The sequence below is a fragment of the Helicobacter baculiformis genome (assembly GCF_900197685.1).
GTDB lineage: Bacteria > Campylobacterota > Campylobacteria > Campylobacterales > Helicobacteraceae > Helicobacter > Helicobacter baculiformis.
The window spans coordinates 1-55,086 of the sequence record NZ_FZMF01000015.1 but is presented as its reverse complement, the minus strand read 5'-3'; the positions used below and the strand labels follow the sequence as shown (position 1 = coordinate 55,086).

The 55,086-nt window shown below is 43.9% G+C and carries 65 protein-coding genes, 2 tRNA genes and 2 pseudogenes (1 of these 69 only partly in view); 44 read left to right on the top strand and 25 right to left on the bottom strand.

What is annotated here, in order from left to right; translation table 11 throughout:
• The 7 genes from infA to rplQ form a co-directional block, all read left to right on the top strand.
• Nucleotides 1-18, top strand: the end of a protein-coding gene (gene infA / locus C6G87_RS03690; RefSeq protein WP_104752187.1) for a translation initiation factor IF-1. The gene continues 201 nt to the left of window position 1, outside the view; the window shows 18 of its 219 coding nt (coding positions 202-219); its start codon lies beyond the left edge, outside the window; the stop codon is at nt 16-18.
• 62 nt (nt 19-80) lie between these two features.
• A complete protein-coding gene (gene rpmJ / locus C6G87_RS03685) occupies nt 81-194 on the top strand; it encodes a 50S ribosomal protein L36 (protein ID WP_013469758.1) in 114 nt (37 codons plus the stop codon).
• A 2-nt stretch (nt 195-196) separates the two neighbouring features.
• Complete coding sequence (gene rpsM / locus C6G87_RS03680; protein ID WP_104752186.1) at nt 197-559, top strand: 30S ribosomal protein S13; 363 nt, start codon at nt 197-199, stop codon at nt 557-559.
• A gap of 9 nt (nt 560-568) precedes the next feature.
• Entirely contained in the window at nt 569-961 is a 393-nt protein-coding gene (rpsK, locus tag C6G87_RS03675; RefSeq protein ID WP_104752185.1) for a 30S ribosomal protein S11, read from the top strand.
• 9 nt (nt 962-970) lie between these two features.
• A complete protein-coding gene (gene rpsD, locus C6G87_RS03670) occupies nt 971-1,597 on the top strand; it encodes a 30S ribosomal protein S4 (protein ID WP_104752184.1) in 627 nt (208 codons plus the stop codon).
• An 11-nt stretch (nt 1,598-1,608) separates the two neighbouring features.
• A complete protein-coding gene (locus C6G87_RS03665) occupies nt 1,609-2,619 on the top strand; it encodes a DNA-directed RNA polymerase subunit alpha (RefSeq protein ID WP_104752183.1) in 1,011 nt (336 codons plus the stop codon).
• Nucleotides 2,619-2,969: a 50S ribosomal protein L17 gene (rplQ, locus tag C6G87_RS03660; protein WP_104752182.1), complete on the top strand. Its 351-nt coding sequence runs from the start codon at nt 2,619-2,621 to the stop codon at nt 2,967-2,969. Before C6G87_RS03665 ends, rplQ begins: the two co-directional genes overlap by 1 nt.
• A gap of 326 nt (nt 2,970-3,295) precedes the next feature.
• On the opposite strand, the gene C6G87_RS08965 is transcribed toward rplQ, so the two are convergent.
• The gene (locus C6G87_RS08965) at nt 3,296-3,430 is read right to left on the bottom strand and encodes a hypothetical protein (protein ID WP_267892688.1); all 135 of its coding nucleotides are present in this window, start codon (nt 3,428-3,430) and stop codon (nt 3,296-3,298) included.
• Nucleotides 3,431-3,713: 283 nt separating this feature from the next.
• On the opposite strand from C6G87_RS08965, the gene rpsB reads away from it, so the two are divergent.
• From rpsB to C6G87_RS03600, 12 genes are all read left to right on the top strand, one after another.
• The gene (gene rpsB, locus C6G87_RS03655; protein WP_199767623.1) at nt 3,714-4,499 is read left to right on the top strand and encodes a 30S ribosomal protein S2; all 786 of its coding nucleotides are present in this window, start codon (nt 3,714-3,716) and stop codon (nt 4,497-4,499) included.
• Complete coding sequence (gene tsf, locus C6G87_RS03650) at nt 4,486-5,547, top strand: translation elongation factor Ts (protein ID WP_104752181.1); 1,062 nt, start codon at nt 4,486-4,488, stop codon at nt 5,545-5,547. Before rpsB ends, tsf begins: the two co-directional genes overlap by 14 nt.
• On the top strand, nt 5,547-6,710 hold the full coding sequence (metK, locus tag C6G87_RS03645) for a methionine adenosyltransferase (RefSeq protein WP_104752180.1): 1,164 nt from the start codon (nt 5,547-5,549) through the stop codon (nt 6,708-6,710). Before tsf ends, metK begins: the two co-directional genes overlap by 1 nt.
• A 382-nt stretch (nt 6,711-7,092) precedes the next feature.
• Nucleotides 7,093-7,722 carry an NAD(P)H-dependent oxidoreductase gene (locus C6G87_RS03640; protein ID WP_104752179.1) on the top strand — a complete coding sequence of 210 codons (630 nt, stop codon included), beginning with the start codon at nt 7,093-7,095 and terminating at the stop codon, nt 7,720-7,722.
• Entirely contained in the window at nt 7,713-8,276 is a 564-nt protein-coding gene (locus C6G87_RS08770) for a hypothetical protein (RefSeq protein WP_233708992.1), read from the top strand. Before C6G87_RS03640 ends, C6G87_RS08770 begins: the two co-directional genes overlap by 10 nt.
• 3 nt (nt 8,277-8,279) lie before the next feature.
• The gene (gene ftsY / locus C6G87_RS03630; protein ID WP_104752178.1) at nt 8,280-9,149 is read left to right on the top strand and encodes a signal recognition particle-docking protein FtsY; all 870 of its coding nucleotides are present in this window, start codon (nt 8,280-8,282) and stop codon (nt 9,147-9,149) included.
• On the top strand, nt 9,142-10,476 hold the full coding sequence (gene radA, locus C6G87_RS03625; protein WP_104752177.1) for a DNA repair protein RadA: 1,335 nt from the start codon (nt 9,142-9,144) through the stop codon (nt 10,474-10,476). The genes ftsY and radA overlap by 8 nt, the downstream gene beginning before the upstream one ends.
• Before the next feature lie 56 nt (nt 10,477-10,532).
• Entirely contained in the window at nt 10,533-11,270 is a 738-nt protein-coding gene (hypB, locus tag C6G87_RS03620) for a hydrogenase nickel incorporation protein HypB (protein ID WP_104752176.1), read from the top strand.
• A gap of 9 nt (nt 11,271-11,279) precedes the next feature.
• On the top strand, nt 11,280-11,510 hold the full coding sequence (locus C6G87_RS03615; protein WP_104752175.1) for a HypC/HybG/HupF family hydrogenase formation chaperone: 231 nt from the start codon (nt 11,280-11,282) through the stop codon (nt 11,508-11,510).
• On the top strand, nt 11,500-12,621 hold the full coding sequence (gene hypD / locus C6G87_RS03610; RefSeq protein WP_104752174.1) for a hydrogenase formation protein HypD: 1,122 nt from the start codon (nt 11,500-11,502) through the stop codon (nt 12,619-12,621). Before C6G87_RS03615 ends, hypD begins: the two co-directional genes overlap by 11 nt.
• A gap of 14 nt (nt 12,622-12,635) precedes the next feature.
• A tRNA-Gln gene (locus C6G87_RS03605) sits at nt 12,636-12,711 on the top strand.
• A 3-nt stretch (nt 12,712-12,714) separates the two neighbouring features.
• Nucleotides 12,715-12,791 (top strand) — tRNA-Met (locus C6G87_RS03600).
• 152 nt (nt 12,792-12,943) lie between these two features.
• Here C6G87_RS03600 and truA read toward each other — a convergent pair.
• The 4 genes from truA to C6G87_RS03580 are packed head-to-tail and all read right to left on the bottom strand — an operon-like array spanning nt 12,944 to nt 16,414.
• Nucleotides 12,944-13,690 carry a tRNA pseudouridine(38-40) synthase TruA gene (gene truA, locus C6G87_RS03595; RefSeq protein WP_104752173.1) on the bottom strand — a complete coding sequence of 249 codons (747 nt, stop codon included), beginning with the start codon at nt 13,688-13,690 and terminating at the stop codon, nt 12,944-12,946.
• Complete coding sequence (locus tag C6G87_RS03590; protein WP_199767626.1) at nt 13,690-14,730, bottom strand: LptF/LptG family permease; 1,041 nt, start codon at nt 14,728-14,730, stop codon at nt 13,690-13,692. The genes truA and C6G87_RS03590 overlap by 1 nt, the downstream gene beginning before the upstream one ends.
• Nucleotides 14,731-14,744: 14 nt before the next feature.
• Complete coding sequence (locus C6G87_RS03585; RefSeq protein ID WP_104752171.1) at nt 14,745-15,374, bottom strand: protein-L-isoaspartate(D-aspartate) O-methyltransferase; 630 nt, start codon at nt 15,372-15,374, stop codon at nt 14,745-14,747.
• Complete coding sequence (locus C6G87_RS03580; protein ID WP_104752170.1) at nt 15,374-16,414, bottom strand: ribonucleotide-diphosphate reductase subunit beta; 1,041 nt, start codon at nt 16,412-16,414, stop codon at nt 15,374-15,376. The genes C6G87_RS03585 and C6G87_RS03580 overlap by 1 nt, the downstream gene beginning before the upstream one ends.
• Before the next feature lie 272 nt (nt 16,415-16,686).
• Here C6G87_RS03580 and C6G87_RS03575 point away from each other — a divergent pair, with 272 nt between their 5' ends.
• The 9 genes from C6G87_RS03575 to C6G87_RS03535 are packed head-to-tail and all read left to right on the top strand — an operon-like array spanning nt 16,687 to nt 23,333.
• Complete coding sequence (locus C6G87_RS03575) at nt 16,687-16,971, top strand: HP0268 family nuclease (RefSeq protein ID WP_382262268.1); 285 nt, start codon at nt 16,687-16,689, stop codon at nt 16,969-16,971.
• Nucleotides 16,972-16,979: 8 nt separating this feature from the next.
• A complete protein-coding gene (miaB, locus tag C6G87_RS03570) occupies nt 16,980-18,287 on the top strand; it encodes a tRNA (N6-isopentenyl adenosine(37)-C2)-methylthiotransferase MiaB (protein ID WP_199767622.1) in 1,308 nt (435 codons plus the stop codon).
• Between the two features lie 3 nt (nt 18,288-18,290).
• Nucleotides 18,291-18,914: a lysophospholipid acyltransferase family protein gene (locus tag C6G87_RS03565; RefSeq protein WP_104752168.1), complete on the top strand. Its 624-nt coding sequence runs from the start codon at nt 18,291-18,293 to the stop codon at nt 18,912-18,914.
• Nucleotides 18,914-19,921, top strand: a complete 1,008-nt coding sequence (locus tag C6G87_RS03560) for a hypothetical protein (RefSeq protein ID WP_233708991.1) — start codon at nt 18,914-18,916, stop codon at nt 19,919-19,921. Before C6G87_RS03565 ends, C6G87_RS03560 begins: the two co-directional genes overlap by 1 nt.
• Entirely contained in the window at nt 19,908-20,438 is a 531-nt protein-coding gene (locus C6G87_RS03555) for a hypothetical protein (protein WP_104752166.1), read from the top strand. The genes C6G87_RS03560 and C6G87_RS03555 overlap by 14 nt, the downstream gene beginning before the upstream one ends.
• Nucleotides 20,438-21,010 carry a hypothetical protein gene (locus tag C6G87_RS03550; RefSeq protein ID WP_104752165.1) on the top strand — a complete coding sequence of 191 codons (573 nt, stop codon included), beginning with the start codon at nt 20,438-20,440 and terminating at the stop codon, nt 21,008-21,010. The genes C6G87_RS03555 and C6G87_RS03550 overlap by 1 nt, the downstream gene beginning before the upstream one ends.
• Nucleotides 21,007-21,369 (top strand): YkgJ family cysteine cluster protein, encoded by a 363-nt coding sequence (locus C6G87_RS03545; RefSeq protein ID WP_104752164.1) that lies wholly within the window; start codon nt 21,007-21,009, stop codon nt 21,367-21,369. The genes C6G87_RS03550 and C6G87_RS03545 overlap by 4 nt, the downstream gene beginning before the upstream one ends.
• A 24-nt stretch (nt 21,370-21,393) precedes the next feature.
• Entirely contained in the window at nt 21,394-22,683 is a 1,290-nt protein-coding gene (locus C6G87_RS03540; RefSeq protein WP_104752163.1) for a tetratricopeptide repeat protein, read from the top strand.
• Nucleotides 22,674-23,333, top strand: a complete 660-nt coding sequence (locus C6G87_RS03535) for a beta/alpha barrel domain-containing protein (protein WP_104752162.1) — start codon at nt 22,674-22,676, stop codon at nt 23,331-23,333. Before C6G87_RS03540 ends, C6G87_RS03535 begins: the two co-directional genes overlap by 10 nt.
• Before the next feature lie 48 nt (nt 23,334-23,381).
• Here the strand turns inward: C6G87_RS03535 and C6G87_RS03530 are convergent, their stop codons facing one another.
• The 6 genes from C6G87_RS03530 to nikA form a co-directional block, all read right to left on the bottom strand.
• Entirely contained in the window at nt 23,382-24,272 is an 891-nt protein-coding gene (locus C6G87_RS03530) for an outer membrane protein (RefSeq protein ID WP_233708990.1), read from the bottom strand.
• 243 nt (nt 24,273-24,515) lie between these two features.
• Nucleotides 24,516-25,274 (bottom strand): ATP-binding cassette domain-containing protein, encoded by a 759-nt coding sequence (locus tag C6G87_RS08610; protein ID WP_199767621.1) that lies wholly within the window; start codon nt 25,272-25,274, stop codon nt 24,516-24,518.
• Nucleotides 25,258-25,965 (bottom strand): ATP-binding cassette domain-containing protein, encoded by a 708-nt coding sequence (locus C6G87_RS08605; protein ID WP_199767620.1) that lies wholly within the window; start codon nt 25,963-25,965, stop codon nt 25,258-25,260. Before C6G87_RS08605 ends, C6G87_RS08610 begins: the two co-directional genes overlap by 17 nt.
• A gap of 22 nt (nt 25,966-25,987) precedes the next feature.
• Complete coding sequence (gene nikC, locus C6G87_RS03520) at nt 25,988-26,818, bottom strand: nickel ABC transporter permease subunit NikC (RefSeq protein ID WP_104752222.1); 831 nt, start codon at nt 26,816-26,818, stop codon at nt 25,988-25,990.
• Between the two features lie 2 nt (nt 26,819-26,820).
• Nucleotides 26,821-27,756, bottom strand: coding sequence for an ABC transporter permease subunit (locus tag C6G87_RS03515; protein WP_104752161.1), 936 nt, complete (start codon nt 27,754-27,756; stop codon nt 26,821-26,823).
• 6 nt (nt 27,757-27,762) lie between these two features.
• Complete coding sequence (gene nikA, locus C6G87_RS03510; protein WP_104752160.1) at nt 27,763-29,298, bottom strand: nickel ABC transporter substrate-binding protein; 1,536 nt, start codon at nt 29,296-29,298, stop codon at nt 27,763-27,765.
• A gap of 235 nt (nt 29,299-29,533) precedes the next feature.
• On the opposite strand from nikA, the gene C6G87_RS03505 reads away from it, so the two are divergent.
• Nucleotides 29,534-30,430 carry a tetratricopeptide repeat protein gene (locus C6G87_RS03505; RefSeq protein ID WP_233708993.1) on the top strand — a complete coding sequence of 299 codons (897 nt, stop codon included), beginning with the start codon at nt 29,534-29,536 and terminating at the stop codon, nt 30,428-30,430.
• 456 nt (nt 30,431-30,886) lie between these two features.
• Nucleotides 30,887-31,345 (top strand): annotated as a pseudogene (locus C6G87_RS09095) (P-type conjugative transfer protein TrbL); the annotation flags it as partial.
• Nucleotides 31,346-31,963: 618 nt separating this feature from the next.
• On the opposite strand, the gene C6G87_RS08755 reads toward C6G87_RS09095, so the two are convergent.
• The 6 genes and pseudogenes from C6G87_RS08755 to C6G87_RS03480 form a co-directional block, all read right to left on the bottom strand.
• Nucleotides 31,964-32,410, bottom strand: coding sequence for a hypothetical protein (locus C6G87_RS08755; RefSeq protein WP_233708987.1), 447 nt, complete (start codon nt 32,408-32,410; stop codon nt 31,964-31,966).
• Nucleotides 32,411-32,419: 9 nt separating this feature from the next.
• Entirely contained in the window at nt 32,420-32,890 is a 471-nt protein-coding gene (locus tag C6G87_RS08750) for a hypothetical protein (RefSeq protein ID WP_233708986.1), read from the bottom strand.
• 49 nt (nt 32,891-32,939) lie between these two features.
• On the bottom strand, nt 32,940-33,125 hold the full coding sequence (locus C6G87_RS08745) for a hypothetical protein (RefSeq protein WP_233708985.1): 186 nt from the start codon (nt 33,123-33,125) through the stop codon (nt 32,940-32,942).
• A gap of 37 nt (nt 33,126-33,162) precedes the next feature.
• Nucleotides 33,163-33,734, bottom strand: a pseudogene (locus C6G87_RS08740) (tyrosine-type recombinase/integrase).
• A gap of 44 nt (nt 33,735-33,778) precedes the next feature.
• The gene (locus C6G87_RS08735) at nt 33,779-34,123 is read right to left on the bottom strand and encodes a hypothetical protein (protein WP_233708984.1); all 345 of its coding nucleotides are present in this window, start codon (nt 34,121-34,123) and stop codon (nt 33,779-33,781) included.
• A gap of 80 nt (nt 34,124-34,203) precedes the next feature.
• A complete protein-coding gene (locus C6G87_RS03480) occupies nt 34,204-35,682 on the bottom strand; it encodes an OmpP1/FadL family transporter (protein WP_104752157.1) in 1,479 nt (492 codons plus the stop codon).
• Between the two features lie 290 nt (nt 35,683-35,972).
• Between C6G87_RS03480 and C6G87_RS03475 the strand changes: the two genes are divergently transcribed.
• Nucleotides 35,973-37,421 carry a glutamate decarboxylase gene (locus C6G87_RS03475; RefSeq protein WP_104752156.1) on the top strand — a complete coding sequence of 483 codons (1,449 nt, stop codon included), beginning with the start codon at nt 35,973-35,975 and terminating at the stop codon, nt 37,419-37,421.
• A 227-nt stretch (nt 37,422-37,648) separates the two neighbouring features.
• Here the strand turns inward: C6G87_RS03475 and purB are convergent, their stop codons facing one another.
• Genes purB through C6G87_RS03450 form a run of 5 tightly spaced genes read right to left on the bottom strand, consistent with a single transcriptional unit; the run spans nt 37,649 to nt 42,121 of the window.
• Entirely contained in the window at nt 37,649-38,953 is a 1,305-nt protein-coding gene (gene purB / locus C6G87_RS03470) for an adenylosuccinate lyase (RefSeq protein WP_104752155.1), read from the bottom strand.
• Entirely contained in the window at nt 38,953-39,897 is a 945-nt protein-coding gene (locus C6G87_RS03465; RefSeq protein WP_104752154.1) for a thiamine pyrophosphate-dependent enzyme, read from the bottom strand. The genes purB and C6G87_RS03465 overlap by 1 nt, the downstream gene beginning before the upstream one ends.
• A gap of 11 nt (nt 39,898-39,908) precedes the next feature.
• The gene (locus C6G87_RS03460) at nt 39,909-41,132 is read right to left on the bottom strand and encodes a 2-oxoacid:ferredoxin oxidoreductase subunit alpha (RefSeq protein ID WP_104752153.1); all 1,224 of its coding nucleotides are present in this window, start codon (nt 41,130-41,132) and stop codon (nt 39,909-39,911) included.
• Complete coding sequence (locus C6G87_RS03455; protein ID WP_104752152.1) at nt 41,122-41,550, bottom strand: 4Fe-4S dicluster-binding protein; 429 nt, start codon at nt 41,548-41,550, stop codon at nt 41,122-41,124. The genes C6G87_RS03460 and C6G87_RS03455 overlap by 11 nt, the downstream gene beginning before the upstream one ends.
• 10 nt (nt 41,551-41,560) lie before the next feature.
• The gene (locus C6G87_RS03450; protein WP_104752151.1) at nt 41,561-42,121 is read right to left on the bottom strand and encodes a pyruvate flavodoxin oxidoreductase subunit gamma; all 561 of its coding nucleotides are present in this window, start codon (nt 42,119-42,121) and stop codon (nt 41,561-41,563) included.
• A gap of 157 nt (nt 42,122-42,278) precedes the next feature.
• Between C6G87_RS03450 and C6G87_RS03445 the strand changes: the two genes are divergently transcribed.
• Nucleotides 42,279-43,235 carry a glycosyl transferase family 90 gene (locus C6G87_RS03445; RefSeq protein ID WP_158653085.1) on the top strand — a complete coding sequence of 319 codons (957 nt, stop codon included), beginning with the start codon at nt 42,279-42,281 and terminating at the stop codon, nt 43,233-43,235.
• Here the strand turns inward: C6G87_RS03445 and C6G87_RS03440 are convergent.
• Both C6G87_RS03440 and ribE read right to left on the bottom strand, forming a co-directional pair.
• Nucleotides 43,232-43,498 (bottom strand): EscU/YscU/HrcU family type III secretion system export apparatus switch protein, encoded by a 267-nt coding sequence (locus C6G87_RS03440; protein WP_104752149.1) that lies wholly within the window; start codon nt 43,496-43,498, stop codon nt 43,232-43,234. The two genes, C6G87_RS03445 and C6G87_RS03440, sit on opposite strands and share 4 nt — an antisense overlap.
• Nucleotides 43,498-44,121 carry a riboflavin synthase gene (gene ribE, locus C6G87_RS03435; protein ID WP_104752148.1) on the bottom strand — a complete coding sequence of 208 codons (624 nt, stop codon included), beginning with the start codon at nt 44,119-44,121 and terminating at the stop codon, nt 43,498-43,500. The genes C6G87_RS03440 and ribE overlap by 1 nt, the downstream gene beginning before the upstream one ends.
• A 93-nt stretch (nt 44,122-44,214) precedes the next feature.
• Here ribE and C6G87_RS03430 point away from each other — a divergent pair, with 93 nt between their 5' ends.
• Genes C6G87_RS03430 through mrdA form a run of 8 tightly spaced genes read left to right on the top strand, consistent with a single transcriptional unit; the run spans nt 44,215 to nt 50,987 of the window.
• Nucleotides 44,215-44,997, top strand: a complete 783-nt coding sequence (locus tag C6G87_RS03430; protein WP_104752147.1) for a TatD family hydrolase — start codon at nt 44,215-44,217, stop codon at nt 44,995-44,997.
• Nucleotides 44,997-46,094: a lytic transglycosylase domain-containing protein gene (locus C6G87_RS03425; protein ID WP_104752146.1), complete on the top strand. Its 1,098-nt coding sequence runs from the start codon at nt 44,997-44,999 to the stop codon at nt 46,092-46,094. The genes C6G87_RS03430 and C6G87_RS03425 overlap by 1 nt, the downstream gene beginning before the upstream one ends.
• 13 nt (nt 46,095-46,107) lie before the next feature.
• Nucleotides 46,108-47,070, top strand: coding sequence for a septal ring lytic transglycosylase RlpA family protein (locus C6G87_RS03420; protein ID WP_104752221.1), 963 nt, complete (start codon nt 46,108-46,110; stop codon nt 47,068-47,070).
• 30 nt (nt 47,071-47,100) lie between these two features.
• Nucleotides 47,101-47,649, top strand: a complete 549-nt coding sequence (locus C6G87_RS03415) for a hypothetical protein (protein WP_233708983.1) — start codon at nt 47,101-47,103, stop codon at nt 47,647-47,649.
• Nucleotides 47,646-48,173, top strand: a complete 528-nt coding sequence (lptA, locus tag C6G87_RS03410) for a lipopolysaccharide transport periplasmic protein LptA (RefSeq protein ID WP_104752144.1) — start codon at nt 47,646-47,648, stop codon at nt 48,171-48,173. Before C6G87_RS03415 ends, lptA begins: the two co-directional genes overlap by 4 nt.
• Nucleotides 48,160-48,789: a ribosome biogenesis GTP-binding protein YihA/YsxC gene (yihA, locus tag C6G87_RS03405; RefSeq protein ID WP_199767619.1), complete on the top strand. Its 630-nt coding sequence runs from the start codon at nt 48,160-48,162 to the stop codon at nt 48,787-48,789. The genes lptA and yihA overlap by 14 nt, the downstream gene beginning before the upstream one ends.
• A complete protein-coding gene (locus C6G87_RS03400) occupies nt 48,782-49,228 on the top strand; it encodes a hypothetical protein (RefSeq protein WP_104752143.1) in 447 nt (148 codons plus the stop codon). The genes yihA and C6G87_RS03400 overlap by 8 nt, the downstream gene beginning before the upstream one ends.
• Nucleotides 49,215-50,987: a penicillin-binding protein 2 gene (gene mrdA / locus C6G87_RS03395; RefSeq protein ID WP_104752142.1), complete on the top strand. Its 1,773-nt coding sequence runs from the start codon at nt 49,215-49,217 to the stop codon at nt 50,985-50,987. Before C6G87_RS03400 ends, mrdA begins: the two co-directional genes overlap by 14 nt.
• Nucleotides 50,988-51,036: 49 nt before the next feature.
• On the opposite strand, the gene C6G87_RS03390 is transcribed toward mrdA, so the two are convergent.
• A complete protein-coding gene (locus C6G87_RS03390) occupies nt 51,037-51,243 on the bottom strand; it encodes a 2-hydroxymuconate tautomerase family protein (protein ID WP_104752141.1) in 207 nt (68 codons plus the stop codon).
• An 854-nt stretch (nt 51,244-52,097) separates the two neighbouring features.
• Between C6G87_RS03390 and C6G87_RS03385 the strand changes: the two genes are divergently transcribed.
• The 4 genes from C6G87_RS03385 to C6G87_RS03370 all read left to right on the top strand — a co-directional run.
• Nucleotides 52,098-53,252, top strand: a complete 1,155-nt coding sequence (locus tag C6G87_RS03385; RefSeq protein ID WP_158653084.1) for a tyrosine-type recombinase/integrase — start codon at nt 52,098-52,100, stop codon at nt 53,250-53,252.
• Nucleotides 53,242-54,189: a hypothetical protein gene (locus tag C6G87_RS03380; protein ID WP_104752139.1), complete on the top strand. Its 948-nt coding sequence runs from the start codon at nt 53,242-53,244 to the stop codon at nt 54,187-54,189. Before C6G87_RS03385 ends, C6G87_RS03380 begins: the two co-directional genes overlap by 11 nt.
• Nucleotides 54,182-54,586, top strand: coding sequence for a ribbon-helix-helix protein, CopG family (locus C6G87_RS08480; protein ID WP_158653083.1), 405 nt, complete (start codon nt 54,182-54,184; stop codon nt 54,584-54,586). Before C6G87_RS03380 ends, C6G87_RS08480 begins: the two co-directional genes overlap by 8 nt.
• Nucleotides 54,577-55,086 (top strand): hypothetical protein (locus C6G87_RS03370; protein ID WP_158653082.1); only part of this gene is annotated, 510 nt, incomplete at its 3' end. The genes C6G87_RS08480 and C6G87_RS03370, both read left to right, overlap by 10 nt.

Below are 55,086 nucleotides of genomic sequence, written 5' to 3'. Positions count from 1 at the left end.
ACTTTTCGCTACAAGTGATTAAGTTAGTTCTAACAAAAGATAGTTAGAATAAGAGTTTTGCTTAGATTTAAGGAGAAAGAATGAAGGTTAGACCCTCTGTAAAAAAGATGTGTGATAAATGCAAGGTGATTAAAAGACGCGGTGTGATTCGCGTGATCTGTACCACTCCCAAACATAAACAAAGACAAGGATAGGCATGGCAAGGATTGCAGGGGTAGATTTGCCCAAGAAAAAACGCGTTGAATACGCTCTAACCTATATCTATGGCGTGGGCTTGAAAAGCTCTAGAGATATTTTACACAAGGTAGGAATCTCTCTAGATAAGCGTGTGCATGAACTTAGCGAAGATGAGATTTCCAGCATTACTAAAGAAATCCAAGCGGGCTATGTTGTGGAGGGGGATTTACGCAAAAAAGTGCAGATGGATATCAAGGCATTAATGGATTTGGGAAGTTATCGGGGCATAAGGCATCGCAAAGGATTGCCCGTGCGTGGTCAAACTACAAAAAATAACGCACGTACCCGTAAGGGCAAGAAGAAAACCGTGGGCAGCAAGTAAGGAGAGTGCATGGCAAAACGAACCGGCATTAAAAAGAAAATCGTTAAGAAGAATATCGCTAGGGGGGTGGTCTACATCGCTGCTTCTTTCAATAACACCAACATCACTGTTACGGATGAGATGGGCAATGTAATTTGTTGGGCAACTGCTGGAGGACTTGGTTTCAGAGGGTCTAAAAAATCTACTCCTTACGCTGCCCAACAAGCTGTGGAGAGTGCAATGAGCAAAGCCAAAGAACACGGCATTAAAGAAGTGGGGATCAAGGTGCAAGGACCTGGAAGTGGGCGCGAAACAGCGATCAAGAGTGTGGGGAGTGTTGAGGGGATCAAAGTGCTTTGGATTAAAGATATCACACCCTTGCCCCATAATGGTTGCCGACCCCCTAAGAGAAGACGCGTATAAGGAGCATACATGGCAAGATATAGAGGCGCAGTGGAGAAGTTAGAACGTCGTTTTGGGATTTCCTTATTCCTTAAAGGCGAACGTCGTTTAAGTGGCAAGAGCGCGTTGGACAAGCGTGCCTATGGACCTGGTCAGCATGGACAAAGACGCGGTAAGATCTCAGATTATGGCTTGCAGTTGCGTGAGAAGCAAAAAGCCAAAGCGATGTATGGGATCTCTGAAAAGCAATTCCGTTCTATTTTCACAGAAGCTAACCGCATGGAAGGTAATACAGGAGAAAATTTAGTGCGCCTGTTGGAGCGTCGTTTGGACAATGTGGTCTATCGTATGGGTTTTGCAACTACACGCAGTTTTGCGCGTCAATTAGTAACGCACGGGCATGTTTTGGTAGATGGCAAGCGCATGGATATTCCTTCTGCCTTCATTAAGAGTGGGCAAAAGATCGAAATCAGAGAAAAAAGTAAAGAAAATGCTCAAATTGTGCGTGCGGTGGAATTGAGCAATCAAGTAGGGATCGTGCCTTGGCTTGATGTGGATAAAGACAAAAAGTTTGGTATTTTTACCCGCTATCCTGAAAGGGACGAGGTAAGCTTGCCCCTTGAAGAAAGATTGATTGTTGAACTCTATTCTAAGTAGTAGGTAGCAGTATGAAAGTGATTAAAGTAGCGCCACAAGCGCCTATGAATATCAGTGTAGAGAGGATCAGCGACAGACAGATCAAAGTATATGTTTCTGCTTTTGAAGCAGGTTATGCTATTACCCTAGCACATCCCTTAAGACGACTTCTACTCTTGAGTTCCGTGGGGTATGCGCCTATCGGAATCAAAATCGAAGGTGTTGCCCACGAATTTGATTCCTTACGCGGTGTTGCTGAAGACATGACCTTATTTATTGCCAACCTTAAAAATATCCGCCTAGTAGGAAAGCACTTAGACAATGCCCAAAATGATCAGGTTGTGGTGCATTATTCTTTTAAAGGACCTGCTAAATTGAGTGGACGGGATTTAGAGAATGATGAGATTGGCGTTATCAATCATGATGCTTATCTGGCCACCATCAACGAAGATGTTAATTTAGAATTTTCACTCATCGTGCAAAAAGGCATGGGTTATGTACCTTCTGAGAGCATTCGAGGTTATATTTCCAGCGATTATATCCCCTTAGATGCTTATTTTACCCCCGTTAAAAGAGTGGTTTACAACATCGAAAACATGCTTGTAGATGGCAATCCCAACTTTGAAAAGCTCATCTTTGAAATTGAGAGTGACGGACAAGTAGACCCTCAGCGTGCTTTCCAGGATGCCATTAAGACCATGAACGCTCAGATGCACATTTTTAACACCAATATCGCCGATTGTAAAGGGAATACCCATCTAGAAGAGAGCTTAGAAAGAGACCTTGTGATGGAAATTGAGGGCTTGAGTTTAAGCGCGCGTTGTTTTAATTGTTTAGATAAAATCGGGCTTAAATATGTGGGTGAATTGGTACTTATGGATACCTATGAACTCAAAAACATAAAAAACCTGGGCAAGAAATCCTATGATGAAATCGCCGAGAAATTGGAGGGATTGGGCTATCCTGTGGGTTCTGAACTCGCAGCAGATTTTAGAGCATCTTTGCAGGCAAGATTAGATAAATTAAAAAATGAGGAGCGTTAATGCGGCATCAAAATCGCTTTAGAAAATTAGGTAGAACTAGCGCGCACAGAAAGGCGTTGTTAAAAAATCTTGCCATTTCTCTAATCGAGCACGAGAAGATTGAAACTGGTGTATTTAAGGCAAAAGAATTGCAATCCTATATTGAAAGGCTTGTGAGTGTAGCTAGGAAGGGTGATTCTAATGCTCACCGCTATGTTTTTGCCTACTTGCAGCATAAGCACGCAACTCATAAGCTGGTTACAGAATTAGCGCCAAAGTATGCAGAGCGTAAGGGTGGCTATACCCGTATCCACAGGAGCGCGATCAGAAAAGGTGACGCTTCCGTATTAGCTTCTATCGCATTTGTTTAACATTCTTATCACTCGTGCACTATAAGGGGGGCTTAGTTTTAAGTTATTTGGGATATGGTGAGTTGCCCAAGCGCTAAGGGCATTTATGTCTTCAGACTGATGTTGCTCGTAGGGAACAAGCATCCGTGTTTGCTCTCTGTGTCCCTAATCTAATAAAAGCGTAACTTTGCGCACTTCCTGCACTGGATACAAATGTATGGGGGATGTCATATATAATTTTTCAAACTCAGAAAGCGCAGGGACATTTAAGTTTTTTTAAAAAGAAGGGATTGTCTTAAACGCCCCCTCCTCCCTTTGGGGACCTGACCATCCGAAAGAGCAAAGGGTTATTTATTGCCTTTGTATTCGGGATGGTTTGAATTGAGCTGATTAGAGCGGTTGTTTTGCGCATCTCTATAGGCTTTATTATTCGAGTTGCATTGGTTGGCGTGGTGATCCCGTTCGCTTTTGCTTTGTGCCATCGTTTTCTCCTTTCTGTTGGGATGCTGTGATGCTAACATATATATATACCTTAAGAGGTTAAAAAAAGGAGAAGATGTTGATCTCTTTCATATGTGCAAAAAATCTCAGAGTGCAGAGTCGAATCCTTGAGCATGCACTTTTTAAATTTAATTTCGCCAAAATACTTAAACTTCTCTTTATCTGAAGCGCGTTAGAATACCCCCTGCCTTTCATCAATTCACACACGCCCCGCCTTAAAGTGATCAAGTAGGGGGCGTGGCGGCAAACTTTAAGGAGACATCTATGATCACCATGAAAGATTTATTAGAGTGTGGGGTGCATTTTGGGCATCAGACAAGGCGTTGGAATCCTAAAACCGCGCGTTTTATCTTTGGGGTGCGCAAGAATATCCACATCATTGATTTGCAAAAAACTTTGCGCTACTTTCGCTATACCTACAATGTGGTGCGCGATGCCAGCGCAGAGGGCAAGACTATCATGTTTGTGGGCACTAAAAAACAGGCTAGCGATGCGCTTAAAGAGTACGCGATGCAAGTCAATGTGCCCTATGTGAATTACCGCTGGTTGGGCGGCATGCTCACCAATTTTAGCACCATTAGAAAATCCGTGCGCAAGCTAGAAATCATGGAGGACATGGAGACTAGCGGGCAGATAGACCTGCTCACCAAAAAAGAAAAGCTAATGATCTTGCGCAAGAAAGAGAAGCTTGAAAAGTATTTAGGCGGGGTGCGCCACATGAAGCAAATGCCTGATATGATGTTTGTGGTAGATGTGGTGAAAGAAAAAATCGCGGTGGCTGAGGCTAGACGGCTAGGTATCCCCATTGTCGCCCCCCTAGACACCAATTGCGACCCGGATTTAGTGGATTACCCCATCCCGGGCAATGACGATGCGATTCGCTCGATTCGTCTGTTCTGTAAAGAGATGGCAGAGGCGATCACAGAGGGGCGCGAATTGGTGGGCAGACCCCAAGAAAATCTTGAAGAGGTTGAACATGTGAGCGCGCAAGAGCGTCAAGAGGTGTTAGAAGAGGTGTATCAAGAAGGAGAACAAGATGAGTCAAATTAGTGCCGCGCAGGTAAAGCAATTGCGCGAAATGACGGACGCACCCATGATGGATTGCAAAAAGGCGTTGGTAGAGTGTGGGGGGGATTTGGACAAAGCCATCGAACACCTGCGCCAAAAAGGCTTGAGCAAGGCGGTTAAAAAAGCCGATCGCGTGGCCTCTGAAGGCGTGATCGCCCTAGAAGTGGATGCCCAACAAGCCACCATGCTAGAAATCAATAGCGAAACGGATTTTGTGGCTAAAAACGATCACTTCAAGGCGTTGGTGTCTAAAAGTTTAGAAGTGGCTAAGACACAGGGGGTAGAAAGTGTAGAGGCGTTGTACCAAGCCCCTGTAGAGGGGCAGACCTATGAAGCCTATCTGCACAGCGCGATCGCCAAAATTGGTGAAAATATTGTGCTGAGGCGTTTAGCCCAGCTCAAAGCAGGGGGGCATGAAGCCTTGAATGGGTATTTGCACGCCAACCACCGCGTGGGCGCGATCGTTAAAATCGCCCACACAAACCCAGCTCATGCTCATAAACTCAAAGAATTAGCCCGCCAGATTGCCATGCATGCCGCAGCGATGAAGCCAGTTGTGCTAGATTATCATGCCTTTAGCCCTGAATTTATCGCACAAGAGAAGTTAGCTTTAGTCGCAGAGCTAGAAAAAGAAAACGAGGAGCTCAAACGGCTGGGCAAACCTCTAAAACACATCCCCACCTATGTCAGCCGCGTTGAGCTCACCCCTGCTGTGTTGCAAGCTCAAGAAGAGGCGTACAAACAAGAGTTAAAAGAGCAGGGCAAGCCGGAGAAAATCTTTGATAAGATCATCCCGGGCAAGATGGAGCGTTTTATCGCGGATAACACCCTTTTAGATCAACGCTTGACTCTACTAGGGCAGTTTTTTGTCATGGACGATAAAAAGACCATCGCACAGGTGCTAGAAGAAAGGGGCGCAGAGCTAGAGGACACTCTGAGCATTAGCGCCTATGTGCGCTTTGAGGTGGGCGAAGGCATTGAAAAGAAACAAGAGGATTTTGCTGCCGAAGTGGCAGCACAGATTAGCTAATGGATCGCTATCTTTTTACCTCTGAATCGGTTACAGAGGGACACCCGGATAAAATGGCAGATCAGATCAGCGATGCCATTTTAGACTACATCATCGAGCGCGACCCGCACGCGCGCGTGGCATGCGAAACCCTCTTAGCCAATGGCTTTTGCGTGATCACTGGTGAGCTTAAAACCCGCGTCTATGCCCCTATGCAAGAGATCGCCCGGGGCGTGGTGCGCGACATTGGCTACACGGACGCGCTCTATGGCTTTGATTACCGCAGCGCTGCCGTGCTCAATGGGATTGGCGAACAAAGCCCAGACATCAATCAGGGCGTGGATCGCCCCGATGGCGAGGTGGGGGCAGGCGATCAAGGCTTGATGTTTGGCTATGCATGCGATGAGACCCCCTCTTACATGCCCCTAGCCATTGATTTAGCCCATGCTATCACGCGCGCGCTAGCCCAAGCTAGAAAGAGCGCAATCCTGCCTTTTTTACGCCCCGATGGCAAGGCGCAGGTTACTATCCAATACGAGGGACACAAACCCGTAGGGATCAATACCATCGTGGTTTCTACCCAACACTCCCCTGAGATCGATCAAAAACGCCTTAGAGAAGCCGTCATTGAAGAGATTGTCTATAAGGTGTTGCCTAAAGAGTTTCTCAATGACAACATCACCTACCACATCAACCCCACCGGTAAATTTGTGATCGGCGGACCACAGGGCGATGCGGGTTTGACGGGGCGTAAGATCATCGTAGACACCTATGGGGGGAGTTGCCCGCATGGCGGGGGGGCGTTTAGCGGCAAAGACCCCTCTAAGGTGGATCGCAGCGCGGCGTATATGGCACGCTACATCGCCAAAAACTTGGTGGCAAGTGGGGTGTGCCATAGAGCCACCGTGCAACTCGCCTATGCGATTGGGGTGGTAGAACCCGTGTCTGTCTATGTCAACGCGCATGGCACAAGCGCGTACAGCCCTGAACAGCTAGAGGCTTGCGTACGCGCCCTTTTCAAACTCACGCCCAAGGGGATCATGCAAAGTCTCAATCTCTTACGCCCCATTTATCGCCAGACCGCCACTTATGGGCATTTTGGACGCGAGGGCTTTAGCTGGGAGAACACAGACAAGGTAGAGGCGATTGTAGAGTATTTTAGAGCCAAGTCTTTAAAGGCATGATTTAGGGGATTGCTTTGGATTCTCAAACATGCTAGCGCCTCCTTTCTGTAACCAACACGCTTGAGTCTCAAAACTGCCCATAACGCGCACCACTCGCTCCAATCTTTAGCAAAAGAGGATCGCTATACTAAGGCGCCCAAAAGCTGGCATTGTTAAATCACCCCTAATTAATTATTTAAGTCTAGCTTTTTCTTAAAAGAGAAAAACCCAAAAATTGTTAGCACATGGCAAACCAAAACCTCTGTATACTTTGAGTGTGTGGCAAAGTGTCACAATGATCCAAGACGAATAAATAGAATGTTTGCACGATTAAAGGAAGCTTTTAAAACTCTAGACTTACTCTTTTGTGCTAGAATTCAGCACATTCTTACAAGGAGTTTTTATGTCTGTTCCTGCTCTCACTTCGGAGTCTTTCCATGCGCTTTTACACCGTCGTTTTGCATGTAAAAAATTTGATCCTAGTTATCATTTATCCAAAGCATTATTAACAGAGGTGCTTGAAGCTGCTAGGCTTGCACCCAGCTCTTATAATACCCAGCCTTGGGAATTTTTGGTCTTACAGGGAACACTTAAAAATAAACTTTTGCCTCATGTAAGCTACAATGCACAAATGATCCAAGATGCAAGCGCCCTAGTTGTGGTGGGTTACATGCACCCTAGCAACCTCAACGCGCACTATCTAGCGGATTTTTGTAATCCCCAGTACCATGAAAGAGTGGTCAATGGAATCTCTACTCTGTTCAAGGAACGACTCAAAAACGACTCTGTCTTAATTGACGCTTACCTAAAAGAGCAATGCTATATCGCCGTAGGACAGATGTGTTTAGCGGCTACACTCCTGGGCGTAGACACATGTATCATTGGAGGCTTTGATCCCCAGGGTGTTAAGCAGGTATTGAGCGCACATCTTAACCCCCCTAAAATTGCCTGTTTAATTGCGCTCGGCAAGGGGGCTATGCCTGTTACACGCAAAGCACGCAAAGCTAAAGAAAGTGCAATCAAGTGGCTTTAAGATACTCATGGTTGCTGGGGTTGTTGCTTTTGAGTGGGTGTTCTGATCAGCAGCACAAGGGAAAGGAAAAAGAAAAACCTGCCCCTAGTTCTCAAAAAGTGCACACATCCGAACTTCCAACTTCATGGCAGTTTGTCGACCAGCATGGCAAGAGTGTATCGCTCAAGCGCATACAAAATGGCTTGGTTATTCCTTCTAAAACACCCCTGCCTACTTTAGTGTTATTCTTGGGTTTACAGCCCAAATTTGCGCCCTATGTTGCCTTGCTCAATCATTTGCGGAGTATAGAACATGGGGTAGGATTTATAGGTATTTTGGATAAACATTACCCTCAAGAACAGGTCGATGCTTTTAGTAAGGCACACACACCCCAATTTGCGTTGCTTAATCCTGTGAGTGATGTGTCTAGCTTAGGAGTCGCTTTACAAAGCAAGACATGGGCACTGCCCTATTTTATGCTCTACACCAAAGAAGGTGCATTATATCAAAGTTACCATGGTGCGATTGTAGAAGAAATGCTTGCTAAAGATATTCAAGACTTACTAAAAAGGTGAGTTGTGTTTAACTTTTTCAAAAAGACCATGCAGAATGTCGCTTCTTTGCTTAAAAATAAGAATGCGACTTTCAGCAGAGAAGAACTGGAAGAAATTTTAATCGGCTTTGATGTGCAATACGACCTTGTAGAGAGTTTGCTAGCACACTTGCCCGACCAAGTTAAGCGCAACCACTTAGAGGTGGCATTGGTGCGCTTTTTGCGTAAAGAAAGTTACTATGACAAGGTTACACTGAAAAGTATAGAAACTAAACCCCTTGTGACGCTCATCGTAGGGGTTAATGGTGCTGGCAAAACCACTACTATCGCCAAGCTTGCTCAGCAATACTTGCATAACCAACAAAAAGTGCTTTTAGGGGCGGGCGATACTTTTAGGGCAGCTGCAACTAGACAACTACAACTATGGGGTGAGAGATTATCTTTAGATGTGATCAGCGCTGCACCCAATAGCGATCCAAGCGCGTTGGCTTATAACACTATTCAAGCTGGGATAGCGCGCGGCATGGATCGTATTTTGATCGATACGGCGGGGCGTTTGCATAACCAAACTAACCTAAAAAACGAACTCATCAAAATTAGCAGAGTGTGCACAAAAGCTTTGAATGGTGCACCTTATTATAAAATCCTTATTTTGGACGGTACACAAGGAAGCTCAGCGTTAGAGCAAGCCAAGATTTTTCATGAAAGTCTAGAGTTGGACGGGGTAATTGTAACTAAGTTGGACGGCACGAGCAAGGGGGGGTGTATTTTGAGCATTCTCTACGAATTGCAATTACCTATTTTGTATTTAGGCATGGGAGAGAAGGTGGCTGACTTAGTTGCTTTTGACGAACAGGCATATATCCAAAACTTGCTAGACGCGATCTATGGCTAGGCACACACGCGTCTTTGAATGCCAACATTGTGGTTTTACTAGCCCAAAATGGCTGGGCAAGTGCAACAATTGCCAAAGTTGGGAAAGCTTTATAGAGCTCAACACAGCCCAACAAGAAACGCTTAAACATACCAAAACTTCTTCTGGTAGCGCGCCTGTCCCTATTACAGAAATCGAACACGAGCGTATCACGCATTTTAGTTCGTTACAAAGAGAACTAGACATTGTACTGGGTGGAGGCATTGTGCCCGGGGGGCTGTATTTGATTGGGGGTAGTCCGGGTGTGGGCAAATCTACCTTGCTTTTAAAAATGGCAGGAGAATTAGCCAAATCGGGCAAAAAAGTCCTGTATGTGAGTGGTGAGGAGAGTGCGGGACAGATCCGCTTGCGTGCAGAGCGTTTAGGTTGCTTGCATATAAATTTGTTTCTACTAAATGAGATTCAGTTAGAGCATATTAAAGCGCATTTACGCGGTTATAGTGTCTGTGTCATCGATTCGATACAAACCCTTTATTCTAATGCGATCGGGGCGGCTCCGGGCTCCATCTCACAGGTGCGCGAAAGCACTTTTGAGCTCATGCGTTTAGCTAAGCAAGAAAATAGCGCCATTTTTATCATCGGACACATCACTAAAGAAGGCTCAATTGCTGGACCTAGAGTACTTGAGCACATGGTAGATAGTGTTCTTTATTTTGAAGGCGATCCTAGTAAAGAGTTGCGCATCTTGCGCAGTTTTAAAAATCGTTTTGGGGCAACTAGCGAGGTGGGTATTTTTGAAATGCGCCAAGAGGGTTTAGTGAGCGCTAAAGAAGCATCAAAGCTCTTTTTTTCTCAGCAGGAGAGTTTAGCAGGGAGTGCTTTGAGTGTTGTTTTGGAGGGGTCTAGGGCGTTAATTTTAGAGATTCAGGCTTTAGTGTGCGAAAGTAATTTGCATAACCCTAAAAGGTTAGCAACGGGTTTTGATACGAATCGCTTACACATGCTCTTAGCTCTTTTGGAAAAAAAGCTAGAAATTCCTTTAAATCGCTATGATGTCTTTATTAATGTTTCTGGAGGGATTAAAATTAATGAAACCAGCGCGGATTTAGCCGTGATTGCGAGCATACTTTCTAGCTTAAGGGAACGCCCCATCAGCAATAAAACCACCTTTATTGGAGAAGTGAGTTTGAGTGGATCGGTGCAAGAAGTGCCCAACATGAACATCCGTATTAAGGAAATGGAAAATTATGGCTTCCTAAAAGCCATTGTGCCCAAAAAACCTAGTATGAACACCCCCATTACTTGCTATGAAACAACGGAAGTGTCTAAAATTTTAGAATGGATGTAAGAGGTATTAAACCTTTTATGTTAGCATGCCTGCCCACCACGATACAAGGAGAGTGTATGACAGAAAAAGTATCCACTAGAACCCAGTCCCTATACAATAACCCTAACTTGAGCAAAAAAGATGTGCAGGTGGTTGAGAGGATTTTGAGTAAAAATGATCTCAAAGCCTTAGAGATGAAAAAACGCTACGAATCCGATGGACTGTATGTGCTCAATTTCATGAGCTCACCGGGCAGCGGTAAAACCACACTCTTAGAGAATTTGGCAGAGTTTGAAGATTTCAAATTCTGTGTGATTGAGGGAGATTTACAGACCAATCGCGATGCAGATCGCTTGTTAAAAAAGGGTGTTTTTGCTCAACAGATTACTACAGGCGAAGCTTGCCACTTAGAAGCGGCGATGGTAGAGGGCGCATATGATATTCTTAAGGAAAAGGGCGTGCTTGAACGAAGCGATTATCTCGTTATTGAGAATGTTGGCAATTTAGTCTGCCCTTCTAGTTATAATTTGGGTGCAGCGATGAATATTGTTTTGCTTTCCACACCTGAAGGCGATGATAAAGTGCTCAAATATCCCACCATGTTTTTGTGTGCTGATGCGGTGGTAGTGAGCAAGGCAGATTTGGTGGATGTCTTTAATTTTAGAATCGCACAGGTGCAAGAGGATATGGATAAGCTTAAGCCGGACACACCCATTTTTACACTGAGCAACAAAGACTTGGAGAGTTTGCGCGCTTTTAAGGATTTCTTGGCTAGTAATCGGGCGTGCAATTACCAATCTACCCATGTGTTTTAGGATTGCACTTTGTGTTTAGCCATCCCTTCTAAAGTGATTGCCATCAAAGACAATGTGGCGTTGTTGGAAACAATGGGCGTGCAGAGAGAGGCGAGCTTAGATTTAATGGAAGATGAGGTGCGTGTAGGGGATTTTGTGCTCCTGCATGTAGGTTTTGTTATGGGCAAGATTGACGAGGAAGACGCGCTAGAGTCCTTAAAGCTTTATGCGCAGATGATCGAGGGTATAGATGATGCTTGAGGCGTTTAGGCAGAAAGAGACGATTTTAGCCCTCATTAAAGCTATTAACGCATTGGCGCGCCAACTCCCTCAGGAGTATACTCCACTCTCTATTATGGAGGTATGCGGGGGACACACCCATACTTTAATGCGTTATGGATTGCTTTCTCTGTTGGATGCGCGCTTGAATTTTGTACATGGTCCCGGGTGCCCTGTTTGCGTAATGCCCAGGTTACGCATTGATCATGCACTTGCGCTTGCGAGCATGCCTAATAGCATTTTAATAACTCTAGCGGATATGCTTAAAGTGCCCGGTAGTACAGGAAGTTTACAAGATTTACGCGCCCAGGGTAAGTGTGTGCGTTTTGTTTATAGCCCTTTGCAAGCTCTACAGATTGCTACAGAAAACCCCACCAAGCAAGTGATCTTCTTTGCTATTGGGTTTGAAACCACCACGCCCATGAGCGCAAGTTTACTTAAAATAGCCAAAGAGCGTGGTTTAAAGAATCTCTCTATACACAATAACCATGTACTAGTGCCTCCTAGCGTGCGCGCTGTATTAGAGCACTCTTCAATCCGCGCGCTCATTGCCCCTGCCCATGTGAGTGTTGTTACTGGTGCACAGATCTATCAGCCTCTCGTGCAAGAGTATCAAATTCCTATTGTAGTCTCTGGGTTCGAGCCTGTAGACATGTTAGAGAGCGTATGGCGTTTGCTCAAGCAAATATTGGATTGCAGGGCAGAGCTAGAAATTCAGTATAGTCGTGCAGTGTCCATGCGGGGCAATCTTAAGGCGCAGGCACTTATTAAAGAAACAATGCAAGTGCGGCATAGCTTTGAGTGGCGGGGATTGGGTGAGATTGCCCATTCTGCCATGCAAATGAGTCCAGCGTACCGGGATTGGGATGCAGAAGTGGTTTTTGCCACAAATCTGCCTCAACGCGCCCACCAGGATTCTAAGGCTTGTCTGTGTGGCAATATTCTCAAGGGCATTGCTAAGCCTTTGGATTGTACACTTTTTGCTCAAGCCTGCACGCCTACCCATCCCATAGGAGCGTGTATGGTTAGCTCTGAGGGCGCATGCGCAGCGTATTATCGCTATTCACTTGACATTGATTCAAAATTAGGGTAGAATCGGACTTTTGTTGGGGTATAGCCAAGTGGTAAGGCAGCAGGTTTTGGTCCTGCCATTTCCGAGGTTCGAATCCTTGTACCCCAGCCATGACGCGGGATAGAGCAGTCCGGTAGCTCGTTGGGCTCATAACCCAAAGGTCGGTGGTTCAAATCCATCTCCCGCAACCAGTTTTTCTTACGAGCTGATTTTTTTTAGATTTTTTGCTAGGATATCGACTACGCAAAGCTCAGTGCACTTAAGACTCCTAAAATGCTTGCCACTTGCACCGTAAAATCCCTAAGCTTTTAACTATAAGAAGTGTGTTTCTCTATAGTTAAAATTAGGAAGACCCGTGGCGTGGATAGTCCACACGTGCCAAATAAAGCCCCTGAGGGGGAGCGGGGATATTATGATAACGGTATTGGGCGTGGATTTGAGCTTGCAATTGTGCCAAGCTCAAATGCCCTAAAGAATACGCTAAAGCCGCACCTACTATCAAGCGCACTTGTGCGCGTAAAAAACTAGGTGCGCTAATGTATAGCAACACACAGGGCACACCCCAAAGTGTACGCGTACGACACTTAGCCCGATAAATTTGTCTTTGTGTGTTGCGAAAATCCCCGCTTTGCTTGCTAAAAAACTTAAAATCGTGCATACCTACAAAACAATCCAAAGCCTCTTGCAGACGCACTAGATCCCCATAATCACAACAGGCAATATAACGGCTTAGAAAGGGATTGTGAAGTGCTTTAGTGAATACATAGCAATAAGTGCGCATGGTTGCATAAAAGCGTGGGTGAAAATCTAAAGGTACGGATTCTATATGCTTGCATGCAATATGTGGAGTGATCTTGGGAGGAAGATGCCTTTGTAAAGTCTGTAAACTTAAGGACGCACAAAAAGAAACCACTTGGGCTAAGGCATGCACGCCTTTATCTGTTCTACCCGCACATAAAAGAGGGCTGGTAATACCCAAACCCTGCAACGCACACTCTAGAGCACCTTGCACACTAGGTAAATTAGGTTGTTTGGCATAACCATGAAAAGCACTTCCATCATAGGCAATCACCATCTTAAAACGACACATCAGTAAAAACGCACCACCACACGCCGATAGAGCGCATACGAACCTAGCATCCAAAGCAGAGGTAAAGCGATTGTGCCTACTAGGGGCGCGTCTTGACTGATAATATGCATGATTAAGAAATACAGCCCTACGGCAACCAAAACATAAATATAAGAAAGATTTTTAGCATAACGTGGGTTAGCAATTCCAAAAAGGGGAATCAAAAACAAACTCGCTAAGGGGAAAAGCGCGACGAGTACCGCTTGTGTAAAACGTCGTTGTTGGTTTTTATCTGGATGTGCCCCAAAGGCTTTTTTCCAATAACTCACATAGTCATGCCCATGCAAATAAGCCGAATTGGAGCGTGCAGAAAATACAGGTCTGTTTTTTAAAATAAGCTCTTTAAAATGCACTTTGCGTATCTGATCTTTAGCGGCAAAATAGGCATTGCCATGGTCTAATTCTAATTCAAAAAGCCCTTGTTGATTGCGGATTCTGCCCTCTTTGGCGATGATAAAACTCTCTGTTACCAAGCCTTTATGTGAAAAGAGCACTAAATCGCTAAAAACCCCATTCTTGCTCTTGCCCACATAAACCAACCAATCACCTAGCTTTTGCCCAAATTCCCCCGCTTGGATATTCACATCCACACGCTCTTTTTTGTCGCGTAAAAAGGAGTAATAAGCGCTCTTAGAAGCGGGGACTAAGATGAGTGAAAACACCAATAAGATCGCGCTCACCACCACACACAAAGGCAGAAAGGCTTTCACTAATTGTTTGGGGGCAACCCCTAGAGAAAAGAAAACAAGCAATTCGTGATCGTAAGAAAGTCTAGCCAGCCCAATCACGCACGCGCCAAAAAAAGTAATAGGAATGATGAAAAAAATTGTTCCGGGCAAGAGATATAAATAGAGTTGCAAGAGATCTAAGGCACTAAGCTTAACAACTAAAGTTACCGTGGCGATGCTAATAAGCATCACAATAGAAGCGATAAAAAAAAGCACTAAAAAGAAAGAAAAAAATACTTGAGCTACAGCATTGAGCATATAGCCTTTGGCAATGTGCATAACCCCCCCTAAACCCCCCGCTCAATCCCATCTACAATGGGCACAAACAAACAACTATCTAGTATGCTTTCCACTTCTAAACGCCCTCTTTGTTTGATAAAACGGGTGATTTTTTGATCTTGTGTGCCCATAGGCGCAACCAAGATTCCGCCTTCTTCAAGCTGATCTACAAGTGCTTTAGGAATATGGGTTGCACACGCCGAAAAGAGAATACGATCATAGGGGGCATAATCTTGCCACCCTTGCTGTCCATCACCTAATTTGGTGTGGATATTAGTTACTCCTAGTCTTCTAAAACGTTCTTTGGCTTCTATTAAAAGTTTTTCAATACGCTCAATGGTGAACACACGCCGAAAAAGTTTAGAAAGCACCATGGCTTGATATCCGCTCCCACAGCCAATTTCTAGCACACTATCCACTTGATAGGGTTTAAGAAACTGGGTCATTTTAGCCACGGTCAGAGGTGAACTAATGAATTGATCTGCGCCCATGGGCAATGCATCTAGATTATAAGCGAGTTGCTTAGAAGGCACAAATTTTTCGCGTGGAATCGCACAAATCGCCTCTTTGATTTTATCCTCTAGGGGGAAACGCTTGGCGATACTTGCACACATATGGGCGTTTTGAATGCGATGCATTAAAACCCTTCAAAGCTCAAAGTGCCCTTAGCGTAATTGCTCACTCGTGCCTCAAAGAAATTGGAACGTTGATCGTTGAAACTAGCAAACTGATCAACCCATCTAATGGGGTGTTTAGTGTGATAAAGTTTGGGCAAACCCACCGCATGCAAGCGCGTATCTGCTAAATATTCGATATAGGCGCGCAAATTGATGGGGTTAAGGTCCAAAATTTCCCCCTGTGTGATGATACGTCCCCACGCGCTTTCCAACTCTACGGCTTGGTGGAACATCTCTCTAACTTCCTCGATGAGATCGGGAGTAAAAAGTTCTCTTCTTTCTTTTTTGAGGGCGTTGATCATGTTTTGAAAGAGGGCAAGGTGAGTTACCTCATCGCGTTGGATAAAACGAATCATCTGAGCAGATCCTAACATTTTGCCACTTCTAGCTAGCGCGTAAAAAAAGCTAAACCCGCTGTAAAAGTAAATGCCTTCTAAAATTTGGTTGGCAAACAACGCTTTAAGTAAATTACGCTCTGTTTGCATGTGCGCCAAGTCCATATAGATCTGAGCCACACAATCATTCTTGTTTTTCAACGCCTCATCGGTGCGCCACATCTCATAAATTTCATCGCTATTAGCACTAATACTCTCTACCATCACTGCATAGCTATGACTATGCAAGGCTTCCTCGTAGGCTTGACGCACTAAGCAGAGATTGATTTCAGGGCTGGTGATGAAAGGATTAATATTATCAATGAGGTTATTAGTCTGCAAGCTATCCATAAAAATAAGTTGAGCCAGTGCGCGATCATAACCAATTTTCTCTTGGGTGCTGAGCTTAAGATAATGGGTTTTATCCCCATGCATACCCACCTCTTCAGGAAACCATGTGTTGTGTAACATGGTCTTCCATATCTTATGCGCCCATTGGTATTTAATCTGATTGAGATCGAACATGCCAGTTGGATTGCCTCCAAAAATACAACGCTCTTGAGCCAATTCTATGGATTGGGGGTTGTAAATTTTTTTGCGTCCGAGCACCTCTGATTTTGTTTTCATAGCACGACCTGTATTTTTTGCGAATTGATTTATTGCCCAACTTATAGCATAGACTAACTTAACCAAATGGAGAAAATTTTGATAGAAAAGTCTCAGGAAATCAAATTTTTAGACACAGAAGGCATGATAGTAGTGTATAAAGGTGTAAGTTTTCTGTTATTGCTTTTGCGCTATCATGGCGTGACTATGGTGGGGCTTATTCGAGATAAGGTTAGCGTTGGTTCAGTTGTGCGGGGTCGTGTTAGTTTTTGTCTCCGACGCTCGGGTGCTCCATGCTGAATTTAGGATTTTACAATAAGAGGGATTTGATGGAACTACACCTAGCCAAACAAAGTAAAAAGCATGCTAGTAAGAGTTTGAAGGTGCGCTTGGAGGATTTGCTTGCAAAATACCATCACCATGATGAACATATTTTTTATTTTGCACCCAGCAACACCCATAAGGATATGCTTGCGGCAGTAACATCGTTGGAAAAGCAAGGCTACAAGGCGTATTTGTCCGAGGTGCGGATTAGCACAGATGACAAGGATTTTATCTACGCTTTACATATCATCTAGGAGTTAAGATGTCTAGCATCTCCAAGAAAACACTCTACATTGAAACAATGGGTTGTGCGATGAATACGAGGGATAGCGAGCACCTTGCTAGTGAGCTCGGGAAGGTAGGCTACACACAGATAGATAACCCTGAAATTGCTGATCTGATCTTGCTCAATACTTGTAGTGTGCGCGAAAAGCCCGAACGGAAATTATTTTCCGAGATTGGGCATTTTGCTAAGATCAAAAAGCCCGAGGCTAAGATTGGTGTTTGTGGGTGCAGCGCAAGCCACATGGGCGCGCAGATTTTACAGAAAGCCCCAAGTGTAGATTTTGTTCTGGGGGCGCGCAATATTTCTAAAATCAGTCAGATTATTCACCAGCCTAAAGCTGTAGAAGTTGCGCTAGATCACGACGATAGCCACTACATCTTTGAACGCAGCCAGAGCACTCTCAAGGCTTTTATCAATGTTTCTATCGGATGTGACAAGCATTGTAGCTATTGTATTGTGCCTCATACACGGGGCAGGGAAATTTCCATTCCTATGCGCTTGATTCTCCAAGAAGCACAGCGCTGTGTGGAAAATGGCGTGAAAGAAATTATACTTTTAGGACAGAATGTCAATAATTACGGTGCGCGTTTTAGTGGTACACATCCCAAAATCGATTTTAGGGGTTTGTTGGAGTCTCTATGTGCACTTGAGGGTTTGGAGCGTATCCGTTTTACTTCCCCTCACCCCTTACACATGGATGATGCCTTTCTAGAGTGTTTTGCGCATCACCCCAAAATCTGCAAGAGCATTCACATGCCTTTGCAAAGTGGCTCCAATACCATTTTAAAAGCAATGAAGCGGGGTTATACTAAGGAATGGTATTTAAATCGTGTGGAGAAGTTGCGCGCACTGGTGCCCGATGTGGGTATTGGCACGGACATTATTGTAGGGTTTCCTGGCGAGACTGAGGCGGACTTTGCGCACACTTTAGAGGTTGTGGATCGCGTGCAATTTGACACACTCTATAGTTTTGTTTATTCTCCACGCCCCCTAACACCAGCAGCGCATTTAGAAAATCAAGTTCCCGACACGATCGCCAAAGAGCGTTTGAGCATGCTACAACACAGACATCAGGAACTTTTGGCGCAAAAAGCCAAAAATGAACTTGGCAAGGTTTATAGAATTTTGGTAGAAAATGTGAGCGAAGGAAGTGCGCAGGGCAGAAGCGATCAGGGAAGACTACTAAGCTTTGAAGCGCAAGGGGTAAGTGTGGGTGATTTTATAGATGTGCAGGTGGTCGCGCACCATAAGGGAAGTTTGCAAGCCCAGCGTTTAGGGGCCTGATTTGTGTTGAAACGCTTGCGCAATGGTGTCGTTTTAAGGGCGCTTCCCGTACTTTTGTATTGGATTTTACGGCTTTTATTTAAAACGTGCCGTAACCGCTTTTATTTGGCACATAGTCTCAAGGATACTTCCTTTATCGCGAGTTTTTGGCATGGCGAAATTGCTATGCTCCCCTTCGCATATTTGCGTTTAAAGCGAGGTTCTAACCTTCATGTGGTCGCTAGCCAACACTTTGATGGTAGTTTAGCGGCTAAGCTTTATGAATGCTTTGGTTTCCACGCTATCCGCGGATCGAGCAAAAAGGGTGGGGTAAAAGTCCTAATTGAAGGAATCAAGTGTTTGAAAGCGGGCGCAGATGTGGGACTAACTCCAGATGGTCCTAGGGGGCCTTACCACAGCGTTGCAGATGGCGTGGTGGCGTTGGCACAAAAAACAGGTATAGGCGTGGTGGTGTGTCGCGTAATCTTTGAAAATGCCTTCACTTTTAACACTTGGGATCGTTTTCAATTGCCTAAGCCCTTTTCCAAAGTGCACTATTACATGCTTGAGCCTTTTTTTATCCCTAAGGATATGGAACTTGAGCAGGCAAAGGCGCTTGTTGCGACGCGCATGGGGGAATGTGGTTAATGTTTAAGATATTCTTTTATGACACGCTTAAAGAATGGTTTTTTTCTAATGTATTCATCTGCTTTAACTTAGATCATGAAATGCTAGTGGGGCGTATTGAACACCTCAAGCGAGGTAAAACCTTAGAGGTGATCAATAAAGCCTATGCGGTCAAAAATGGGATTATTCCCATCAAGGCACTCAAGGATGCTAGAGACTTTGTGCGCGCCTATCCTTTTACCTACTTATGTGGTATGGCTAAGAGCTTGGATCAGGGAGTTTGTAAAAAAGAATACCTAGAACACTATGCTCCTGTCCCTAAAAAAGAATTGGTGATCTTAGAAGTGGATCGGCATTGCTTTTTTATTCCTAAGTCTTCCTTGCAAGAGGATCTTGCAAATTTTAAGATTGTTCTACAAGAAATGGACTACCTATTTTCACCCTTTTTGCTTATGTATGGATGTATCCAACCGGTCCTTGAAGAGGGCGCTATTCTTTATGCCATGCTGGAGCATTCTAGGCTTTGTGTGATCATCATGCATCATAAGCAGATTTGTTATGGTAAGTTCTACCACCTGGAAGTTCATGAAAGTTTGCATGTTGCTTCACAAGAAACTCAAGAGGACTATGAGCAGGAGGAAGCCCTATTAAAATCTTTCTTGAGCTCTATGGAAGCCAACTTGGCACAAATGGATAATACTGCTAATGAATTTCAAAAGAAGCCACCCCTAGATTCAGAAATACCCGCTGATATACAAGATCCTAAGATGTTTATAGAAGACATGGGGCATGTGTCTGATATCACCCGACTTATACAAGAAAGCCTGAAAGATGCCTACCAACATCCTATTCATCCCCTTCAAGATTTTGTAGAAAAAGTATGTATTCTAAACACTTACCAAATCAATAAACGCATGTTGGAAGTCTTACAAAATGAGCTTATGCTAGAAGTGTCGCACATGCCAATCTCTATCGTGGAACAAATTAGCATCTTTGCCAAGAGGGAGCAATACAATGACACGTTATAGTTATAGCAAACCCTCTACCAAATACATGGTTAGCTTGCACACCAAAGTTTGGATATTTTACATGCTGTTAGCTGTAGGTTTGAGCGCTTGGATGGGATATTTCTTAGAACAAAGAACATTCATATCTGCCCAGCAAAGCAAAATATTTCAAGTAGAAAGTTCTATCTATGGGCGGGAGACCAATATTTTAAAGGCTAAACACCAAGAGATTAACAAAAAGCTCAAGGAAATGGCACACAGAGCGATCTACACGATCGATATTGAAAATGCCATCAAGGGTGTTTTGGAGATTATCCCTGACTTTATCACGATCCACTCTATCACAATCGATTACTCCAGCCTTACCATCAAGGGAATTGTGCCCTCTAAAGAGGCATTCCAAATGTCGCTCCAACAAAGATTGAATTCTATTTTTGAAAATAGTCAAGTCGTGTTTTACCCTATGGGCAATGGATGGTTTAAGTTTATCTCTAAAAATTCTTCTACAACACCCTTCATTGATAAGAATGGAAATTGATGGATACAGGCACAGAGGAAGTCCAACAAGAAAATCGCTATGATAGCAATCTTGCTTTTGAACGCCTTGTTCGAGATTCGCTATTTTTTCTCATATTTGTCGTTGTCGCCGGCCTTTCTGTACGCCTTTTGGTGTGGGAATATGTTGATGAATTTCGCGTTCATCATGGCGAAGAGCTCCGAAAGGAGTTGGTGGCTACTCATAAGCAAAATAGTTTTCTTGCGGCCTTACAAAATTATTCTGCCTTCAAACAAGAAAGTGCGATCAGGCTCGCCCACCTCAGCTATCAAGCTAGCGCTAACCAATTAAACCAACTCCTAAACCAATACTTTAACCATATTCAAATACAAGCTAAAACCGAAGATCGCCAAACCCAAGATCGGATTATCCATGAAATTCTCTATATCAAGGCGCATGCCAACTCTTTAAACGATCTGTATGCTTTTTTGGATGGCATGCGCAAAATCAACGCCTATATTCAAATCGCTCTTCCTATTAATATCACCAAACAAAAACAAATTTTTGCATTAGAGTTTAGAGTGCATATTGAATACCAAAGTGGCGATCTATGAACGATTCTTTTAGTTTCAAATCTGAGGCGTGCGCCTCTTGTGGAGCGCGTTGCTGTATAGGCACGGGTTATGTTTTTGTCAGTATTGCAGAGATACAAGAAATCGCTACATTTTTAAAAATGCCCTTAGATCATTTTGGGATACACTACCTTAAACGCGTCGGAGATGCTTACAGCTTGCTAGACCAGCACATGGATAAGGCTTGTGTGTTTTTAGACATGGAGAGTAAGCGGTGTCGTATTTATCCTGTGCGCCCCAAGCAATGCCGCACTTATCCTTTTTGGGAGCATTACAAAGATGCTCAAGAAATTGCTTGTGAGTGCCCCGGCATTGTGCTCAGCACACCCAGAGACGCATAAAACATCTCGCTTTCAAGGAGAAAAATGAACAAGATAGCATGTCTTAGATGGCGCAATGGAGCGTTAGCAGCGGTGTTAGGCAGTGTTCTCTTTGCCCATGGGTTAACAGAAGACCAGCAGATTCTCATCACTTCAGACGCATTTCATCGGGGCGATTTTGCCACCGCTAAGCAAGGATATTTGCAACTCTATAAGGAAACTAATAACATCCTTTATGCAAAGGAGGCAGCTATCTCTGCAGCAAGTTTAGGGGATCTGAGCACGGCTGTCAAGTTGGCCATGCTCTATAAAAAGATCACCAAAGACAATAAGGATATTTCCATCAACAAAATTTTAGTAGATGGTTATATCCAAACCGGACAAACTGATAAGGCGATCGCGCTCTTGGAGGATATCCGCCGTGAGGACAAGTCTCTAACATTGGATAGTGTGCTAGGCTCTCTTTATTTGAGCCAGAAACGCTATGATAAGGCGTTTTCCTTGCTCAATAAACTTTACAACCAAACCCATAGCGAAGATAGTTTAGAAAAACTCGTAACTATCTATTTTATGCAAAATAGTCGCCAAGAGGCGGTGGGCTTGCTCAGTTCACACCTCAAAAATTACGGCTGTTCGCCTGATTTATGCCAACGGGTTTATAACACCCTCGTACAACTTAACGAACTACAGCAGGCTAAAGATATTTTTGGCACTCTCTATGAAAAAGAGCCTATTGTGCAGAATGCTCAACTCTACATCTCCATACTGATCGCTCTTAAGGAGTTTGATAAGGCGCAAGATGTTGCTGAACGCTATCCCTTCGATCGCCGTTTGCTCCTAGATCTTTACACAGCACAAAAAAAATTCGCTTTAGCTGCTAAACAAGCCAATCTCATTTATAGAGAAAAAAAAGACCCCAGTTTTTTAGCTCTAGAAGCCATTTACACCTATGAGGAGCTCAACACAACCCATCCGCTTAGAAAATATGAAGTGATTCGGATTGTTAAAAAATTGGAGCGTGCTATTAAAGAGCGCGCCCAAAATCTTGCGCGCACTAAGGAAGCTTTGAATGTCCAAGATGCTTTTTTTTATAATTTTCTAGGTTATTCCCTCATCGATCATGATTTGGATGTTAAAAAGGGTATTACCTATGTTAAAACTGCCCTAAAGATAGAGCCCGACTCTGTGTTTTACATGGATTCTCTAGCATGGGGATACTATAAGCTAGGTAAGTGTATACAGGCGCAAGAAATCTTTGCCAAGATCGACAGCACGGCAATCAGGTCTCAACCCGAGCTCCAAGCCCATGCTAATAGCATTGCCAAATGTCACTAGATAGAAACGCACTTGAGCACTACCTAGCCACTAAGGAAGCCCTCACCCCCTTTGATGTGCTGGGTAGAAGCTTAGCCTATAACCCCTATGTGCCTAGGCTCGATGCACAAGCCTTAGCGCGTTCAAGCACAAATCCACGCCAAATTTTACGCCTCGATGCTAGCATGGAGTTGGAAGTTTTGCTTGCTCAAATAGAACATGCGCATGAGCATATCCATGCGCTTCTTTTGGATTTCACACACCTCTACACACAGGGCGTGCCCGCGTTAGAAAGTTTAGATTTGCTAGGCTATGTGCGTCGCTTGAGTTCTAAACCCCTGATTCACCAAGATTATTTTCTGAAACCTTACCAACTCTTAGAAAGTGTGGTACACGGAAGCGACGCAATTGTGTTGAATGTGCAACTTCTAGGAGCAGATTTTAAGAGTATGCACGCTTACGCCACACGCTTGGGTTTGCTGAGCATTGCGGAAGTGTCTTCCACGCAAGACCTTAAAACAAGTATCTTAGCCCGATCGCAAACACTTTATCTAAGAGGTGATTTCAAACCCCTCTTAGAGCTCACACCCCAGCGTAAGACTATCCTTAAAGATGCAGACCCGGCATGCCCTGATAACACTTATGGGGTAGATAGTCTAATCATCTCCTGATCTTGACAGCTAGGGCTGGCAACCCATCAGGGCATGCGTACGCCAAATTTAAAAATTGTAGACATAATTAGCAAAGGCCGCCACAGTACGCCTAAATGTGGTGCTCGCTTTCATCCCACCTCCTGTAACTGTGGCATAAGGATCGTTAATAGTAGGGATACGCACCCCTAACTCAAAGCCCTGATGTTGAGTGAAATTAGCTCTAAACCCAATATTGACAAGAAACTGCACATACGTGGGGGAAAAAGTACCCTTCACCCCATCAGGGAGATCTTTCATCTGTTGTTTATAAAACTGATTCATGCTGACACAATTAGTGGGATTGCCCTGAGGGTCGGTTTCTTGCCATACGCATTGCCCCTTATAAGAACTTTTACCCATCAACCATGAGCTTCCCCCTAACATCACCCCTGCGAAGACTCCATAAGTACGCTCTGCATTCTCGTAAAAATTATACAGCATATCCACACCTGCGCCATAGAACAAATTTGCAGCAGGTTGTTTGATTGTGGCCCAATAGGAATTTCCACTATCATCCTCATATTGCTGCTTAAACGAACCACTTCCGCCCTGTCCGCTAAAAAAGCCATAATAGCGCAAACCAAAAATCTTACTTCCGCCGAAGAATTGTTTATAACCGATCTGAATGTCTGCTCCAAAGAGATTCCCGTTGTAAGAAGTTTTAGTGCTGGTAAGCAAACCGGCCTCTACCGCTTCCTGTGGAGCCTTACTAAGACCTGTAAAGTTAGAATATTGGAAACCCGCCTCTGCAAATACGCCATTTTCTTCTGCGCTCAGGGGGGACAGAGAGAAGAGTGTGAAGGTGCTGGCCAAAAAAGCTAGTGTGCGTACGCTACGCTTGTGGCTTGTGGCTTGTGGCTTGTGGCTTGTGGCTTGTAAAAAAACATAAGAATCCTTTCGCTGATAAAATAGACTCAAATTCTAGCACCTCCCACTAAACTTGTCAAGACTTTCTGCCTCATGGGCAGTTATAACACAAAAAAGCCCTATATCTCCATAGCTAAAGCTAGGGATCTTACGGCGCGAGCTGGAAAAAAGCAGGTTATGGGATGACAAAGACGTACAAATGTGTCAAAATACATGCTGGACTAGAGTCCAATAAAAAAAATATATTTGAAAAATGCGTTGATAAAATTTCCTCCCAAGAGAGTTCTCACATGTTTACAAAACAGCCTGTGTTAAAGCGCGTCCAAGTTGACTTCTGAAAGACTGATTAGGCAAAATTTTCTCTACAATTCTACCTTTGTCAAGTAAAATGATCTCATCGCAAAAGGTCTTCGCAAGACGCAAATCATGGGTGATGAATAAAAAACTTATCTGTCCTTTAAGTTCCTTTAAAAGTGCGATGATTTGGTGCTGCAGCACTAAATCAAAGGAAGAGAGCGACTCGTCTAAAATTAAAAATTTTGGATAAATAGCACATGCACGTGCTAGACAAACCCTGCCCAACTCCCCGCCACTTAAGAGAATTGCCCTCTTATGAAGATATTTTTGAGGGATGTAAAACATGTCGCAAGCTTGTTTAACACGCTTTTCTAACTCTACACCCTTCAATTTTAGAAGACATGTAAGCGGTTCTGCCAAAACCTCAAAAACACTTAAAGTAGGATTAATACAACCAATGGGATCTTGAAAAACCATTTGGACTTTTTGGTAAAATGCGCGCCGCTGCCTTAAAGAAGACATGACTACGGGTTGCCCAAAAAATTCTATAGAGCCACTAGTAGCCCGGATAAAGCCCATCACAATATTGGCTAGGGTGCTTTTCCCAGAGCCAGAAAGTCCCATTAAACCTAGCGCATTGCCCTCTTGGACACTTAAACAGATGTCTTTTAATACAGAAAAATTCCCCCTGCCGCCAAAAAGTGAAAAAATCTCATACTGATGATGCAAATTAGTGATTTTAAGGGCTGTCTTCATCGATTTTCTCCGTTATGAAGGCTTTATAAGCATCTACTAGCAACTTTGTCTGCCCCGGTTTGGGTTGTTCAAAAATATGGTTAACGCCACCGCTTTGTATAATTTTACCTTCACTGATCACTAAAACATGGTCAGCTACGCGTCTGACCACCCCAAAATCATGCGTGATAAGCAAAAATCCAACTTGTTTTTTCTCTTTTAAATTGATGATAAGTTCTAAAATTTTGCTTTGCGTTACTAAGTCTAGATCGGTGGTCGGTTCATCAGCGATAATGAATTTAGGTTCTTTAAGTAAGGCTAGAGCGATCATAGCGCGCTGGAGCATGCCCCCACTGAGCTCAAAGGGGTATTTATTGAGCACACTCAAATCCAAGCAAACATCATGCATAGCCTTTTCGATCTTAGATTGAAAATGTCCATCCCATTTACCAATAGCTTGAAGACTTTCTTTAGCGTGGACACCAATTGTCATCAGAGTGTTAAAGGCAGTACGCGGATTTTGCATGATAATACTCAAATGACTAGGGTTGTAGGGCTCTTCGCCAAGACTGATGTGAGAGTTTCCCTTAAATCCGGAGGGCAAAAAACCAAACATGGACATGGCTGTGAGACTTTTACCGCTGCCGCTTTTGCCCAACATGGCTGTAATCTTTGCGCTCTCCAATTCAAAAGCCAGATTGACAAGTTCCATACTTTTGTTAGAAATATTAACTCTAACGCTTAGGTTCTTCGTTTTCATGGACAACCTCGCTGCAATCAAGTTTATCGCGCAAATAATCGCCAATGATGTTAAAACTCATGACGCACAAAAATAGAGCCCCACCGGGGTAGTAAATTAACTCCGGATAGGTAAATAGAAAATCTTTAGCATCACTGATCATGATCCCCCATTCAGGCGTGGGGGCTTTAACCCCTAATCCTAGAAAACTAAGCCCTGCAATATGGAGCATAACATGCCCAATATCTAAAGTAGCCACGATAATGCATTGGGCTAAAATGGGCTTAAGCATGTTTTTTTTGAAATTCTCAAATCCAGATGCGCCACACATCTTGCTGACTAGAACATATTCTTTATTTTTGAGATTTAAGACGATCGAACGCACGATTCTAGCGTACCATGCCCAGTGGGTGAGTGCAATAGCAATGATGATATTGCTAAGACCTGTACCCAAAAGCCCCACTAAGAACAAGGATAAGACAATGGTCGGCATCGCAAAAAAAAGATCGCAAAGACGCATGAGTGCTTGATCGACTCGCCCTCCCATAAATCCGGACACACTCCCCACCAAAGATCCCACAAGGATAATCAGCATGAGGGTTAAAAACACACAGCTTAGAGAAATTCTTGCTCCATAGATGAGTCGAGAAAAAATATCTCTACCTAAGTGATCTGTACCTAGCAGATGTTCCTTTGAGATGGGTAAAAATTTTGCCAACAAATCAATCTCTTCGGGTTTATGGGGAGTCAAATGGGGCGCAAAGATGGCTAAGACAAGCACAATAATAAGGATTGAAAAGGCTAAAAAGATGGGTATTTTTTGCATTGTCATTTATACCCCAATCTGATCCGCGGGTCGATCCAAACATAACAAAGATCAATTATCAAATTAGAGAGAATAAAAATAACTGCCATTAATAACATGAAAGCTAAGATCACGGGATAATCATTGTTGATAATTGCGCTCACGATAAAACTACCCGTACCAGGATAGGCAAAGACATTTTCTACGACAATCGCCGCCCCCACCAATTCGCCAAAATGCATTCCAATCGCTGTTACAACGGGCAAAAGGGCATTTCTTAGGATATGACTCAAGACTAACCTTGCCCCTTTTATGCCACGCATCTTGGCATAGCCTACATGTCTCGCATGCATGTTTTCTAACATATTGGCTCTAATAAGTCTTGCACTAATAGCAATCGACATAAAACTGATGGCAAAAGCAGGCATAAGCAAGTGGCTAATTCCCCCCGAACCAAAGGGGGGTAACCAACCTAGTTTCACAGAAAAAAGACTAATGAGTAAAAAGCCTAGCCAAAAATTAGGGGTACAAACCCCTAAAAAAGAGAAAAATCTGATCAAATAATCAATGAATTTATCTTTAAAGACGGCAGAAAGTACACCTAAGGGCAGAGATAGTCCCAAAGTAAAACAGAGTGCCAAAGCAATTAGCTTAAGACTATTAGAAAAATAATAGATTATATCTGGTGTAATTTGTCGCCCTGTTATATAAGAAACGCCTAAATTGAATTTCGCAACATTCTTAAGCCATAGGTAATATTGCTCTAAGAGTGGCTTATCTAGTCCAAGTTGCGTTTTTGCAACCGCTAGGGCTTCATCAGTTGGAGCAATCCCAGAGGCATTTAAAAAACTCATCGCCGCATCTGTGCCGTTGAGTCTTAACATGAAGAAAATAATGAAAGAGACTGCAAAAAGCATTGGCAGGACGAGCAACGCCCGCTTAAAAATATACTTGCGCATTGATAGCTAGTGTTTGGGATACATCTGTTCAAAGGGGATAATATTGGGCAGATTCAAAGCGCGCACCCCTCCAACTTTTTTATTGCTGATAGCGATATTGGTCTCGTAGGAGATGGGGATATAAACCGCCTCTTTGTGTAGAGTTGTTAGGACGCTTTTAATCAATGCGTCTTTTTCTTGTGGGTTAAATGTGGTGAGCATTTTGGAGATTTTGCTATCTATGACATTCTTAAGTGCAAGTCCAGATTGTGCCTGATAATCAGCATGAGAAGGTACTCTCATAGAAGCCAAGAACATTTCAGGATCGTAAGGAATGCCCCAAGTGCGGTTAAAGACGAGATGAAAATCCCCGCTTTTTTGTTTTTTGTAAAACATACTACTTTCACTAGCTTTTAATTGTAGCTGCGCGCCTAGCTTTTTAAATGTTGCTTGAGCAATCTCAGCGATGGATTTAAAAATAGCATTGCTACCCTCGTAGACAAAATCTAAACTAAGTTTTTTGCCATTTTTATAGCGGTAGCCATCCTTGTGTAAAATCCAGCCATCTTTTTGCAAGAGGGCGTTAGCGGCTTTGAGATCAAAAGGAAAGGCTTTAGCGTCTATATTGCAGTGTGGGAGGTTTTTGGAAAATAGAAAATAGGCGGGTTTTTGTGTATCAAAAAACACACTCTTTGTGATTAGGTCTTTATTCAATGCCATGTTTAATGCTTTGCGCACACTGAGATCGGAAGTGGGAAACTTATTTGAGTTGAGCGCAATCACTAAAGTATTGGTTGGTTCGGACAAAGACACATTAAAAGTTTTTTTCAAATCGTGCAGAGTATCTAGAGGGATTTGCTCGCTTAAGTAGATGAGATCGATTTCCCCCGTTTTCAAGGCAACAATCTTAGTATTGGGGTTGGGGATCACTTTACCCACAATTTTATCATAGTGGGCTTTCTGTCCCCAGTAATGTTCATTTTTTACAAAGGTATCGCTCACACCTAACTTACTGCTCTCTAGTTTGAAAGGACCCGTACCTACCGCTTCCTTAATACCATCTTTACTTTGTCCATTGATGAGGGCGCGAGGAGAAACAAACCTAAAAGGGCGGATCAAACTGAGTTCTTTAAGGGTGGGTTCATAGGCATTTTTTAGGTTTAAAGCGATGGTATAAGGGTCGATCACTTCACAACTTACAAGAATATTTGCTAGTTCCAGCCACTTATGCCGATCGATGTTGGATAAAACCGCATCAAAATTAGCCTTAGCAGCCTGCGCGTCAAATTTAGAGCCGTCTGAAAAATAAACATCATTTCTGAGCTTAAAAATATATCTCTTGCCATTATTTTCTATGTGCCAACTCTTGGCTAAATGAGGCTGAACATTGCCCTTTTCATCGTATTTTGTGAGAGACTCATAAAGCATATTTTGGGCAAACATCTCGTTGGGAGAATACAGGTGTGGATTAAGCGGTCCTACATTCTTGGAGGTGGCAAAATTTAAAGCACTGCCCGATGCACAAGCACAAAAAGCCACTGCCATAAAAATCTTTCTTAGCATACACAGCCCTTATTGTCGGAAGTTGTGTGATTGTATTTGAATTAGTATTATTTGTCAAGAATACTATTAATAATTATTTTAAAATCGTGAACGATTCACCTTCCTATGCATTGCCTATACCTATTTACCAAGAGATCACCACAACAATGTTTTATACTTAAGATTAATAGAATAGGTTACTCGGCAATGAGGTAAGATTTTGAATAAAAGCGATTGGCGATTTTGGTTAATATTGGTGTTTTTGTTTTTGGGTGTATCTCTAGCATGGTATTTTGTGCATTCTAAAGTTAACTTGACAGACCCATTAGAAAATACTGACTCCATAGAAAGCACAGCTAAAAAAGAGGCAGATCAAGATTATTCTCAGGCTAAAAAAGCCTACAAAGATAAAGATTATAAAAAGGAATTTGAGTATTTTAAGAAACTTGCAGACATGGGAGATTCTAGAGGATATAATGGACTTGGAGTCATGTATAGCAATGGCGAAGGTGTAGGACAAGATAAGCAAATGGCTTTTCAGTACTTCCAAAAGGCCATAGGTATGGGAAATGCTAAAGCCTACGCCAACTTAGGAAACATGTACGAAAATGGCGATTATGTCCGTCAAAACTATTCTAAAGCCCTAGAATATTACCAAAAAGCGGCAGATATGGGAGAAACTTTGGGTTATTTGAACCTAGCCCTCATGTATGACAAGGGGCATGGTGTCCATAAAAATTATCACAAAGCTTTGGAATATTATCAAAAGGCCACGGATAGTAAAGATAATGATATTCGTGCTTGGGCTTACAACAATCTAGGAGTGATGTATGAATATGAAAAGGGAGTTACCAAAGACTATTCTCAAGCCTTTCAGTATTATAAGAAAGCTACAGAGATGGGGAGTGCTACAGCTTACAATAACTTGGCTAACTTGTACAAATACGGCAAGGGTGCGGTGAAAGATGAAAAGATGGCACAAGAATATTATCAAAAAGCTTGTAATGCTGGATATAAGAGCGCTTGTACAGATTCAACTTTATGGCAACAACAATTGACGAAGTGGTTATCAGAGAATTGGAAAATCCTCATAATTGCTGTAGTGCTTATAGGATACTTACTAGAATGGCTTATCAGAAAACTTAGGTTTTAGGCAGATCTGCACATATTTCTTTCTATTCGTTTTAAAATAACTTATACCACTCGCACCGCAAGGTCTCCAGCTTTATCTAGACAGATTAAGAGGCGCATGCTCTTAAAGCATCACAAAAAGACAACCCACTCCAAAGTATTGGTTCATATAATGTGAACATAATGTACATAATAAGTTGTATGAAAGTCCCTATCAAATACAAAAGTAGCAATAACAAGGTTATCTATTCTTGCAATAGTATATTATCTAGTGTCCCCAATACAGACAATACAGGAGAAAAGTCCTTGTAGATCAGGTGGAGATAAGAAAAACAAATTATTTTAGAGGGCGCACAAGAGTTAGAGAGTTAGGGAAGGAAACAGATAAAGACCATGTCCATGTCTTAGCAGAATAATCCAAGCTTTACGCTGAATATCTCAATTGTCTTGACACCCCCTTCAAGCCTAGAATGGGGATTTATTGTTTAGCTATTTAAAAAAACTGCCCTCTTTGACCTTCTATCAGCCATGTATGACTTTAGTGGCGTTTTTCAATTTGCAGGTTTTAGACTTTATTACAATAAGAGTTCCTAGCCAAAGCGAATTAAATGCCGGAACATTTGGTGGAGCTAGCCAAGCACTCCAACAGTAAAACAAAGACATGGCAGGATTTTTAGACATCATAGGTTACTTTATCATCATTATTTTAGCTTCCCTGATCTGTTTCTACCTTGTCAAGCGCATTCCAGATTTTATCAATGGCATTTTTAACACAAGTGGAGGTGTGGGCGCATCACTGAGATGATGTAAAAGATAGGGATGACAGCAGGGGGTGTAGTAGTGGGAGGGTCTATGGTGATGGCAGCTAATAAGATCACTCAGGCTTGTCAGAGTGCAGGAGGAGAGTTAGCAGGCGTGAGAGCAGGACTAGGAGCTCTAGGGCAATGGGAGTAACAGGGGGAGTTAGTGCTGTGGTTGATAGAGAGTCTATTAGTGCGGGAGTGAAGTCTGGCGTGCACACGATCAAGAATGCTTTGGGTGGGGGATATAATCAAAACAGCAATTCTGAATCTGCGAGTCATAATGTGGGTGGTGGCAGCGCTAAGGGTGGCGAAAATACAGCTAGAAATGTTTACCTCCTAGTGCTATACAAAGATGGCAAATGGATTAGAAAGCGGTGTGGATTATCTCAAGAAAGACAAGACCTGTAAGTCTTATGTTGAGCGAAGTATCACGGAGAACCCTCTAAGTCTTCATGGTAGTGGGATTCCTCATTTTCCCACCACTACATGGATGAATTGGAGTTCTGAAGGAGACAAGATAAAATTCATTAGGTGTTATAGGCTTTTTGCTCAAAATCTCACTAAAAATCAGAGTTATGAGCCTCTAGGTAAGTTACACAACGAGTGCAAAGACCAAATAGATGCTATCAGTGCCTAGTCTCCGCTAGAGTTTCCCCATTGCCATATAATGCGTCCCTGAGCGTCCCTCTTGACTTTTTCCAACACGGAGCACTGCACACCTTGACATATAGAACTCTTGCTCTTGGCATTCTTCATGTTGTTTGCGTTGAGACTATCACTAACAGCATGTGCGAAGCGATCTTGACCATGAGGTTTGATTGCATTTCCATTGTCTTATTGAGAAACAATAGTTGGTTAGTGATTTCTCTAAGATACGCGAGGGTAAGGATTTTAATCTTCTGATTATAATCTGCTAGCACTTGAGACTGCGTGTCTTTATCCTTAGCCCCTGCTAGAGCCTTTTGAAACTCTTTAGTGGCTTGATCGAGCTCATTAGAGAGCTTATCTTTAGTGAGTAAGATAAGCTCACAAGTTTTGGTGTTTGGGTTTTCTCTGCAATACTGAATTTTTTGTTTGTTATCATTGGCGTTTTTGTCTGTTACCCCCAGCTCTGCTTTGAGGGTGTCTAGTCTAGCAATCAGAGGTTGGATTTTCAGTTGGAGAGTGTTTTTCTCTTTGATTTTTTGTTGGACACGCAAGAGAGCTTTTTAAAACCTAGTCTTTCTCACTGCTCCCCAGTCTCCGTGCATAATCGCTTGGCTTTCATCAATGCTGTAGTTTTGTTCATTGACTTCGGCTTCATATTTGTTTAACTGCTCACATAGGATTGCTCCCAAAGCCCGTCCGCTCAACTCCCCCTCTAAGCTCTGCAAGTTGATGCGAGCTTGCGCATCTTTAATCAACGCTATCTGTTCCCCAGCCTGAGAAATGGCTGTGCTCAGATTGTGGAAGTCTAGGACTTTATTGTGGGTAAGCTTGCTCATATCTAGCCATGGGCATTTTTTCTCTAAGTACTTATCTCTCAATCTACCCCTAATATCAAAATTCTCTACAGCTGGCTTCAAGTCTTCATAATTAGCCTGAATGCTAGCAATTTGGCTTTTGAATTGATCGAGCAATCTCATCGGGTTAGCAATGGTGATAGTAGAACCACTGATGAGCGTATTTGCCTTTTTCATGAGATCATTGACCTCATTCAACTGAACGATTTGCTCTTGGGCTTAGAGATCATCTCTTCGTATTTTCTAATCCATCTACAAGTTTGCCTATCATGGTGGTTTGTTGGCTATTAGTAGTGGCTAAGTGAGCATTTGCCTCAGCATCATAGGTGAGCATGCCAGAAGCTAAGGCATTGGAGATAAGAGCGCTAGAGGGAATAAGGAAAAAGAAGGGACTATAAGCCCTTCTGAGCATCTTAACTCTCCTCTCTTTCCATTATACACCCCCGTCCTTAAGTTTTCAAAAGCGTGTCAAACACACAAGCGACCTTTTTATTGTGCTCTTGGATGGCGTGGATATAGATTTTAGTGGAGAGCAAAGAGTTATGTCCTAAAGCTCTGCTAGTGAGGACTAAATCCTGTGTTTCTTGATAGATCAGCGTCGCAAAGCTGTGTCTAAAGAGGTGTAAGCCTGTGCCGTATGTTTGACAATGTTTAATCTTAGAACATTTGAAAATTTTAGCAATGAAGTTTTTGAGCTGGCAAGTCCTTTGGGATTGTAAAGAAACACTCCATTGAAGTGCTGTAGCCTTTTGGTATCATGTATCCAATCGTGCAACGCCTGTTCTAAGATAGACTTACGAATATAGGCTTTTCTCTCTTGCTTGTTCTTGCCCAGTACGAGAATGGAGTAGTTCTGCTCTTCAAGCTTGATATTTTTGATCTCTAGATTAAGCACTTCATTTTTTCTAAGACCTCCTAGTATCACAAGCAAGAGAATACATTTATTGCGTTTTTCATAGCTAGAGTGGGGTTGGTAGTTTAGCAGTGTTTGGATAAAACTTATTAAGTCTTGGGCATTCAAGTGTTTGGGTAAAGTTTGGGTTCTTTGTGCAAAAGCAAGGTTTTTTAGAGGGAAGTCAAAGTTGTATCCGCGTTTTCTACTAAATAATCAAAGAATTGGCGTAGATACATCACATACTTAGCCATAGAGCTAGATTTTCTGATTTGAGCTAGTTCAAAGAGAAAGCTAATCACTTGCTCCTCTGTGAGACTTCTAAAACTCTCTAGTCTAATATGGGTTTTAAAATGTGTGAAAAACAAGAACAATATGCGCATCATCAAAATATGCTTAATCCCTTGATTGTAAAGAGCTTGGCATTTTAGAATGTCTTCTTGGCATTGGAGCACCTTAGCCATATCCTCTAAAGCCTGCACAGGCGTGAAGCTCTTGATCTTGTAGTGTAAAGACACAGGTATCTCCTAGCTAACAAAATAGACTGAAATTTTAGCGCGCTCTACTAGGATTATCGAGGGTGTTTAACCCATATATCTTAAAAGCGCAAGGCAACACTGACATTGACTAATTGGAGTTTACCCCAGCCATTTTTAGACTGAATAGGGGATTTGCGGTTATCTTTAAAGGTCATGGAATAAGCCGCGCCCATATCGAGCAAATCATTAAACATAGAATAACGCGCACCTACACCTACCACGTAACCATTGGCATCAGGAATTCCAAAAGCATTTTGAGGCACAGGAGTCTCATCGTATGCTCCGGAAGCCATCGCCCTAAATTTCTGCCCTACACCATAGGTCAAGCCAAGACGGTAAGCGTTGGTATCTTTCCAACCTCGTCCAATGGCTACAGCATTGTAATCCGCTCCGCTCATCATGGCTTGAATGTATTTCACCCGCTCGGTTTCGTTCTTGCCAATCTGATTTTTCATAGATCCACCTACATGGCTGAAAGCTTGGTTTTGGTATCGAAATTCAAATTTATCGCCGTAACTCCAAAAATTACGCTCATAGACAAACTCCATTAAAAACACTCCCATTTGTTGGGCGATTCCCACGGAGAGTTGCGCAGGCAAATCTGTAGAAAGAGTTAGTCCTGCATCCATATCTGTTGTAATTAAGGGGCTTTGAGCAGCACCTGTACGCGCCTTTGCTTGGAGTTTGCCTTTAAAATCAATGTGTACTGGAGAGCGGTAGGTGGCTGCAATGCTTAACCCCTCATCGCAAAAATAAAGAGGTTTAATTTGCAAGGCAGCGTTCCAGCCAAAGCCCCATCCTTGCGTCGAAGAGCTTTGATCGACAGCAGTTGTGCCTTGTGAGTGCACGACAGCCCCCGGAATTTTCATGCTAGCCTTGTAAGGCACATAGAGAGAGTTTTTAAATTTGCCCATACCCCACAAAATCCGCCCACCTCCACCTATAGAAAGCCATTCAGCAACTTTGAAAGAGAGCACGGGGTTAGCCTCTAACATAAAAATAAAGCTATTATCCAAGAATTTTCCCCCTTCGCCATCCCAATTAAGCGTCATGCCTGAGGGGGCTGTAAAAGAAAAACCCACATTAAACCCATGCCAAAAGGTTGAAGACTTGTAAAAGATTTCAGGAATCACGGCGTTAACAGCATGTGCGCTACCTTCTGCCGCGCTAGGGCCGGGGGGAATTTGTGGCGAGAGCCAGTTAACTCCCCAACAGATACTCGCTGTCCACCAACTATCTGCTTGGCATGTTACTTGTGTGCCCTGATCTCTGCCAATTTGTTGCCTAATCTTTGTAAAATCTGTTGTGAAATCAAAGCTAGGCACATGGAGCCAGTTGATCGCCAATTCTAATTCGTGCTTATTGCTAAATTTTCCTAACCCCATATTTGCTGGATTATATAAACTGCTATCTGCTCCATTTGCGCCTGCGATGTATGCAGAACTGAGCGCAATAGAATTTAAACTATGTTCATTCAATTTAAATCCATTGGCCTCCAATGTGGCTACCACGCCTACTAAGGCAAGAATTTTCTTCATAAGTGTCCTAACATGCAGTGATTCTGATATTATAACGCATTGTATACCTACAGGTGTGCATCAAAAATCTTTTAGACTCTTTAAAATGCAGGGTCAAACTTCAAGAGGTGGCAAATTTAGCAAGTGCGTAATAAAACCCGAAGCTTAAAGCAAGTTTTAAAGCAAGTTAAGGAATATAGATCGAGTGTTAGGGCGGATCGCTCCGCCCTCGCTGATTAAGCCGCGAGATCAAAACGTCTCGTTATGCTCTTGGTATTGGGCAATCATCACTGATCATTAGGAGGTTTCTTGTGTTACACAAAAAGAGCAATATTAAAAAGGATGAGGAGAAATTCGTCTTTAGAGCAGATAGTTCATCTACACCCATTTTTGGCAGCCATGAAAGCGATGTCTTGTTGCCTCGCGATAAGATAGGTCAAAAAATGATGGATCCGCGCATCGCTTACCAGTTGGTCTCCGATGAAATGATGCACGATGGCAACCCGCGTTACAATCTTTGCACCTTTGTCCAAACCTATATGGAAGAGGAAGCTAGAAAGATCATGCTCGATTCTATGGCTACTAACGCCATTGATAAGTCTGAATACCCACAAACCACCGAGATTGAAAAGCGTTGTGTGAATATCATCGCCAATCTTTGGAACGCCAATCATCAAGAGGATTTTATGGGCACTTCTACCGTGGGTTCTTCAGAGGCGTGTATGTTGGGCGGGATGGCGATGAAATTTCGTTGGAGAAAACGCGCACAGGCTCTAGGTATTGATACCACCAAGCAAAAGCCCAATCTCATTGTTGGCTCTGGGTATCAGGTCGTTTGGGAGAAATTCTGTGTTTATTGGGACATTGAAATGCGCGAAGTCCCTATGACAGACATCAATGATCTCACCATGAATCCACAAAAAGCCATCGCGCTCTGCGATGATTACACGATAGGCATTGTGCCCATTATGGGGATCACCTACACGGGCATGTTTGATGACATTGTAACTCTAGACAAGCTTTTGAGCCAATACAACAAGAGCGCTAAAATCAGTGTGCCCATCCATGTGGATGCTGCCTCTGGGGGGCTTTATCTCCCCTTTATTAACCCCGATTTAACTTGGGATTTTCGCCTAAAAAATGTCGTCTCCATCTCCACCTCGGGGCATAAATACGGGCTCATTTATCCGGGGATTGGCTGGGTGATGTGGCGTGATAAACAATTCTTGCCCGATGAATTGGTGTTTGAAGTGGCGTATCTAGGGGATTTTGAGCCCACTTTTCAGATCAACTTCTCTCGTTCGGGTTCGCAAATTTGGGCGCAGTATTATTGCTTTGTACGTTGGGGCTTTGAGGGCTATAAAGCCATTCATGAGAGAACGCGCGATGTGGGGCTGTTTTTGGCAAAGGGCATTAAGTCTTTAGGGCTTTTTGATATGATCAACGAGGGGCAAAACATCCCCATTATTTGCTGGACTATGAATCATCGGGCGCAACAAGAAAAGCATTGGGATCTTTACGATCTAGCCGATCGCCTCCGCTTTAATGGTTGGCAAGTCCCTGCTTACCCGCTCCCGGCAAATTTTAAAGATGTGTCAGTGATGCGTATTGTGGTCAGGGCGGATCAAAGCATGGAGCAAATGTCGCTCTTTTTAAAGGACTTAAAACAGGCGATCAAGGAGCTAGACGCGACAAATCTAGTGAGCCACAAACGCCAATCTCAAGAGGGTAAGATCGTCCCAGTGGGTTATACACATTAAAAACACAGCATCTGAAGGCTTTACTAGAGACTTTTTATTTTTGACAAAAATATAAAGGTGTCAAGAAATGGGTAAAGAGTTGTAGGTTTTAGGGAGGGAGGGGGATTCTCTAAACACAATCTTCAAAACGTCCTGGCATCATAGGATAATGTATAACAGAGAAAGGATCAGAAGGGGTTTTAAGGCGGGCTCGAGCGGAGGCTTTAAGCCATCAGCCCAAAAGAGTATTAATCTCCAAACACACGCGCAAAAATGCGGGATACATGGCGCAAGTAATAATCTATCTCAAAGCACCCCTTAATCAAGGCGCGATCCACCTCTTTTAAACGCGGCTCGGCTAGCAGGTGCTCTAAAAAACTCGCTTGCTTACCCTGTTGCAAGAGTGCCCACACCTGCATGGCATTTTCTTGCACAATGGCATAACTTTCCGCCTTGCTAAAGCCCAGTTTTGGCAATTCTAAAAGAACGCGCTGGGAAAAGACCAGCCCGCCTGTACGTTCTAAATTCTTGCGCATGTTCTCTGGATAGACCACCAAATTCTCTAAGAGAGTGGTGAGTCGGTGCAAGAGAAAATCTAGGGTGATAAAAGCGTCCGGGAGCACGAATCGTTCTACCGAGCTATGGCTAATATCACGTTCATGCCAAAGGGCGACGTTCTCCATCATGGGGATGGCATAGGCACGAATCATGCGCGCTAGCCCGGTGATGTTTTCGCTCAAAACCGGGTTGCGCTTGTGGGGCATCGCAGAACTCCCCTTCTGCCCCACGCTAAAGGCTTCTTCAGCCTCGTAAACTTCGGTGCGCTGGTAGTGGCGGATATTGATGGCGATCTTCTCACAACTGCTTGCCAACAAAGCTAGAGCGTTGCACACCCTTGCATGCCTCTCTCTAGAGATAACCTGGTTGCTAATTTTAGCCACACCCAAGCCCAATTCTTGGCAGACCAATTCTTCTAACTCAAAGGGGCTATGTGCCATGTTGCCCATCGCGCCGCTGATCATCCCCACGCTCACCTCTTGAGCCACCTCCTGCAAAGCTTTAAGGTGCGCGCGCATGTCATCATACCACAACGCCCATACCAGTCCAAAGGCAATGGGCTCGCCATGCACCCCATGGCTTCTGCCCACCATCACCACCTCTTTAAACTCGTAAGCGCGCGCTTTAAGCACGGCTAAAAGGGCGTTAAGATTCTCCATGATAAGGGCTAAACTTTGCTGGATGAGCAGAGCTAGGGCGGTGTCAATGCAATCGCTAGAAGTGATGCCATAATGAAAAAAACGCTCCGCATCGCCTAAAGTTTTGCTGACCGCTTGGATAAAGGCGATGACATCGTGTTTAGTAGCTTTTTCAAAGGCATGGATATCTTCTAATTGAAAGCTGGCTTGTTGGATCTGATCGCAGGTCTTTGCGTCCATCAATCCCAAAGTATGCCAAGCCTTTGCAACCGCCTTTTCTACCTGTAGATAGGTTTCAAACTTATGTTGCTCGCTCCAAAGGCGCGTCATCGCCTCACGAGCATAACGCGCTAACATTAAACTTTTGCCTCTTCTCTGCGCTGCAAATACTCCCAACGCGCATCCACATCTTTTTGCAACGCCTCAATGATGTGTTCATTTTCCTTTTTAAAGAGGTGGGCAAAGCGTTTTTGGGGTCCCAAATAATCGCGCACGGGTAAAATATTGCGCGGACGATAAGTGATTTTGAGCTCCTGCCCGTGAAAAACTTCAAAGAGGGGGAAGATGAGACAATCCACAGCCAAATCAGTCATCTCAATGGCTAGGCTAGAGTGGTATTTCCACTCCGTGGGGCAGGGGCTAAGGGCATTGATAAAGCAAGGCCCCTCTGTGTCTAGCGCAGTTTTGATTTTCTTGTTCATGTCCTTCCACTTATTAGGGGCAAGTTGGGCGGCATAAGGGATTCCATGGGCAGCCATGATCAAAGTCAAGTCCTTTTTGCGCTCTTTTTTGCCAAAACTCACCTTGCCCGCTGGGGTGGTGCTGGTGCTCGCCCCCATAGGCGTACTCCCGCTCCTTTGCCCCCCTGTGTTGGCGTAGTTTTCATTGTCCAAACAAATATAGGTCATATCATGCCCGCGTTCCATACAGCCACTGATAAACTGAAACCCAATGTCGTAGGACGCACCATCGCCTCCAAAGGCAACAAACTTAGGGCGTTGCCCGGCGTATTTACCCTTGCGCGCTAAAGCCTTATACATGCTTTCTACTCCGCTAATGGCTGTCGAGCCATTCTCAAAACCGATATGAATCCAAGGCACATCCCATGAAGTGTGGGGATAGACAGCAGAACACACTTCTAAACAGCCTGTAGAATTACCCAAAACAATAGGACCATCGACCGCGTTGAGCACCTCGCGTACAATAATCCCATGCCCACAGCCCGGGCAGAGTAGGTGCGAACCTTCGAACTTTTCAGCCGATTGGCTAAAACTTTTGAGTGTTTTAATTTCTTTAACCATGCACTCTCCTTTTAAAAATAAGACAATTCGGGTCCATTAAGCCCGATAAATTGTTGGGTAGGATGGGTGAGCCCACCTTTTTTGGCGTCTTGTGCTAATGCCTCAAAGATACCATCTAAATCTGCTTGGGTTAAGTCTCGACCCCCCAGTCCGTAAATGTAATTGCTCAGTACGGGGCGTTTGGATCCCGGAGCTTGGTAGAGGCTTGCGGCAATTTCATTGAAAAGCGCGCCCAACGCCCCAGAGGGTGAACTGCGATCCATCACGGCTACTGCTTTTGCGTTCTTGAGCGCATTGGCGATGAGCTCAAAGGGGAAAGGGCGCAGTACGTGCGTGGTAACCACGCCCGCCTTTATGCCCTGTTCGCGCGCTTTCTTAGCTGCCACGATTGCCGACTCCCAAGTCGTGCCCAAAGCAAAAATGATCACTTCCGCATCCACCACTTGGAAAGTTTCTACCAAATGGTATTGCCTCCCGGTGATCTTGGCAAAATCGTTAAAAATGCTCTCTAAGATCGTACTAGAATGCATGATGGCATGGTGTAGCTTCGCCTTATGTTCAAAGTGCCATTCTTCTTCTGCCTGCGCACCAAAACTTACGGGTCTATCAAAGTCTAACAAGGGGTGCACTCCCACATAATCACCCACGAATTTATAAGCGACTCCATCGCTCAAGGGGCGCACATTTTGTACGGTATGTGAAGAGAGAAAGCCATCTTGATGCACCATCACAGGCACACGCACCTCTTGGTGCTCGGCGAGTCTGAACGCCATCAAGGTAAAATCATAGACCTCTTGGGGGTTAGAAGTACACAGGCTGACCCAGCCACTATCTCTACCCAAATACATATCTGAATGATCGCAGTGGATATTTAAAGGGGCGGCCAGGGCGCGGTTGGCTACATTGAGTACAATGGGCAGGCGCATTCCAGCAGCTTGGTAAAGCACTTCGACCATCAAGGCAAACCCTTGTGAGCTGGTAGCTGTGCTTACTCTCCCTCCAGCTGCTGCTGCGCCCACGCACGCACTCATTGCGGCATGCTCAGACTCCACAAGTACAAACTCCCCATCTACATAGTCATTGTCCTTAAAAGAGCCGTAGTTTTGGATAATGGGCGTGGAGGGGGTGATGGGGTAGGCGGCTACCACATCCACTTGGGCTTGTCTGAGCGCGTGCGCACTAGCGGTACAACCATCCCATGCCTCTACTTCATTCAAGTGATAATTAGAACCCATTGTACCCCCCTTCTGTGCGGTAGCTTTTCTTTTTGATACCCGGGGCTTTTTGGGGCCACTTGGTGAGCGCTTCTTCTACGGGTTCTAAATTGTCAAACATCAGCAGAGATTTAGGGTTGGTGGGGCAGACATCCACGCACACCCCACAGCCTTTACAGTGTTCGTAATCTACCCCGCTCATTTTACCCTCGCGGGACAAAATAGACGCATCAGGACAATACACCCAACAATTAAAGCAATTGATGCACACCTCTTTATTGTGTACGGGTTTCTCCACGCGCCAATGAGAGACGCTCGCTTTAAAAGAGCTTTCTTCTGTATAGCTACGCTCGTTATTGTGTTTGCCTAGCTCATCCTGTCCTTGCTTTTTAAAGGGGAAGAGCACACCTCCGATCTCAAATTCTTGCCAATTTTTCATTGAATATCCTTTATTGCACTTGCGCGTACGCGTGATCGATGGCAAGCATGTTCGCATCGATCAAAGCTTGGGGCATTTTCTTGCCTAAAACAGCTCTGAAAGTATTTTTGAAGAACTCTAACTCTAGCATGCCAGAAACTTTCATCAGAGCACCCAACATAGGCGTATTGGGGATGGGACGCTTGATAGTATCCATAGCGATTTTAATACAATTGAGGGTGTAAACCTTCTTATTGGCTAGATTGGGCTTTTTTTCGAAAAGCTCTTCTTTGGAAAGGTGGGTTGTGATGATGTAAGTCGTATCGGGTTTTTCGTTCTCAGTGATGTCCGCAATGAAAGTCAGACCGGGATCGATCACCAATACATAATCCGGTTTCATAAACTTCTCATGATTCAAAATGGGCTCTGAATCGATGCGGTTATAGGCTGTCATCGCCGCCCCGCGCTTAGCCGAACCATAGAAAGCAAAGCCTTGCACTTCCTTGCCTGTGGTGGTGAGCACATCAGCTAAACCCTTAGCTCCTGTAACCGCGCCCTGCCCGGCCCTAGCATGCCATCTAATTTCTAGCATTTAGTTCTCCTTGTGGCATCATATGTGTTAAATTGCGTGAGGAATTATACAGGATTTTGAGTAAATCTTGGTTAGTTTGTGCAAAATATAGGAGTTTTTAAGAATGAAATTTTCTCAAAGTGCCTTGTTTTATAACGTAAAATCTCTAGGGGTATGCTTGCAACCCCTTTTGCCTCTGCACCGCTTAAGATGTCAAGCCCACACCCAAAGGTGCCTATCCCAACTAAAAACGCTTTCTGTAAGCACTTTAGAAGTATTAAAACAGCGCTTAACAATGGTGTGCACCTTGCCTCCTCAGACTCATCGCAAAATCCACACACTTTCCCCGCATTTAGACTTTGTACAAGGCATTGCTAAGGGAAGCCGTTATTACTACGACTTTATGACGCATTTTAGATTTTTTCCAAAGAACTTGCGCTACCATCTAGAATATGGCGATGTGAACTACAACTTATTAATTCCTGCTTTTTGTAAGAGTAGACCCATCCCCACTACTCAATATTCCTACAATGTACTCTTTCCTCTAGATACAAGGCGGCATTTCAAGTATATCTTTCCTACTTCTCATCTCCCTTTTGAGGCTAAGCAAAACACGCTTTTTTTCAGGGGTGCATGTATACAGCCCCATCGCATCGCCTTTTTAAAAAAGTTTTTTGATCATCCCTTGATGGATATAGGACATGTAGGCATTCCCCTAGCTCCTCTTACATCTTTTATCAAATCTAAAGCCAGCATTGCTACACACTTAAAACATAAGTTTATTCTTTCACTGGAAGGTTACGATGTGGCTAGCAACCTCAAATGGATTTTAAGTTCTAATTCTATTGCTGTAATGCCCAAACCCAAATTTGAAACTTTTTTCCTAGAGAGTCGGCTAGTGCCCAATGTGCACTATATTCCGATCAAAGACGACTATAGCGACATAGAAACGCAATTAGAATTTTTCACCACCCACCCTAAAGATTGTTTAGAAATTATCGCCAATGCTAATGCTTATGTGCGCGCGTTCTTAAGCCCTATGGAAAACTTGATCGTATTTTTAGTGTTGCGCAAATACTTTTACGCAACCCAACAGATTCAAGTTTCCCCATTAGAACAAAGTCTCTTTGTTTAGCTCATCTGCGCTTGATCTTGAGTGTTTTGTAGCCAAATGAACACTTCCACTACACTAGAGTAAAGTTCAGGTGGGATAGGTGTATCCAAACGCACATCTAACAAAGATTCGACTAAAGCCTTATTGCAAAACAAAGGTATATTAAAAGCTTTTGCCTTGTCCATAATAGCACGCGCAATCACACCTACCCCACTAGCGACCACTTTAGGCGCGCTATCTTGAGAAACATTATAGGCAAGTGCGACTGCTTTAGGGAGTGCCATCAATAGCCCATCACAATGTGATCGAAATCCTGCCAGGTAGATTTAGCATGGTGTGTCGATCCTTTTAGCAAATGTGCTACAGAACGCACTAACATATCACTTTCCAAATTAACGCGCCGTCCCGTTTTGTAGGTTGCAAAAAGCGTGTTTTCAAAAGTGTAGGGGATGATAGTTAAAGTAAAACTATGTGCATGCACTTCGCTAAGCGTAAGACTCACTCCATCTAAGGCAATAGACCCCTTAGGGATGCAGAGCTGGAGAAAATCAGCAGAAGCTTGTACTTCCACACAGACTTGGTTGGCGCTAGGCTTGATAGCTACAATCGTACCAATGCCATCAATGTGTCCTTGTACAAAGTGTCCATCTAAGCGTGAATCAAGTCGCAGAGCAGGTTCGATATGCACGCGCTCCCCCAAAGCGTAATTCTCCAAAGCGATTTGCTCTTGAGTGTGCGCACTCAATTCTAAAGCGAAACCCCCTTTAAAGAATCCAATTGCGGTTAAACACGCCCCATTAACGGCGATGCTATCGCCTAGTTCAGGGCGATAGGAACTAGATATCTCTAAAACATTACGACTAAAGGCTTTAATAGGAGCAATTTGGTGGATCACACCACTAAACATGTTGGGCTTCCTTAAGGCAGATTTAAACCATATCCTCTAGGATTATAATATAATTACCCCAAAATAAGTAGCCCAAATTTGCACGAGGAGTTGATGTTGCAGTGGATAGATACGCATTGCCATTTAGATCACCACCTCTACTATAAAGATGTGGAACAGGTTTTAGAGAACGCGAAACAGGCAGGCATAACGCATGCCATCATTCCCGGGGCAGACCCTAGAGATTTACAAAGAGCTTTGGAGTTGTGTACGCACTATGAAGAGCTGTATTTTGCCGTAGGTGTACACCCCTTGGATTTGGAGCGCTTTGATCGTACAGAACTAGAAAACTACATCCGACACCCTAAGTGTGTAGCTGTAGGAGAATGTGGGTTAGATTACCACCGTCTGGATTCCCAAGATGTTTCTACAAAAGCGCGCCAAAAAGAAGTGTTTTGTACTCAAATTGAACTGGCTTTAATCCATCAAAAGCCTTTGATTGTGCACATTAGGGAAGCTAGTCAAGATGCTTATGATATCCTCAAGGGGCACCAAAACTTACGCGGGGTATTACATTGTTTTAATGGCGATGCTATTTTGCTAAAACTTTGTGAAAACTTTTACTATGGTATTGGAGGCGTGGCAACCTTTAAAAACGCCCAACATCTACAAAATGCCTTGCCTAAAATTCCTTTAGAACGTTTGCTTTTGGAAACAGATGCCCCCTATCTAACTCCTCATCCCTTCAGGGGTACACGCAACGAACCCAAGCACACTACCCTTGTTGCCCAAAAGCTCGCTCAAATCTTGAGCATAGAACCCGTACGCCTTGCGCACATCACCAACACTAATGCCGCGACTCTTTTTGGACTTGCACCTCTTACTAAGGTATCTTAATGGCACGCGTTTTAAAAATTGTAACTACCCTATTAATGGGGTATGCCCTAGCCCATGCCCAACCCATCAACACTGCCCTTAACCTCAAACCTTTAAATGGTTTTGGGGTTGATGCAGAATTTTTAGCCAATGTGGACAATTCCCAAACTTTGCAAAGCGTGCGAGAGGCTTGGGATAAGTTTGTGCAACACTATGACAGCAATGGTGTCTTTATCCCCACGATCAAGAGTATGTTAGCTCAAGCGGATATCCCCACAGAGTTTTTGTTTTTAGCCATGGCAGAATCAAATTTTTCTACTCGCGCCTATAGCGTTAAAAAAGCCGTAGGTATTTGGCAACTCATGCCCGATACGGCTAGGATGTTAGGCTTGGAAGTAAATGCCTACATTGACGAGCGCCGCGATCCCATCAAAAGCACCAAAGCAGCCATTAAATACTTGCGTATACTTTATAAAAAAACAAAACAATGGTATCTAGTCGCGATGGCATATAACTATGGACCCAGAAGGGTGCTAGAAGCGATTCAGGAAGCTGGTAGTGATGATATTAATATTTTGTTAGATGATGAAAGACGCTTTATTCCTAGGGAAACTCGTGGTTATATCCGTTCTATTTTGAGTTTAGCAATTGCCTTTAACAATTTAGATGCGCTGAAACATAAAGAATATTTGCTTAACCGCGGAGCACGTACCAGCTTAGCAAGCCTAAAAATTCAGGGGGGTACTTTGCTTTCTCATGTGGCGCAAGGGGCGCGTCTTTCTTTAGCACAGCTCAAATCTTATAACCATCAGTTCCATTATAATTTTTTACCTCCGGGTAAAACCTACATGGTCTATATCCCCTATGAGAATCTTGCGCATTTCAAACAAAATTATAAACCCAGCCACCCGCTGAGCGCTTTGATCATCCACAAAGTCAGGCCTAGAGAAACGCTTTATTCTATCGCGCGTAAGTTCCACACCAGTGTAGGACTTATCAAAACAACAAACGATCTCAAAGGCACGCGTTTAAGTCGCAATCAAAAGCTCGTCATTCCCATCTTAAGCAAGCAAGATCCCTACAAGGGTTCCAAAAAAGTTGCCCAAAATGAATACTAGAAGTATATGGGCAATGCGCCTGATTACCCTATGGTTGCTGTGGGGCTGTGCACAGGAGCAAAGGGGAGATACACGCCCTTTATTTTCTCATCATGAGAGTTTGCGCGCTTATGACGATGCGAGAGATTTTGGCGTATCAGAGCCTCCCCGCAGACATTCCTTTTGGCATAAACATAAAAGTCCAAAAGAAAATACCTCAACCTCTCCTCAAACCTCAGAATCTCCAGCCAATGTACCTGCTACCAGCTTAACAGCAGGCATGCGCGACTCTGAAGCAATTCAGAGAGCTACAATGCGTCCCTATCGCGTGGGAAGCAAAATGTATTACCCCACGAAGGTCGATGTAGGACAAACTTTTGATGGATATGCAAGCTGGTATGGACCTAATTTTCATGCTAAACGTACCAGTAATGGCGAAACTTACAATATGTATGCGCACACCGCTGCTAATAAAACTTTACCCATGAACACCATTGTCAAGGTTACCAACAAAGATAATAATAAAAGTACAATTGTGCGTATTAATGATCGTGGTCCTTTTGTGGCTAACCGTATTATTGACCTTTCCAACATCGCTGCCCATGATATTGACATGGTGGGTAAAGGGGTTGCACCCGTAAAATTAGAGGTGCTAGGGTTTGGAGGAGTGATCTCCAAACAATATCAAAAGACCCTAGATAAAGCTCCCCAAGCACATGCACTTAAACAAGAATTTAAGGTAGGCGAAAGTGAGAAAAGTGTGAGCGGAGGACATTTTTCCCTACAAGTAGGCGCATTTAGAAGCCAAGAGGGAGCACAAAAAGCACAAACAGATCTAAGAGCCATGCTTAAGAAGCCCTACAATGCTACAATTGTACAAGGTAGCAAGGATAATCAACCCATCTATCGGGTTTTTATTCAAGGATTTCAAAGCGAAGCGGAGGCTAACGACTTTGCTAAGAGCATGGATAAACCTAGCATGTTGGTGCGCGAATAAGTGCGCCCTAATGCGTTATGGGTGTTTTTCATGGGTATGAGTGTTGCGATGGGAGGGTTTGTAGTGTTTTTTCTGCAACCACGCGCAACTGCCATTTTTGATCCGAAGGATTTTGCCAAAATCGAGGTGCGGGGTTTTGAAGCCTATCAAACCAACTCTAAGGGAACGGATTTGAGTATTCAGGGAGCTAAAGCATTGCAATACAGCAATCGCGAAGTACTTTATGATTTTACCCTGAGTAAATACGATCCTCAAGACAAAGTACAAGAACAGGCTAAGGGGGAGGTGATGGTACACCAAAAGGAAATGTACACTTTTCCCAAAGGAGTACTTTATATTACCAGTAGCGGACAGAGTTTTTGGAGTCAATATGGAGTTTACGATCACAGCAAACAAGTTTTTCAGGGAAAAGGGCATTTTACTTTAAGCGGACCTGAAGGTGATATTAATGGAGAAGATATCTTTTATAGCCATGCCCAAGGTCTTTTGCAGGCAAAACGCGTGCACGCGATCATTGACTTAGAGAATAGTAAACATTCTAAACCTCATACGCCCAATGCGAAGGGTTTGAAATTTTGAGATGGTGGGTGTATGGAGTGGCTTTTGTACTTTTGCAAGGCGCACCTATTAAAGAAACTCTAGAAGTGAGGGCAGATAAATTTGTCGCCAATGAGAGAAAACGTATCACCACCATTGAGGGACATGTGCACATTAAAAAGGGTAAAGATACCCTGAATGCCAATAAAGTTATCATCTACACCAACGCCAAGCGTAAACCCATCAAATATGAGGCTATGGGTGCGGTGCAATTCCACCTTGTTACCCAAGATGGGCGCGAAGTGGAGGGGCATTCCGATCGACTCATTTACGATGCAATCAAGCAAGAATACCGCCTTTTGCAGAACGCTGTGGTGAATGAAGTGGGTAAGATTAATTCCATCAAGGGGGAAGAGATTATTTTGAGTAAAGAGCGCGGTTATGCCGATGTATTTGGAGGCAAGGATAAACCGGCTACTTTTGTTTTTGACATGGACGACATTCAACAAGAACAGAAAAAACAAAAGGCACAAAAAAACACACAAGAAAGACATGGGACCCATTAAAATTTTAGAAAGTACCTTTTTGAGAGCGGCAACTAATTTAGCGCAATGTCCCCCCCCAAGCCTGCCAGAAGTTGTGTTTGTAGGGCGTAGCAATGTGGGTAAAAGCACCTTGATTAATACCATCCTAGAGCGCAAGATTGCCAAAAGCTCAGCCACTCCGGGCAAAACTCAAAGCGCAAATTTCTTTAACACGCGTTGGAAGATTTCTCCTGAAGAACAAACTTTAGATTTCGCCTGCATCGATCTACCCGGCTTTGGATATGCTAAGGTTTCTAAAGAGCTCAAGCAACAATGGGCTAAATTTTTAGGTGCACTCTTAACACAGCGTGCCTCCATCAAGCTTGTGCTACACCTCGTTGATTCTAGACATTTACATCTTGAAACAGACAATCAGGTACGCGCCTTTTTAGAAAGCTTCTTGCGCCCCGATCAAACACTGCGACGCGTTTATACCAAGTTTGATAAACTTTCTAAAAATGCGCAACACGCCCTTTACAAAACCCAAAATGCTCCTTTAGTCAGTGCGCAAGGAGTGTTAAATCCCAAGTTTGGTTCGCTACTCAATATACAGCAGACGATCCTAGAAGCTTTATTTTCTAAGAGAATCCATGCTTAAAACCCGGTTTTCAGCAACTTTAATTTTGGCATGGTTGGGGTTTTATCTTTACAGCAACTTAAGGGATATTTACGCATGGCTTCCGCCTATGCTAGGCTTTCTCTTTGCACTTTATAGACACACTTTGATGCAAGAGAGACCTTCAGCGCGTCTTTTGATCTGCATTTTTGCCTGTCTTGCTTCTGTAGAGCTCATCCACACAGAGCCCTTAGGGGTACTGATCTTGCTCTTTACCCTCTATGAAAAATTCATTGTACAACGCTTATTGCGTGCTTTCCAAGAGACTTTTTTTGGCGATCTAGCGCATGCGTTTTGTATCTACACTCTCTACTTTATGTTTCTTGCCATGTTCCACCATAACTACACTATTATTTGGGGCGATGTGCTCAGCTATAGCGTGTTAGAGTTTTTGCTTTGGAGAGTGTATGCAAGGGCTTAGAGTGCGGTTTGTGCTTGGCTTGTTAGGCTTGGTATGGGCTGTGCTAGTGTTTAAAATCTTCATTCTAACCATTAAAACCAATGATTATTTTGAACAGCTTGCGTTGCGCAACATGACTAAAAAAGAAATCTTGGTACCCACGCGCGGAATTATCATGGATCGCAACCACGAACTGCTTGCCATCAACCAATTAGGTTTTAGCGTCTCGCTTTCTCCCGCACTCAAGAGCAAGGTGGTCAAGGAAAAAATAGCGCTCTTAGCGCACTATTTCCCCGATTTGGACAAGGACGATGCGCTGGACAACTACCAAAAACAAAATTCTCGCTATAACCACAATGCGATTCCAATTCTAGATTTTGTACCCTATTCTGCTATGCAAACCCTTTATGCTAAACTTCTACAGATTCCTGACATTGTGCTAGCTCCTGCCAACAAACGCCATTATCCTAACAACGCGCTAGCCTCCCATGCTATTGGCTATTTGGGTGCAGCAGATACCAAAGACATTGCTTCTAATCCCACTAGTCAATACACCCACACCATCGGAAAAACGGGATTAGAAAAGGAATATAACGATCTCTTACAAGGTGAGCTAGGCTATAAGATTGTCAGTGTAAACGCGCTTAACCAAGAACTCGAGGTGCTTGAAAGCAAAGAGCCTAAAACCAATAATGATTTGGTGCTGAGTTTAGATAAACGCCTGCAGCTTAAGGCGGACGCATTCTTTGCCCACAAAAGGGGGGCGATTATTGTGATGGATGTGTATAGTGGAGAGATTTTAGTAGCGGGTAGTTATCCTGAATATAATCTTAATGATTTTATTGGGGGTATTAGCGTTACAGACTGGAAGAACTTGCAAGATGATCCGGGTAATCCCTTGCTTAACCGCCTGATCAACGGGCTTTATCCCCCCGGTTCTGTGGTCAAAATGGGCACGGGACTAAGTTTTTTAGAGAATTTACCCATGAACGAAAACACTATAATTCCTACACCCGGCTATATTGAAGTGGGCAAGCGTAAGTTTAGAGATTGGAAGCCCGGTGGACACCAAGAAGCCAATCTCTACAAAGCCATTAAAGAATCCGTGGATGTATATTTTTATAAGTTCGCTCTAGATTTACCCATTGAAAAGCTCACGAAAACTTTTTCTCAAATGGGTTTTGGTAAAAAAAGTGGAGTAGATTTGCCCAATGAGTTTGTCGGTATTTTGCCCGACCCTAGCTGGAAAATGAAACGCTTTGGCACAATTTGGAATGTGGGTGATACATTGATCACTTCGATTGGGCAGGGTTCTTTTTTAACCACTCCTCTGCAAGTTGCCAATTATACCGCCCTTTTAGCTTCAGGCAAATTACCCACCCCCCACTTTTACCGCAATGGGGATTTCAAACCCAAAGATGTGCTCAATTCTTTCCAAAAATCTAAACTGGCAGTACTCAGAGAAGGCATGCGTGAAGTTTGTGGCGAACAAGGTGGTACGGCTTATAAAAGCACACGTGGGGTGAAAGTGAGCCTAGCATGCAAAACGGGCACGGCGCAGGTGGTGAGTATCGATCAAAACACCACCACACGGATTAAGGAGAGTGAGATGGAATACGCCCAACGCTCGCACGCATGGATCACTGCCTTTCTCCCCTATGAAAACCCTCAGTATGCTATCACAATTTTAGTTGAACATGGGCAGGGAGGAAGCAAGAACGGACCTCTATTAAAAGAAATGGCTAACGCGTTGGTAGACTTGGGCTACATCAAGCCTTAGTAAAAGCAACGCTACCATGGGTTGCAAAGTTCACCTATACCGGTTTCATTCAATGGTTGGCTTTGCGCACCTGTGTGATGCTCTGCCCTCCTAAGCCGTAGTTGTCTGTGTCTATTTCATCAATAATCACCACAGTAGATGCCCTATTTTTATGCAAAACGCGCACTAATACCTCCGTAACTTCAGCAATCAACGCCTCTTTTTGTTCCTTAGTGGGGCCATCTTCTTTAGTGATTTTAATATTGACAAAGGGCATGGTTTTCCTTTAAATTTAAAAGCTCTCCACTTGAGAATATCTGCTTATTTCAAAGACTAGGTACATTAGATATATCTTTAATCAAGCTCTATTAATCTCTTTGTACAGGTAAAAATAGATTCTTAAACTTAATTTAAACTTAATTAAACAAATTTAAGTGGTGCTAAAGACGTAGGTTTAGTGGGTGTTATAATGGCATCCTTTGGTTTAGCAAAAGCGATCATATCTTGCCAATTCTCTAGCGAGTTTTGTGAATTACCTAATTCCTGAGTCATTCAGGTGCAGGGTTATAGTGGGCACAAGTCCCATCGGCTGCTAAAAATGGCAGTAAAGCACTTTGTGTGGAGAACGATGAGAACTATTACATATCACCAGATAGAGAGTATTAGACTTTGTTAATGGCGCACTAAAATGGTACAAAAGCGGACAAGAAATTTATGCCCCCAAGGCGTGGAAAATGTTAGGTTGGGCAGAGATAAGACAATCTACTACCACATCCCGCGTCAATTCTTAGCTTTTGAAACCATGTATCTAAACTCCGGACTATGAAGTTTACCAAATCCCTACCACTCATGTAATCTAAGTGCGTGCGGGGGTTAATCTGATCGCCCTTGTAGGGGGACTTGATACCCCCAAAACCTACCCTTGATGTTCCCCCTAACTCACGCGCCTAAAGCCCTAATTGGGACAAAGGGGGCAAGGGGGGGGTTAGAGGGTAGGGGCTCACCCTGCCAGCCTCTTGAAAAATCCTTAGATTGAGGCGTTAGCAGATCCCCAAGGGGGGGGTGTTTACCTTGAGCCACACCCTCCAAGAGCCGAATTATTTAAGCCAAATTATACAAGAGGAGCAAAACATGATATTCCAACGTAGCGGCATTCTATATGCGGATTTGCGCGTCGATGGCAAGCGCAAGAAAATTAGTCTCAGGCTTAAAGACACCCCCCAAAATCGCCTCAAAGCCCTTGAGCTCATCCCCCATGTTCTGAAAGTCTGCCAGGCTAAAAGCATAGAGGGGCTCCCCATCGAGCGGGTGATGGAAGCCTATTTGGAGCGCAAAAAGGGCTTACGCCCCTCCACACAGCGCAGCCTATTTATGCGGCTTCGCGTGGTGTGCAACATGCTTACTAACAACGATCTCAAGTTCAACATCGCCCAGTTAGACAAAGAGCACATGCAAAACTTCTACAACGCGCTCATCAACAAGCACTACACCAAATCCCACTTAAAAACGCTCACCTTAGTGCTCAAAAGCTTTTTAGAATTCGCCCTTGAGAGCGAATACCTTCCCAAAAACCCCTTTTACTCTCAAAATATCACCAACACAGCTATCTCTGAGGAAGTCCAGCCCTTCAGCCTCCAAGAAATACAACAAATCCTAGAAGCCTGTTCTGATGTGCGCCTAAAAACTTATCTCACAATCGCCTTCTTCACAGGGGCGCGCACGGGCGAAGTGCTCGCGCTCAAGTGGTCCGATGTCAACCTGCAAGAGAACACCCTACATATTGCGCGCACCCTTAGCCAAGATGGGCAGTTCCTCCCCCCTAAAACCCGTAATGGCATCCGCTCCGTAGACCTACTCCCCCCCGTGCGTGCCGCGCTTATCCACTATGCTAAGGTCCATCCTAACCTAGGGGAATTCATCTTTATTGACCCTGATAAAGCGCGCGGGGCTGAGCGTCCTTTATGGCGGGCGTGGAAGCGTCTACTAGCCCGTCTACATATCCCCTATCGCCGCCTCTACACCACACGCCACACCTTCGCCTCTCTCATGCTCAAAGAAAAGGAGGAACCCCTGTGGGTGAGTAAAACCCTGGGGCACAAAGACCTGAATGTTACTTTTGCGCACTATGCGAAGTTCATCCCGCAAAAAGACATCGCCCGCGCCCAGTTCTTAAACTCTAGCGCGCTCGCTTGGGTGCGTCAGCTCACCCCGGAGCGCACCCCTGTACACATCCCCCAAAAACCCAAAAAACCTAAACTTAAAAAAAAGGTGCGCTATGATCGCTAAAACGCTTACCCCTAATGCCCCCTTTGCCAAGCTCTCAAATGCCTTTGCGCAAAACTCTAATCTCTCGCTTGAAGCATTGGGGTTACTCAGCTATCTACTCTCTCTACCCCACACTTGGCAGGCGCGCACAGAACACCTATGCCAACGCTTTAACATCTGTTCTAAGACGCTATGGAAATATCTAAAAGAGCTCATGCGCGCAGGGCTCTTACACATCACCCGCTTTAGAAATAAAAACGGCACATTTGGAAAGATCAAGGTATTAGAAATCACAGATGCCCCCCTTATGGAGCCTAAATTAGAGCCTGAAGCGTGTTCACCGCAAGGAAATTTTTTACCCGTGGAGGAAAACCCCGCGCAAGCCCCTAGCGCACGCACTCCAGAGCCCTATCAACCACAAGGAAAAAAGTTCCTCCCTATAGAAAGAAACATGATAAAGAAACATGGAGAGAGAAGCGCGCGCGCGCAAGAAGAAGATTTGAAGAAGAATCTGCTCTCTTCACAGACCCCCCCCTCTCAAGAAGAAGCTTCTAAAGTAAAATCTTTCTTTCAAAGCTTTCTTCCCTCTTGCTTTAACTTGGACCTTAGCGGGCTAAACCCTCAAGAGCAAGAAGCCTTTCATCGTTTCATTACCTATCGCTCTGAGCGCGTCAAGGTTACATCTTCAATGAAGAAGGCTTTACTTGCCAAGATGCTATCTTTAAAATCTCAAGGTTTAGACTTAGTAGAATGTGTGGCGTTTTCGGTGCGCTGTGGCTTCCTAGACGTGTACGCCCCTAAGAGTCATACCAAAGAGAGGGACAACAAAGCCCGCGAGATCCTAGAGGCTCTGATGAACACTTACGAGGGGCTCACCTATGACAACATCGGGCGTTATCTTTTTAAGCTTTGTGAAGCGGATGTTGTGGAAGAAGAGGAGGAAGAAGGCGATGCCTAAACTCCCCAAAGTGCATACAGGTAGCTTTTTTTTAGAATTTCGGCTTTTGGAATTATTGGACAAGGTCGCCCAGCTAGAAGGGCAGAGTCGGGGCGTGATTGTGGAGCGCGCCCTGCGTTTTTATTTCGCACAAAGGGGTATCTATGACATCCGCACGCAATGGAAGAAGTCCAAAGCGCGCTTGTACAAGAGTGCGCAAAAAGTTTATGTTACACCAAAGCGCCATCACGCGCTTACATCGCGTTGCCAAAAAGCAAAGAATCAGCCAAAACGTCTTGTTGCAGCGCGCCCTCGTGTTGGCTTTCGCCCAGCTTCAAGAAGAAAATCTTTTTGTCCATCATGTTTTGCACAAGCACCAAGACTATTTGAGCACCTTAAAGGAGAGACATGGAACTAGAAGCGACGATCGTCCATAGCGCGATCAATTTCCCCGAGTACCTAGAGGATTTCCTTACAGAAGTGGGGCTAAAGCATTTTGAGCGCGCGCATGTGCGCATACTAGAGTGCATCTTAGGGCTACTTGCGGCAGGGCAGAGTGTGAGTTTAGGCGCACTTAGGGTGAGTTTGGGCGAGGAGTTTTGTACAAGCTCGGCGTTCTTAAACTTGCTACAAACCGAGATCATGCCCGACTACTACAACGCGCGGGAATTGTTGATCCAAGAGTGGCGTTTAAAAGCTCAAAAGCTCTTGGGCGCTGAGCTGATCAAGAGCGCCACGAGGGGGGAGATTTTCGATGTGGAGATCCTCAATAAGCATATGGGCTTAGAATTGCGCCATGAATCCAAGACCTTAAGCGCTTGGATCAAGGAGATCACCGCCGCCCCCCCCATTGAGCGCGTCGCAACAGGCATAGATTTTTTAGATCAGAGTTTTAAGGGGGGGCTAGAAACAGCAACT

Excerpts from the sequence above, each read along its gene's own strand:
- C6G87_RS03580 (WP_104752170.1), bottom strand. The coding sequence starts at position 16,414 with ATGAAAACAAAATCAGAGGTGCTCGGACGCAAAAAAATTTACAACCCC.
- C6G87_RS03380 (WP_104752139.1), top strand. The coding sequence starts at position 53,242 with ATGATCGCTAAAACGCTTACCCCTAATGCCCCCTTTGCCAAGCTCTCA.
- C6G87_RS03460 (WP_104752153.1), bottom strand. The coding sequence starts at position 41,132 with ATGGGTTCTAATTATCACTTGAATGAAGTAGAGGCATGGGATGGTTGT.
- C6G87_RS03400 (WP_104752143.1), top strand. The coding sequence starts at position 48,782 with ATGCTTAAAACCCGGTTTTCAGCAACTTTAATTTTGGCATGGTTGGGG.
- mrdA (WP_104752142.1), top strand. The coding sequence starts at position 49,215 with ATGCAAGGGCTTAGAGTGCGGTTTGTGCTTGGCTTGTTAGGCTTGGTA.
- miaB (WP_199767622.1), top strand. The coding sequence starts at position 16,980 with ATGTCTAGCATCTCCAAGAAAACACTCTACATTGAAACAATGGGTTGT.
- hypD (WP_104752174.1), top strand. The coding sequence starts at position 11,500 with ATGATGCTTGAGGCGTTTAGGCAGAAAGAGACGATTTTAGCCCTCATT.
- rpsM (WP_104752186.1), top strand. The coding sequence starts at position 197 with ATGGCAAGGATTGCAGGGGTAGATTTGCCCAAGAAAAAACGCGTTGAA.
- C6G87_RS03535 (WP_104752162.1), top strand. The coding sequence starts at position 22,674 with ATGTCACTAGATAGAAACGCACTTGAGCACTACCTAGCCACTAAGGAA.
- rpsK (WP_104752185.1), top strand. The coding sequence starts at position 569 with ATGGCAAAACGAACCGGCATTAAAAAGAAAATCGTTAAGAAGAATATC.
- purB (WP_104752155.1), bottom strand. The coding sequence starts at position 38,953 with ATGTTAGCGCGTTATGCTCGTGAGGCGATGACGCGCCTTTGGAGCGAG.
- C6G87_RS03385 (WP_158653084.1), top strand. The coding sequence starts at position 52,098 with ATGATATTCCAACGTAGCGGCATTCTATATGCGGATTTGCGCGTCGAT.
- C6G87_RS03540 (WP_104752163.1), top strand. The coding sequence starts at position 21,394 with ATGAACAAGATAGCATGTCTTAGATGGCGCAATGGAGCGTTAGCAGCG.
- C6G87_RS03560 (WP_233708991.1), top strand. The coding sequence starts at position 18,914 with ATGTTTAAGATATTCTTTTATGACACGCTTAAAGAATGGTTTTTTTCT.
- C6G87_RS03665 (WP_104752183.1), top strand. The coding sequence starts at position 1,609 with ATGAAAGTGATTAAAGTAGCGCCACAAGCGCCTATGAATATCAGTGTA.
- C6G87_RS08745 (WP_233708985.1), bottom strand. The coding sequence starts at position 33,125 with ATGCTCAGAAGGGCTTATAGTCCCTTCTTTTTCCTTATTCCCTCTAGC.
- rplQ (WP_104752182.1), top strand. The coding sequence starts at position 2,619 with ATGCGGCATCAAAATCGCTTTAGAAAATTAGGTAGAACTAGCGCGCAC.
- C6G87_RS08605 (WP_199767620.1), bottom strand. The coding sequence starts at position 25,965 with ATGGAACTTGTCAATCTGGCTTTTGAATTGGAGAGCGCAAAGATTACA.
- C6G87_RS03425 (WP_104752146.1), top strand. The coding sequence starts at position 44,997 with ATGGCACGCGTTTTAAAAATTGTAACTACCCTATTAATGGGGTATGCC.
- metK (WP_104752180.1), top strand. The coding sequence starts at position 5,547 with ATGGATCGCTATCTTTTTACCTCTGAATCGGTTACAGAGGGACACCCG.
- C6G87_RS03515 (WP_104752161.1), bottom strand. The coding sequence starts at position 27,756 with ATGCGCAAGTATATTTTTAAGCGGGCGTTGCTCGTCCTGCCAATGCTT.
- rpmJ (WP_013469758.1), top strand. The coding sequence starts at position 81 with ATGAAGGTTAGACCCTCTGTAAAAAAGATGTGTGATAAATGCAAGGTG.
- truA (WP_104752173.1), bottom strand. The coding sequence starts at position 13,690 with ATGTGTCGTTTTAAGATGGTGATTGCCTATGATGGAAGTGCTTTTCAT.
- C6G87_RS08750 (WP_233708986.1), bottom strand. The coding sequence starts at position 32,890 with ATGAAAAAGGCAAATACGCTCATCAGTGGTTCTACTATCACCATTGCT.
- C6G87_RS03545 (WP_104752164.1), top strand. The coding sequence starts at position 21,007 with ATGAACGATTCTTTTAGTTTCAAATCTGAGGCGTGCGCCTCTTGTGGA.
- yihA (WP_199767619.1), top strand. The coding sequence starts at position 48,160 with ATGGGACCCATTAAAATTTTAGAAAGTACCTTTTTGAGAGCGGCAACT.
- C6G87_RS08965 (WP_267892688.1), bottom strand. The coding sequence starts at position 3,430 with ATGGCACAAAGCAAAAGCGAACGGGATCACCACGCCAACCAATGCAAC.
- tsf (WP_104752181.1), top strand. The coding sequence starts at position 4,486 with ATGAGTCAAATTAGTGCCGCGCAGGTAAAGCAATTGCGCGAAATGACG.
- C6G87_RS03640 (WP_104752179.1), top strand. The coding sequence starts at position 7,093 with ATGTCTGTTCCTGCTCTCACTTCGGAGTCTTTCCATGCGCTTTTACAC.
- C6G87_RS03480 (WP_104752157.1), bottom strand. The coding sequence starts at position 35,682 with ATGAAGAAAATTCTTGCCTTAGTAGGCGTGGTAGCCACATTGGAGGCC.
- nikA (WP_104752160.1), bottom strand. The coding sequence starts at position 29,298 with ATGCTAAGAAAGATTTTTATGGCAGTGGCTTTTTGTGCTTGTGCATCG.
- C6G87_RS03450 (WP_104752151.1), bottom strand. The coding sequence starts at position 42,121 with ATGCTAGAAATTAGATGGCATGCTAGGGCCGGGCAGGGCGCGGTTACA.
- C6G87_RS03420 (WP_104752221.1), top strand. The coding sequence starts at position 46,108 with ATGCGCCTGATTACCCTATGGTTGCTGTGGGGCTGTGCACAGGAGCAA.
- radA (WP_104752177.1), top strand. The coding sequence starts at position 9,142 with ATGGCTAGGCACACACGCGTCTTTGAATGCCAACATTGTGGTTTTACT.
- C6G87_RS03430 (WP_104752147.1), top strand. The coding sequence starts at position 44,215 with ATGTTGCAGTGGATAGATACGCATTGCCATTTAGATCACCACCTCTAC.
- C6G87_RS03575 (WP_382262268.1), top strand. The coding sequence starts at position 16,687 with ATGCTGAATTTAGGATTTTACAATAAGAGGGATTTGATGGAACTACAC.
- C6G87_RS03465 (WP_104752154.1), bottom strand. The coding sequence starts at position 39,897 with ATGGTTAAAGAAATTAAAACACTCAAAAGTTTTAGCCAATCGGCTGAA.
- C6G87_RS03440 (WP_104752149.1), bottom strand. The coding sequence starts at position 43,498 with ATGGCACTCCCTAAAGCAGTCGCACTTGCCTATAATGTTTCTCAAGAT.
- nikC (WP_104752222.1), bottom strand. The coding sequence starts at position 26,818 with ATGCAAAAAATACCCATCTTTTTAGCCTTTTCAATCCTTATTATTGTG.
- C6G87_RS03550 (WP_104752165.1), top strand. The coding sequence starts at position 20,438 with ATGGATACAGGCACAGAGGAAGTCCAACAAGAAAATCGCTATGATAGC.
- C6G87_RS03555 (WP_104752166.1), top strand. The coding sequence starts at position 19,908 with ATGACACGTTATAGTTATAGCAAACCCTCTACCAAATACATGGTTAGC.
- rpsD (WP_104752184.1), top strand. The coding sequence starts at position 971 with ATGGCAAGATATAGAGGCGCAGTGGAGAAGTTAGAACGTCGTTTTGGG.
- hypB (WP_104752176.1), top strand. The coding sequence starts at position 10,533 with ATGACAGAAAAAGTATCCACTAGAACCCAGTCCCTATACAATAACCCT.
- C6G87_RS03390 (WP_104752141.1), bottom strand. The coding sequence starts at position 51,243 with ATGCCCTTTGTCAATATTAAAATCACTAAAGAAGATGGCCCCACTAAG.
- C6G87_RS03585 (WP_104752171.1), bottom strand. The coding sequence starts at position 15,374 with ATGCATCGCATTCAAAACGCCCATATGTGTGCAAGTATCGCCAAGCGT.
- ribE (WP_104752148.1), bottom strand. The coding sequence starts at position 44,121 with ATGTTTAGTGGTGTGATCCACCAAATTGCTCCTATTAAAGCCTTTAGT.
- C6G87_RS08480 (WP_158653083.1), top strand. The coding sequence starts at position 54,182 with ATGCCTAAACTCCCCAAAGTGCATACAGGTAGCTTTTTTTTAGAATTT.
- C6G87_RS08610 (WP_199767621.1), bottom strand. The coding sequence starts at position 25,274 with ATGAAGACAGCCCTTAAAATCACTAATTTGCATCATCAGTATGAGATT.
- C6G87_RS03415 (WP_233708983.1), top strand. The coding sequence starts at position 47,101 with ATGGGTATGAGTGTTGCGATGGGAGGGTTTGTAGTGTTTTTTCTGCAA.
- rpsB (WP_199767623.1), top strand. The coding sequence starts at position 3,714 with ATGATCACCATGAAAGATTTATTAGAGTGTGGGGTGCATTTTGGGCAT.
- C6G87_RS03455 (WP_104752152.1), bottom strand. The coding sequence starts at position 41,550 with ATGAAAAATTGGCAAGAATTTGAGATCGGAGGTGTGCTCTTCCCCTTT.